The sequence below is a fragment of the Niastella sp. sgz303648 genome (assembly GCF_059587045.1).
This window is the reverse complement of record NZ_JCAPSW010000014.1, coordinates 173015-222286: the sequence shown is the minus strand read 5'-3', so window position 1 is coordinate 222286 and position 49272 is coordinate 173015. Positions and strand designations below refer to the sequence as shown.

23 protein-coding genes (1 of these 23 running past the window's edge) are annotated in these 49272 nt (G+C 43.3%); 10 read left to right on the top strand and 13 right to left on the bottom strand.

Translation table 11 applies throughout. From position 1 onward, the window contains the following. Window positions 1-1086 precede the first annotated feature (1086 nt). The 9 genes from AC59IL_RS30555 (at window position 1087) to AC59IL_RS30515 (ending at window position 16030) form a co-directional block, all read left to right on the top strand. A complete protein-coding gene (locus AC59IL_RS30555; RefSeq protein WP_496556042.1) occupies window positions 1087-2352 on the top strand; it encodes a hypothetical protein in 1266 nt (421 codons plus the stop codon). Window positions 2353-2356: 4 nt separating this feature from the next. Continuing rightward, window positions 2357-2947 carry a hypothetical protein gene (locus AC59IL_RS30550; protein WP_496556041.1) on the top strand — a complete coding sequence of 197 codons (591 nt, stop codon included), beginning with the start codon at window positions 2357-2359 and terminating at the stop codon, window positions 2945-2947. A gap of 28 nt (window positions 2948-2975) precedes the next feature. Then, complete coding sequence (locus AC59IL_RS30545; protein WP_496556040.1) at window positions 2976-3404, top strand: hypothetical protein; 429 nt, start codon at window positions 2976-2978, stop codon at window positions 3402-3404. Window positions 3405-4184: 780 nt separating this feature from the next. After that, window positions 4185-7199: a sensor histidine kinase gene (locus AC59IL_RS30540; protein WP_496556039.1), complete on the top strand. Its 3015-nt coding sequence runs from the start codon at window positions 4185-4187 to the stop codon at window positions 7197-7199. Between the two features lies 1 nt (window position 7200). After that, window positions 7201-7947: a LytR/AlgR family response regulator transcription factor gene (locus AC59IL_RS30535; protein WP_496556038.1), complete on the top strand. Its 747-nt coding sequence runs from the start codon at window positions 7201-7203 to the stop codon at window positions 7945-7947. 77 nt (window positions 7948-8024) lie between these two features. Further along, window positions 8025-8285 (top strand): T9SS type A sorting domain-containing protein, encoded by a 261-nt coding sequence (locus AC59IL_RS30530; RefSeq protein ID WP_496556037.1) that lies wholly within the window; start codon window positions 8025-8027, stop codon window positions 8283-8285. Beyond that, entirely contained in the window at window positions 8282-9997 is a 1716-nt protein-coding gene (locus tag AC59IL_RS30525) for a hypothetical protein (RefSeq protein WP_496556036.1), read from the top strand. The genes AC59IL_RS30530 and AC59IL_RS30525 overlap by 4 nt, the downstream gene beginning before the upstream one ends. 38 nt (window positions 9998-10035) lie before the next feature. Beyond that, window positions 10036-13992 carry a hypothetical protein gene (locus tag AC59IL_RS30520; RefSeq protein ID WP_496556035.1) on the top strand — a complete coding sequence of 1319 codons (3957 nt, stop codon included), beginning with the start codon at window positions 10036-10038 and terminating at the stop codon, window positions 13990-13992. A gap of 10 nt (window positions 13993-14002) precedes the next feature. After that, window positions 14003-16030, top strand: a complete 2028-nt coding sequence (locus tag AC59IL_RS30515; RefSeq protein ID WP_496556034.1) for a fibronectin type III domain-containing protein — start codon at window positions 14003-14005, stop codon at window positions 16028-16030. Window positions 16031-16582: 552 nt separating this feature from the next. Here the strand turns inward: AC59IL_RS30515 and AC59IL_RS30510 are convergent. From AC59IL_RS30510 to AC59IL_RS30455, 12 genes are all read right to left on the bottom strand, one after another. Further along, window positions 16583-18061 (bottom strand): glycoside hydrolase family 30 protein, encoded by a 1479-nt coding sequence (locus tag AC59IL_RS30510; protein WP_496556033.1) that lies wholly within the window; start codon window positions 18059-18061, stop codon window positions 16583-16585. Between the two features lie 16 nt (window positions 18062-18077). Then, window positions 18078-19562 (bottom strand): hypothetical protein, encoded by a 1485-nt coding sequence (locus tag AC59IL_RS30505; RefSeq protein WP_496556032.1) that lies wholly within the window; start codon window positions 19560-19562, stop codon window positions 18078-18080. A gap of 112 nt (window positions 19563-19674) precedes the next feature. After that, window positions 19675-21159: a glycoside hydrolase family 30 protein gene (locus AC59IL_RS30500; protein ID WP_496556031.1), complete on the bottom strand. Its 1485-nt coding sequence runs from the start codon at window positions 21157-21159 to the stop codon at window positions 19675-19677. A gap of 86 nt (window positions 21160-21245) precedes the next feature. Continuing rightward, on the bottom strand, window positions 21246-22940 hold the full coding sequence (locus AC59IL_RS30495) for a RagB/SusD family nutrient uptake outer membrane protein (RefSeq protein WP_496556030.1): 1695 nt from the start codon (window positions 22938-22940) through the stop codon (window positions 21246-21248). A 25-nt stretch (window positions 22941-22965) separates the two neighbouring features. After that, window positions 22966-25830, bottom strand: coding sequence for a SusC/RagA family TonB-linked outer membrane protein (locus AC59IL_RS30490; RefSeq protein ID WP_496556029.1), 2865 nt, complete (start codon window positions 25828-25830; stop codon window positions 22966-22968). Between the two features lie 35 nt (window positions 25831-25865). Continuing rightward, window positions 25866-27698 carry a RagB/SusD family nutrient uptake outer membrane protein gene (locus AC59IL_RS30485; RefSeq protein WP_496556028.1) on the bottom strand — a complete coding sequence of 611 codons (1833 nt, stop codon included), beginning with the start codon at window positions 27696-27698 and terminating at the stop codon, window positions 25866-25868. Window positions 27699-27740: 42 nt separating this feature from the next. Next, window positions 27741-31073, bottom strand: coding sequence for a SusC/RagA family TonB-linked outer membrane protein (locus AC59IL_RS30480; protein ID WP_496556027.1), 3333 nt, complete (start codon window positions 31071-31073; stop codon window positions 27741-27743). A 20-nt stretch (window positions 31074-31093) separates the two neighbouring features. After that, complete coding sequence (locus AC59IL_RS30475) at window positions 31094-32638, bottom strand: glycoside hydrolase family 32 protein (protein WP_496556026.1); 1545 nt, start codon at window positions 32636-32638, stop codon at window positions 31094-31096. A gap of 74 nt (window positions 32639-32712) precedes the next feature. Beyond that, entirely contained in the window at window positions 32713-34416 is a 1704-nt protein-coding gene (locus tag AC59IL_RS30470; protein WP_496556025.1) for a RagB/SusD family nutrient uptake outer membrane protein, read from the bottom strand. A 50-nt stretch (window positions 34417-34466) separates the two neighbouring features. Continuing rightward, the gene (locus tag AC59IL_RS30465) at window positions 34467-37601 is read right to left on the bottom strand and encodes a SusC/RagA family TonB-linked outer membrane protein (RefSeq protein WP_496556024.1); all 3135 of its coding nucleotides are present in this window, start codon (window positions 37599-37601) and stop codon (window positions 34467-34469) included. A 25-nt stretch (window positions 37602-37626) separates the two neighbouring features. Beyond that, window positions 37627-38541: a carbohydrate kinase family protein gene (locus tag AC59IL_RS30460; protein ID WP_496556023.1), complete on the bottom strand. Its 915-nt coding sequence runs from the start codon at window positions 38539-38541 to the stop codon at window positions 37627-37629. A 124-nt stretch (window positions 38542-38665) separates the two neighbouring features. Next, on the bottom strand, window positions 38666-39994 hold the full coding sequence (locus AC59IL_RS30455) for a sugar porter family MFS transporter (RefSeq protein WP_496556022.1): 1329 nt from the start codon (window positions 39992-39994) through the stop codon (window positions 38666-38668). Window positions 39995-40362: 368 nt separating this feature from the next. On the opposite strand from AC59IL_RS30455, the gene AC59IL_RS30450 reads away from it, so the two are divergent. Further along, window positions 40363-42981, top strand: a complete 2619-nt coding sequence (locus AC59IL_RS30450) for a substrate-binding domain-containing protein (protein WP_496556021.1) — start codon at window positions 40363-40365, stop codon at window positions 42979-42981. Between the two features lie 34 nt (window positions 42982-43015). Here AC59IL_RS30450 and AC59IL_RS30445 read toward each other — a convergent pair whose 3' ends face one another. Next, window positions 43016-49272, bottom strand: partial view of a Tc toxin subunit A-related protein gene (locus tag AC59IL_RS30445; protein WP_496556020.1) — the 3' portion only. 4498 nt of this gene lie beyond the right edge of the window; 6257 of the gene's 10755 nt are visible here — the last part of the coding sequence; the start codon falls outside the window, past its right edge; it ends in the stop codon at window positions 43016-43018.

The window sequence follows — 49272 nt, the reverse complement described above, 5'->3', positions numbered from 1 at the left end:
GACTTCTTTATTCGCCTGGTAACGTCAAGGACCGAATGGTTACGTCGTAAATATAAGTTAGATGGGTAAGCAATGACAATATATCTAGTATTTTTATGCTAAATAATTTACGTGTTTAAGGGAATTAGACAACAGCAGTTCAATAAGTTAGAAAGTGATTTTGAGATAAAACAATAACTATCCAATGACGGTAAAAGCTTCCTGGCCTGCATATAGTAATAATGAATTTGAAAAGTTGGCTAAGGGCATTCATCATCATTGTTCGGAACGATTTACGAATGGGTATTTAAATGATTATTTTTTTGATTTAACAGAAGGGCGTTTTTATCAACGATCTGATATAAGTTAATCGAACGGTTCATGCAGGCAGAACCCTACGCCTATAGGACAAATGGGCTCTAAATGGATAATTTTATTATTTTATTATATCATTAATGGTAGTCTAATGGTCTGGGAATTGTCTAAGTATTGCCTAAGCATTGTCTGGGGATGGTCATGCGCACTAGGGTAGTGTCTCTGCAGAATACCAGTACAATACCTAGGCCATCTGACTACAATTACAACACAATACCCCTACCATTCTGACACAATATCCATTATACTAACCTGTAAATTTCCTTGACATAAAAAGCAATACCTGTCATTCGACCTACCATTTCTTCGGGTCTGCGCTTGGTCTGGGTTGTACAATTAAGCTACCCTGATATGGGGTATTACAGTGTTTTCATGGCGATCAATCATTGTAACCGGTTCCTCGTTCAGGGATATATGAAAACTAATCCTCCAACAATTTGACTTGATCCCAAGTATGCCAGTAAAAACACCTGTTTTGCCTTAACTAAACGATTCAGCATGTTGATAAAAAATACCGTGTAAAAACGGTCCTCTTTATCAATGACTATTGTATACATTTACTATAGCATTAGTAATTAGACTATAGCTAATTTCAGCCCTTTGCAATCTTCCATAACTATTGCTTAAGCTTAATGGTTTATCGTTAATTGAACACAATCACCACGATGAACGTGAATATTCCTGTGGCAAGCCATTCCAAATAGACTATACCCTAACGTCAATCTTTAAGATATGAAGTTTAAAAGCATGTTTGTAGTCGTTATGGTTTGCATTAACCTATTGATGACTACAAGTTCACACGGCCAACCGCAGCGACTTGCGGTAATCGGGGCGCTGCAGGGTGCTGCACAAACGATTTGTATTGACTATTTTGCGGACGTTCCTTCCAAAACAGATGTTTTAAAAAAAATAATTCCAATTACAGGTGATGGATCGGGTACAGGTAATTTGTCTTTTCTTGGTACGGGAAAAACAAACTCTGCTACCATCTTCGGATCCGGAGGTGAAAATGTGTCAGGCAGCCCGTTTATCGTGGGCACAGAGAATGCAAGTAGCGAAATAGGTGAGCATTACCGTGCTTTTCTTGAAAACAGGATAAAAGTTTATAAACAACGTGGTCAAACCGAATTGGCCCACGAAGTCCTGCAGCAGGAAGTTTGGGAATATGATGCTTTAAACCACCTTGGGTATATAAAACATGGAGACGACCCTGTAAAGGACTACAAAGATGCATTGCAATCATTCGAGCGTGATTTGGGGAGCAATGCTGCTGCTGATCTCCTTCTAGTTGCACAGGATATAAAAGAAGTTGTAAAAGCAAACGCAATTACCCCCAAGGATTACAGGTTTCTATACGTAGCCAGAAATCATAACACAGGGGATTATATCGTTTTTGACGGGTTAAAAAAACCAATTTACCAGGGTTCAGATAAACGACGTCTTGTAACAACCCTTACCAACATTAGAGACGGCGATAATATTCATATTAACCTTTATGGATTCGCCAGTGAAAATTCCGAAAAGGCTTTTTTGACAGACCTCAGAACGCAATTTCGCCTTCAGCGAGAGATTGTAGTCGAAACTTCAAAATTTGACCCTGTTATTTTTTCACAACAATTACAGCACAGGGTTGATCCCACCGCTGTACCTGGCCAAATTAAACTGATCCATTCAGGAGACGAAGATATGTATTATGGTTCTGTTGCCATTCAATCAACAGGTACGTCTGGAGGCAACGAAGTTGTCAAGACTGATGCTGTAGCACTTTCTTCCAATAAAAATGCAGTAGAAACATTTGTGAGTACCGTTAAGTTGCGTCTGTCGAACACTTATCGAAAGGTAGTGCTTGCAAATTCAATATCCTCCATCAAAAGATATGTTGTCAGCAGTACCGGTGTTCCTTCAAACCGGCTATTTGTTTATCTCAAGAGCGAGATAGGCGCAAGCACTATCACAAAGGCTAATATGAACAAGCAATCTTTTATTGCAACCAAATAGTCCGATGACAAATCAATCCCTTTATTTCTGCAATGCGTATCTCCTGACTGAACAGGATTTTTCTGACGGACTCAGGAAGGATTTCGTTCAAATATACGCACAACACAAAAAAAAGCACGCCGAGCCATTTACATGGATGGAATACAAAAAGGACATAGTAACTCCTTATATCATGTTAAGAGAAAATTTTAGACAGTATGGCTTCAATTTTCTTGAAAATTTTAAAATGAACGATTTCAGGGATCTTATTAACAATGAGCAACAAGAAATAATTATATTGTTTACCCATTGCAAGAATGGCGGCCTTCAATCTGAACAGATTGAATTTTATGACGGATTATATAATTGGGATGCCATTCTGCAAGCAATACCAACCAAATATAACAAGATTCTGGATTTAGCAGTATGTAATCCCGGATTTCTCGCAAACAAAATAAGGATTTTAAGACCTGGCTGTGTTACCCGTTACGCAGAGACTCCTATTTCAATTTCAATGTGGATAATATTTTATGCCGAGCTTCTTAAAAATATAATTGAGATGAAGGACTATTTTAAAGCCTATGAAGAAGCTATTTACAAATTTTGGGAAAAATAATTATTGGCCACCTGAAACATAAAACGACATGAAACTTGAAGAATTATTACATGATTATGAAACAGGCACGTTAGTAAACAAGTTGGCAAAAGCTGGCGTTGATGAGTTGCCAAAAGCTAGCAATGATGAAGGGAAATCGCAGGAATTACTAAAGTACAGCCTTAAAGGCTTTTGGGAATTCAATGACAAGATACTTGTAGTTATCATAATAGTATTAATAACTTTTATTATTTTTTTAGGTGTTCTCATCTGGAAATACAATTCTCAGACCACAATGGTAATAAGCTTGATTACCGGGGAATCTGGAGGTATTTATTTTGCGATTAACCGGATGCATGCATTATATAAGGAAAATATGGCGGCCCGAATGTTGTATCAGTTGTTGCAAAGTGCAGGTACATTCGAAGAAAAAAATAAAATTATCGATAGCATTAACAAATTTATAAAAAATAAATAAAAGGTATTTTGCATTGCTGATGGGCCATATATTTTCTTCAGAGAACAACTGCCCAGTTCGAACTCCGACCCATGGGTATCCCTGATGGGAAACCGAACTATAATATGAAATTGATGCGACATTTAGCTGTTAAATGAATAACGCTTTCATCATAGTATATTTAGGGGCATGAAAAAAGTGCCATTATTGTTTGCCTTCACGTTAAGGAGTATTTTTAGTTGCATTAACCCCTCTACGGATAAACAGAAAGAACTAGAATTGAAGGAGAAAGAGCTTGCCTTAAAAGAGCAAGAACTGAAACTTCGGGAAGGGAAATGACCATCCGAAAAGTGCCGGACACTTGTTTACGGGTACGAATAACAGCCCGATCCAGGCGCTGATTAACTGCTTTAGCTTATCTGGGTTGTAGCCGCGCATTTGTTTAATTTCATTTTTAACTCATATATTTTCCTCAAAGAATCAACCACCAGGTTCGTACTCCGCCCCAACAGGGGTACAAAGGTTTCAACCTTGGCAAAATTGAAAAAGGGCTGCTCTAAAAAGAGCGGCCCTTTTTGTTTACCCCACCGATGCCCTTCTGCAGGCACAGAAACTTCATATTTCTTCAAAGACAGGGAGTAGTAGAGTGGGCCGGCTGACGGAAAAGTATTGGATAAGGAGGCTAGCTGATAGAGGGAAACAGCTTATCTTAGTCAATATAGTTTTTCCAAATACAATAAATTGAATAAAAGGCAGGTCGGAAATATAATGGTGTTCGATAAGAAGTGCTTCCTCTGTGCAATGTTGCTGTGCACGGTTTTATCTGCTTATGCACAGCCATTCACCTTAAACGCCGATCTCCGGTTTGAGAATTATAATGCCAGCAGTAATTTTATCAACCAATTTGTAATAAGCCTTGCCCCCGCCAATAATGGATATGTTTGGGTAGGTGCAAATGGCGTCAACAGGTTTGATGGCAACCAGTTCGTACAATACCACAAATTTGACAAGCCGGACAACGGCCTGAAAAATAATTATACAGGATCGATGACCGGGGATAAGTACGGGCGGGTATGGGTTGGAACGGCATTGGGGCTATGTTACTATAATGGGCAAACGGACAAATTTAATACGGTAAACATCGATGGAAAGCAGAAGATATGGTATGCCTTTGCCCTGGCGCCTAAAAATGATAGATTATGGTTTCTGAGCAACCCCGGACTATGCTATGCAGATCTGAACACGTTAAAAGTATACACCACTTCGCTTACAAAGCGCCTTACGTCACTAACGATATTCCCGGCAGATGATACTACATTGCTTGTATCGGGTTACGAAGGGGCGTTTATTTACCATATAAAACAAAACGCAGCGGAAGTGATGACTATGCCGGGCGGCATAGTCATCACTTCCGCTGCACGAATGGGCAGCACAATATGGTTAGGCACCAATGCCGGTATTTGGAAACTATCCGGTATAAAAAACGCGCCACGCCGGCTGAAGGGGACAGAAAAATATGATATAAGTATAGACTGCCTCGTGGCCATACCCGCCCTTACCGGCGACTCGGTATTATGGGCAGGCACTGATGATGGGTTGGTTACCTACAATGTTAAGAAGGAGAAACCTGCTTACCGGTACAGGCACGATGTAAATGATCCGAATAGCCTGCAGTCAAATGAAGTTACCTGCCTGCGTGTTGATAAAAACAACTTGCTCTGGATAGGTACTGACAACGGGCTCACCCTTTTTAATTATAAGAACCAGGTATATAAAACCCGGTTGCTCCGGGACATATATGTGTTAAGGGTAGTGCAGGATAAATACAATAAGAAAGTTATCTGGATTGCAACAGATAGAAAGGGGTTAATAAAAGCAAACCGGGATACAAAGCAGATATTGCATACTTATTATCCGGTGGCAAAAGGGGTGAATTCAAAAGAAAAGGCGCCGGTCATTCACGACATAGCCCAGGTAGATAAACGCAAATGGCTGCTGAACACGGGGAATAAGCTGTTGATCTGGGATGAAAAGCAAGGCGTTGAAGCGGAGTTGGATAATGTGCTGGCACTTTCGCCCGGTCAACGACGGATCTTTATCCGGAACATTATACCGGCGGGTAAGGATTCTTTTTATGTGACCTCGTCCTGTGGATTGTTTTTATGCAATACTAAAACAAAGAAGAATTATCCTGTAATACAAAGGAATGATACCCTGCTGAATTCTCCAGACAACATGACAAACGGGGTGTACAATAAGGACATTTTATGGATAGCAACTTCAAATGGATTTTTAAAATACGAGGTTGCCACGGGCAAACAAAAGCGCTACTATCCGGATGTAAAAACGCCTGATGCCAACAGGAACTACCTGACCGATGTGGTGGCGGATAACAAAGGTAATGTTATAACAACAGGCTTAGATGGCATCTGTGTCATGAATATTCAAACGGAACAAATGCGTTTTTATAATGATTTTAATACCGTAAAAAATCCTGCATGCGATGCAATATATATGGCAGACAGTCTGGCTTGTGTTAATACCGATGCCGGACTTGTTCTCTTCAATACCAATACCGGGAAATCGGTTCTTTACGTTCCCGATTATACGGAATTGAATACCGCGATGCCGTTCGGGACCATTGATAAATATTTAGTAAACGCGTTCCGGAATGGCTATTCCTACTTTACCCCCGCAGAAATGTTTTATCATGAGATACCTTCGTCGCCTGTTATTGAGAAAATAACCATTAATGATAAGGGCATTTATTTTCCTTCAAATAATACCGGCATTGAATTAAAGTACGATCAGAATATCATCGGCTTTTACTTCACTGCATTTGAGTATACCAACCCCGGGCAGATACACTTCCGTTACAGGCTGGAGGGCCTGGATAACAACTGGCATTATACCAATAACCAACGGGTGGCTAACTATATAAAGATACCTCCCGGCAATTATACGTTTACCGTACAGGCAGGCAATAGCAAGCATGAATGGAATGCTGCTTCTACGACTTTCAGGTTCAAAATAAGTCCGCCATTCTGGGCCACCTGGTGGTTCAGGATATCGATGATCCTTGTCTTTACCGGCGGCGTAGCCGGCATAGCGTTATACCGTGTAAGAAAAATTAAAAAAGAAGAGCAACGAAAAACAGCCTATAACCGCGAGTTGATTGAACTGGAAATGAAGGCGCTGCGCAGCCAGATGAACCCGCATTTTATTTTTAACTCCCTTAATTCCATTCAAAAGTTCATCTGGGAGAACAAACAGGAAGATGCAGCGGAGTACCTGGGCAAGTTTTCACGCCTTATCCGCATGATACTCGACAATTCGATGCAAAAATGGATAACCCTGGAACAGGAACTGGCCACTTTAATGCTATACATGGAACTTGAGCATCGCCGCAGCAATAATAAATTTGATTACAGGATGATGGGTGATGATCGGTTGGATATGACGGGCATTCTTGTACCTCCTATGATACTGCAGCCCTATGTAGAGAATGCCATCTGGCACGGGCTATTGCCCAAAGATGGCCGGGGCAGGCTGAATATTACTATAATGCCCGGCAGTGATGACGATATTTGCTGTGTTATTGAAGATAATGGCATAGGACGCAAAGCTGCCGGGGAAGCAAACCTGAGAAAAGAAAATAACTATATATCGTATGGTATGCAGATAACCCGCCAGCGAATCATGATGGCAGCATCAAACGGACAGGTGATCGTCGAAGATTTGAAAACATCTGAAGGCGCTGTTGCCGGAACGAAAGTGATCATTAATATCCCTGTTAACAGCTTTGTAAAGATATAATATGCTGAAGTGTATAATAATAGACGACGAACTGCCCTGTATAGAAACCTTGCAACTGATGTTGCAAAAGAAATTTGCCGATAAAATAAGTATTGCAGGATGCACAACCCGGTCCGGTGAAGCTGCCGCACTGATTGATGAATGCAGACCCGATTTAGTTTTTCTGGATGTTGAAATGCCCCGACTGTCGGGCATAGAACTGTTGCAGTCATTGGCCAATATTGATTTTCAGGTGATATTTACCACTGCCCACCAGCATTATGCATTGCAGGCCATCAAACTGAATGCCCTGGATTACTTATTAAAACCTATCAGCATCGAAGAACTGGCGACGGCTATACAGAAGTGTATTAGCCGGAAAAACCATCAGGGGAGTGAACTGATAACCTCTTTTCTTGCACAAATAAAAAAAGCAGGTACTACTAAAAAGATACCTATCCCTTCCGATAATTCCATACAATATGTGCCCGTCAGCAATATTGTGCGCATAGAATCCCAAAGCAATTACAGTACTATTTACTTTACCTCCCGAACAAAATTATTGGTGGCCAAAACGCTCAGAGAGTTTGAAGACCAGCTTACAGCATACAACTTCCTGCGTATTCACCAATCTCATCTTATCAACCTGGAGCATGTGATAGGGTACAAAAACCAGGACAGCGGTTATGTTATCATGGAGGGAAATGATGCTATTGAAATATCCCGGCGCAAAAAACAGGAAATATTACAACGCCTGAAGGCGCTTTAGCCGGTAATTCTACCACTTACTAAACGACGCCTGCTCAATTACTAATCCACTCTTGCAGGTCAGCCTCCCGTGGCCGTATGTTTACACCGCAATTAACTATTACGCGTGTGCCGGATGCTATTACCTTTTATCAGCACGAAGAGCAGCTTATCATAGTAATTGGAATTACATGGCGGAATGAGATGCCAACTGCAACCATTCTGAACAATAGCGGTGAAACCGTAGTGCGGTTTGAACTGAAGCAGGGAAGCAACAATATCAACATTGCGGCTTACCACTCCCGAAACTATTCTATTCGCATCAGCAATGGTAAGAATGTTATTCTTCAAAAAATATGAACCCTAAAAACAATATCTCCGGATGGTCTTTACGTTTTGCTGCCTTAATCTTCCTGCCGGCGATTTTTCCCATCGGTGTGCATGCACAGGATATAGATAAAAGCATGAAGGAGCCGCCCGTTTCTGTTACCGGCAACATCGACCTGCACGGTATCTTTTATTCTGTAAAAGGTATTCCTGCCCGCCGCCAGCCCTTTTCCTATATCCTTACGGGCAATGCGATCGTTAGCCTCTATGGCATTGAAATACCTGTGTCTGCAACAGTGAGCGAGCAGGAGCGCAGCATCAAACAGCCCTTTAATCAATTTGGCATTAGCCCAAAGTATAAATGGATAACCGCTCATCTTGGCTACAGAAGTGTTAATTTCTCACCTTATACATTGGCCGGCTATACCATGCTGGGTGCAGGTGCAGAGCTAAACCCCGGTAAATTTCATATTGGCTTCATGTACGGGCGCCTCAACCGGGCCACCAGCCTGGATACTGCAACAGGCGCCATACGCCCCTATTCGTTCTCGCGCAAAGGGTATGCCCTGAAAATGGGCTTTGGTACGGAGCATAAACTATTTGAGTTAAGCTTCCTTTCTGCAAAAGACGATAGTACCAGTATCAACAATAAAAACATTGCGGATACACTTAAAACGGTGAAGCCTGCTGCCAATACGGTAGTGGGCACCCGGTTTCATTATACCCTGTTTAAAAAACTGGTAATTGATGCGGATGGCGCTGCCAGTGTGTATACCAACGATATAAACTCAAAGCTTTTTGTAGACGATAATATAAAAAAGATAAACAGCAGTGCAGGTAGTATAATACCTGTAAATGCTACCACGCAGGTTAATTTTGCTTACACGGCAAGCCTTGCCTACACGGGCAGTAATTATAGTATTAAACTGGCTTACCGGCATATAGACCCCGAATTCCAGAGTATGGGGGCCTATTATTTTAATAACGATATTGAAAGCTATACGCTGTCCCCTGCTTTCTCCGCTTTTAAAGGCAGGCTTCACTTTAATGGCAGTATCGGTTTGCAAAAAGACAATCTACGCAAACAAAAGGAAGCTACGACCAGGCGCATCATCGGCTCAGCCAATATTTCCTGCGATTTTACACCACAGCTGGGGATCGATGCGAATTATATCAACTTTTCGGCCAATGCCACGCCGGAAGTGATGAAGGTGAATAATAAATACCTGCTTGCTCAAACCACGCATAATCTGTCGGTAAATCCGCGCTATATCATGGCCGCAGAAAATACAACGCATGTAGTCATATTAAGTTATAACTATTCTACCGTGGTAGATCTGAACAAAGAAACCAGCGATTTCAATAATATACATACCAACGTCTGCTTTCTTAATTATAACCTCACTTTTAATAAGACCGGGTTAACACTCACCTGCGGAGTCAATGAGTCGGTAAATAAATTTTACTATGGTACGGTGAAAAATTATGGGTTTACTATAGGCGCCGCCAAAAACCTGCTAAAAAACAAGCTGCAATTGGGCACCAGCAACTCCTTTAGCAGGAGTGACCAGTCTGGCGGTTCTTCGGTGCTGAATGCCGGTGTAAACGCTTCCTATAATCTGTATAAACACCATCGGTTTTCTTTTCGCTGGCTGATGCTGAAGAATAGTCCTGATGAACCGTTGGGCTTTAATAAAGCATTTACCGAACAAACTACGGAATTAAGTTATACCTGGAGTTTTTAAAATAACAAGAACTGTCTATGAAATGGAAAATGCATTATATGCGCCTTATTAGCCTCTTCATTGTTTTGTTGCCAGGTAGTATTGCCATGGCACAGTCGGGCGTGAGTGTTACATTAAATATTGTTCCGCCCTATTCACCAAAGATTGCCGAATATGTGGAAACGCCCGGAAAGATACTGCTGGTGTTACGCAATAATACTACCAGGCAGTTGCCTGTTTATCTGCAGGCATCCATTACCGGCGATAATGGTATCAGTGCGGCTACCAACCCTGCTGTAAAGCCTGCACAGCCGCTCTTGTTGCAGCCGGGGCAGCTGCTAAACGCAGATATGAGCGTGTTACAGGACCTGTTTGCTGCCGCCAAACTTAACTATACCGGCACAACGGCCGCCGATGTGCTGAAAAAGAACGGCTTACCGGAAGGCACATACGAGATATGCGTACGCGTATTCGACTATAACACCAATTTGCCTTTGTCGGGCGATGCGCCAATCGGTTGCCGTACTATTCATATTGCTAACCTGGAACCGCCTTTTTTATTAAAGCCGGTAGATATTGAAGCTGTAAATCCCCTGCTGCCGCAGAATATTATTTTTACCTGGACCAATGCGGCAGGAGCCGATCCGGGTATTCAATATAAACTGCGGATGGTAGAAATAATCGACCCTAATAAAAATCCAAATGATGCATTTAACAGCGCTACTACGCCCACCTTTTTTGATGTAACGGTTGGGGTCAATGTATTTGTTTATGGCCCTGCCCAGCCGCCGTTGGTCCCCGGCAGGCGGTATGCCTGGGCGGTAACGGCTCTTCCCGGCCCCGGCGGTATGGCCATTAAAAACAATGGCCGGAGCGAGGTGCATAGCTTCACATTCGGACAGCCTGTATTACCCCCAACTGCGATTACACTTTCATATCCCCAAAACGATGCGGTATTTGAGGCAGAAAAAAGCAAGTTCTATTTTAAATGGGATTACAGCAATCCCGGCAATGCCGCGTTTTACGAAGACGTAATCATGGTAGAGGTAAACCCGGGGCAGCCGGTGGAGGAGGCCGTTAAAAATAATAAACGGGTAAATTCGACCAATGAGCCCAGCAAAACCGCCATGTTCAACTATACAGGCAGCAGTGCAGAGGGCAAAACTTTTGCCTGGTATGTTACTTTAAACAATAATGGCAAAATATACAAAAGCAATGTGCGCACTTTTACGATAAAGGCCAACGCTATGGCTGGTAATACACCTGCAGCTTTTGATCTGTGCGGGTTTCCTGTTACGGTGCACACTAATAATCCGTTGAAGAATAATGGCGGTAATAAGTTTAGCGGTACTGCCTATACGAATTTATACAAAGGTGGCCCCGAGGTGGTTTTGTACCTCGACAATGTTGTGATACAGCCTTTTGCTTCTGAATTGAGCAAGGAGAAGGAAAAAAAGAGCAAAGAGAATATTGGCCTGGATAAGCTTAAAGACCACGATCAGGAAAACAATTATATCTATTCCGACTGGCGCGCCGTGAGCCTCGGCACGCTGAAGAATTCAAATATAAAAGGAGTAAAAATAAAATTTAAGGAAGCCCGCAATTATGGCGGAAGCGTATGGTTCGACGCAGCAAGCGTGAAATTTATGCCTTCGCTGCAATCTCATTTTGATGAAGCGCGCCATTGCTATGTTCAGGACGCGGTAAACAACAATCAAACCGTTGAACTCACGGGCACATTCAATTGGCAAACGGAGTTTTTGTACAAAGGGGCCGCCGATGATGAACAGATGGCGTTGTATAAAGCCGAAAAAACTGTCAAATTGAATTATAATACACTGTTCAATGAAAGCGATTCCTGGTTCCTTTCTATAAAAGATGGCGACGATTATAATATTCTGCACCTCACAGTTCCTGCCAAAACAGTGCTGAAACTTATACCTTCCCTGCAAATAACCCAAAACGGCACCACGGCAGTCATGTCTTTTGATGGCTATTGCAATATGCCCAATCCTGATGCGCAGAAGCCCGGCCTGTCGGTAAATTTTGAGAAAATAACCAACTTTTCGGGCACAGTGCATAAAATTACTCCTTATGCTGTTTCGCTCAACAACGATAACTCCGTTACAGGCTCATTCGATAAGGTGAATCTCGATTTGAGTAATGGCGGTTGCAGCGTTACCATACCCGACCTGGCTATAAAGTTGAAGTACAACAGTACAACGTATGATTTTAATTATAAAAAAGCTTTTTTTAACCCCACCAGTGGCTTGTTTTGTAAAGAGGAGATGGCGTCGGGGACTGATATTACCGTAAGTTCATTCCCGTTATCATCGCAGAGCTCTACCGTATCAATCGTAAAAACGAAATTGCTGCAGTTGCAGGTTAAAGGTGAAATAAAGGTTCCTTTTATCAATCGCACGGGTAACGTGGAATTTGCTGCAAACGGGGATGGTGTTCAGGAGGGATTTGTCGATTTTCCTTTAGCAGGCAAATCAAATCTTTTTACCGATAACAATACAGGCAATATATGCGAATTTGAACCTTATTCAGGCAAGCTGGTTTCGAACCGGTTAATAGTGAACGGCAGACTTAATTTTTTTAATTATAACGGGAAAGAGAAAGGCCTGAACATGTTGAACCTGGATTGCCCCGACTTTTATATCAAAGGGAACGGTGAAATAGGTATGGAAAGTGAAAGCTGGTCGGGTGCGCCTGTTACCGATCAAAAGGCGGGAACGTACAACGGCTTTAAATATACGCCTGTGTCGCTGCAGTTGATCAGTTCAGGCGGGAATTACAAGGTCAATCTTCATGGCATTATAACGCTTGCCGATAACCTGTCGAGCGATAATAATGGTTGTCCAAATCTGAATACAAGTTTTGGATTCGCGCCAAAAGGTGATGCAGCCGCAAGCCAGAAAGAGGTTTCAGTAAGCAATTCTGATGTTTCTGCCGGTGCGTTGGATGCTGTTTGTGACTTTAAAGGCAATTTTAAATTATTTGATAATGATCCGGTGTATGGGAAGGGATTTGTTTGCGAGGGAAAGTTTGGCATAAAGCAGCCCTCTGATATGGAGGTGCATGCTAAAATGATCGTAGCGCGGGCCCCTGAACACTACAATTACTGGTTTATAGAGGCGGGCGAAGAAAACCTGTTTGAGTTGCCGATAGGCGTGCTGGACCTGGGTATTTATGGGTTTACCGGCAGGGTGTATTATAAGATGAAGCATGCAGGCACGAATATAAATACAGACGACTATGTGCCGGATAATGGCAGTTATGTAGGCGTATATGCGCTTACCCAGCTCAAAACACTTTCAGATAATGGGATTAAATTCTGGGGTAAGGTAGCCCTTGAAGTGCTGACTACAAAGAGCGGTCTTCAAAGTATAAGCTTCCGGGGCGACGGTGATTTAATGTCATCCGGTGTAGGTTCGCAGGGAATGATAAGGGCGCACGACTGCACACTGGATTTTATTTGGGCGCCTAAAGAAGTGAATGGCAATTTTAATGTGGATGTAAACTTCATGAATGCAATTACGGCATCAGCCTCAGCCGGCTTTGATATTACAGACCATAGCTATTCTTTTTGGGGCGATGCTTCAACCGGAACGCTATTCGGTAATGCCAGCTTTGGCATGAAGAATTTTGGGTTTTCTCTTTCCGATCAGAATGCACGCTTGTATGGCGACTTCTCATTGATTACAATTTCAAAGGATTTCAATTTCTATGTATGCGATCCATCCGTTGATATATATTCAGGCGTATCATTTGATGCTACGCTTAATTACAGCCCATTCCAGTTTAAAGGCAGTGGCAATCTTTATGGCAAAGTGCATGTTGCCGGCTGCCGGCTGCATGGAAATTTAGGTATTAATCTCAATGCGCAATTAATGTTCCCCAATCCCACCTGCGTCAGCGCCGGAATTTCGATCGAAACCCCTTTAAAGGATTTTGATTTTAGCGCAGGTATCAGTGACGGCGGTATTTTCTTTGGTAATTGCTATGAATAAAATTTTAAGAATGAAACAGTTATTTATATTTCTTTGTTTTTTTATGCCATGCGGCTGCTTGTTGGCGCAGGATGCGAGGTTGGTAGTTGGCTGCAAAAAGCAAAACTCCGGAAGCAATCCTGTTGTACAGGTAAAATTCATGTTTCCATCGGCCGTTATTTCGCCCTGCCCGGTTAATGTATTCAGGAAAAGAATGCCTGATGGTAACTGGGAAAAAATAACTAAAATACCCCTGTCAAAGACGCCTGTTATCAGCATAGCGCAATTGAAATCGGCGCAACAGGCCGGTGACGACGCTTATAAAGCATACCAGGGTTTTATGAATCATAAGCCTGCGGTGTCGCCCAAAGACGAGAATAACTATTTGGCCGCAGCGGGTCTTATGATAGTTACAGATAATGTTTTTGCGTCTTATGCCGGTTGCTATTTTGAAGATTCATCAGCGCAAAATGGTACAACCTATCAATATCGTATTACCAATGCAGCGCAGGCCGATAAAGAACTGGCGGTATCTGCCCCGTTTACAGCGACGACGGATTATCTTCCCGTTGTTGCCGGTCTTACGGCTAAACAAAAAAAACAATATGTGTACCTGAACTGGAATAAGCAGCAGCTATTTTATGGTTATAAGCTCTACAGGAAAACAGGTTTATCGGCCGAACCCGTAGCGGTCTCTGAGGATCCAATATTATTGGGCAAAATGTCGGGCGAAACGGTAAAAGATAATTCTGCCGGTTACAAATACCTTGACACAGCCGGCATGCCTGGCAGTAAAATATATTACCAGGTGGCCGGTGTGGATGTGCTGAATAATGAATCTGTGCTGTCAAAAGAGTTTGAAGTGGAGATACGCGATATGGTACCGCCACACCCGGCAAATAACCTTAAAGCAGAAAAGAAAGATAAAAACGCGGTGCTGAACTGGAAGCTGGTACCGGATAAAGATTGCAACGGGTATAATATTTACCGGAACTCGACGCTGGACACCGTTTACAAAAAGATAAACACCGCCCTGATACCTGTTAATACTGTTACCTATACAGACAATCAACCATCAGAGGGTGCTGTATATGGTTATTATATAGAAAGTGTTGACGCAGCAGGGAATACCGCAAAATCACAAGCTGTTAAGGTGTTCTTTCCTGATCAGACTGCACCGGCAAAACCCGCCGGCCTGAAGGCCATTGCAAAACCGGGGCTGATACAGATAACGTGGGACAGGAACACCGAGCCTGATTTTAAAGGGTACTTAATCTACCGGGCTAATACACGCGACAAAGAATATTTCAACTTGCTCAATCGGGTGCCATTGTTGTCAAACGCTTTTACTGATACATTGCCCGGAGTAGCTAAGAATGAATTTGTTTATTATGTATGTGCGGTTGATAAAGCATTCAACAAGAGCATTAATTCAGACACTATTATTGCTATGCTGCCCGATACGCTGGCTCCACACGCCCCCTATCTTGCAAATCTGCAGCATAATAAAGAAGCCGGTATTGACCTGAAATGGCAAAAGCCGTTTGACAGCGATGTGGAAGCTTATAATGTTTTCAGAAGTGAAGATACAGGCAGTTACCGCAGGTATTATAAAATAAACCAGACGCCACTGGCCGGTCTTGCCTTTACTGATAAGAATACAAAATCAAATATTACCTATACCTACTATGTGACAGCCGTTGACAAGGCTGGCAATATATCAGCCCTGTCTAATATGCGAACGATATATACAGAAACAGATACAGCGGAATTAAAAACAGCTGAAAATGTGCGTGCGACCTATATAGCGGCTGATTCGGTTGTTCGTATAAGTTGGACTGGCAACAGGACCAGTATCCATGGTTATACCGTATACAGGAAAGAAAGCGGCGAAGAATCTTTTTTACCCATATCCGCACTGGCTAAGCTTACGACCTTTGCAGACAGGAATATTGAACCGGGAAAATCTTATGAGTATATGATCAGGAGTTATTATGAAGGATTTGATATATATAAAAATTCAGCCAGTGTGTTCATTATAACTTCACCAAACCGATAATATAGTCAATGTTTCGCAATGCCCCCGGTCAAAACAGCAGTAAAAAAATATAGCATTGCATAGTAAAGCAGATTAACCGTTATACATCAAGTTCTAAATTGTACAAAACTTAGCACGAATAAATGTGAATGAAAAAATGTTGAATCATGCAGCAAATAATTTAAAATAAAAACGCTGAAATTCGCCCTGGTGGCTAACTTCAGCGTTTTTTCATTTTCTGCATTTTCATAAATTCAACCACTTTGATTCCAGCTAATTAGTTACACTTTTTTCTTTCAAATGATCGTTGGTTATAAAAGTGGCTTTCTGTAGTTCCTTGCAAATAAATGGGGCATTTACTATCTCTTGAAGCATTGTATGTTAGTGACGACAAGAAACAAATCTTTGGCAACAAGAGAGATCCATATCCTTTTTCCATGATCATTCTGCGCCGGTCGCCCCATGTTGTAAAAAACTGAAACAAAAGCGCTCCTTAGTTTTTCGCCCGAAATATCGCATACCTTGAAACATAACCCGCATCCTTTATTTGTTGTAAGGAAGTTGGTTACGATTTTATTGTTTAATAATAATAGTTTGAATGCTATGCGCATTTGAAATATGGCTCGCCCATAAGCCATTTAACCAGATATGATAATTAATGTTGTAGTTGCCCCGGTTTAACACAACAACTGCGATCTTGCCATCTTTATTCATAAAAGCCGTAGTTTGCAATACATCACGGTTGGAAGAAGCTGCTATACGCCTCGCTCCCGGACGAATAAATTTTGAAAACTGACCAATGTACCAAAATTCATTTGTAAAATATATATTACCCGTTGTCACATCCCCAATGATTGGTGCAAAGCAAAAATTGCCGGTATGATTGGGGCCTCCTGATTGATCAAGCAAAATATTCCAGTCGCACCAGGCTCTTACACCGCTGTTCAAATCATGTAAGATATTATGAGCATATTGCTCACCAAGACTCCAATCGCTTATTTTGCTGAAATCAAATTGATCCTGGCAACCTTCGGTAAATAACAAATTCACACCCGGAAATGCTTCGTGCAAATGCAATACATTATCGAACATCGGCGCACTTTTTGTCCAGGTCTCATACCAATGCAAACCAACTCCCCACACATATTTTGCCGCCTGCGGATCGTTTAAAATAACACTTGCATACTGGTATGCCATGTCGCGGTTGTGATCCCAGGCAATTATTTTCTTATCAGCAAGCTTATTTTTTTCCAAGGCGGGGCCCAAAGCATTTTTAATAAAATCCCTTTCCTCTTCCGCACTAAAGAGGCACGATTCCCACGGAGCTTTGTTCATTGGCTCATTCTGAACAGTAACACCCCAAACAGGGATACCCGCTGCACGATATCCCTGTATAAACTTTACAAAATAATTCGCCCAGATTGGATAAAATTCTTTTTTCAACCTGCCCCCATGAATCATTTCATTATTGTCTTTCATCCACGCCGGTGGGCTCCATGGGCTTGCAAATAAAGTAAGTTGACCATTCAACTTATCATTCACTTTTTTTATCAGTGGAATTCTGTATTGCAGATCATGGCTTATGGAAAACGACCGAAGCGAAACATCGTTGTCATTTACATAAGTATATGAATTGTTCGAGAAATCACAACTATTTATATGGGTTCTCCCAAATGTATAGCCAATGCCATTTTCCGGGTCATAATAGGCATTAAGGATAGTATCCTGCGCCGCTTTTGGAAGTTTTGCAAATGTTTCTGCAGCCGCATCTGTAAGAGCACCTCCAAACCCAATAATGCTTTGAAACTGGTGATATGGATCTACAAAAATACATACATCTGTTTCCAGCGGCTGTGCATGCGGTTCAAAACTAATTGTTGCCGTTTTGGTTATTTTCTCATCTGTTCCTTTTGTAGTTGAATAAACAATTCCTTTTGAAATATTATTCCTGAAAAAAGTATTTTTTATTTTGTCTTTCTGTGCATACAGCGGATTAATACCCGCAGCACCTGAAGCGATCAATACCAGATATAATTTAAAATTCCTGTTCATAATGTTTCTATAATTATTATTCAAAATCAAATCCTGAAACAGTAATTCCCGTGGTCCCCAAATCATTACCTCCTCCTCTTACAGTGATATAATATGTACCACCGGTTTGCAGGGTAATGGAGCCGCCATTACCATTACAACTGATTGCCGAAAGCTGGGCATTAAAAGGAGATACGCCGCAGCCATTCCACGTATTTAATCCGAGCAACATCACCGCGGCAGGGTCCCAACCGGTAGTAACATCCTGACCGTCCTGCGGTTTCTTTTGTGATAACCATACTTCAAACCACACATTGGTTGCTCCGGAACCTTGTATATGCATATCGATCTTATATTGCCGGTGCCCGTAAAGGCGTACCTGCTGATAAACACCAGCCTGGTTCCATCCCCCGTTACCTCCTTTGTAAAGAATAGAACCGCCCTGGGTATTGATCGTTGCTGTTACATCATTGCTCCAGGAAAGATTTACCGGCACCCATTTGGTAATATCAGAGATCAGATTCACCCGGGGAGCAAACAAAGCAAGAATATCATCTGCATTAAAATAAACAACGATCTTATTGCTGTTTGCATCAATGGGAAATTTGGCATTCGTGATCGTTAATCCCAATGCTACTACCGAGCCTGCGTACTGCGATAATTGGGCTATGTTTATCTTAGGAATTGCATTTCCCTGAAGCACCCCATTTTTATCGCTCAGCGATACACTGTTATTAAAGGAGTAATCCGATGCATTCAATGTTACGGTATTGGAAGGTAATTTACCGGCGCTTATCAAACCGGCAATGGCCCTGTTATCAACGGTTACGGTTACAGCTGTTGTAGCAAGGTCGGCAATACCGCCCCGCATGATTGGGATGGAATAATTAACCGTATTGGAAGCGTTGTCTATCGTATAACTATTATCATCCAGCGCAACTACACTATTGCTTCCATTTGTAGCGCCGGGAAAATATACATTACCAACGAGTGAATCAACCGGGAAATAAATGACCACTTTGTTCGCAGCCGTATTTACGTCGAACTTTTCCGCCTGTTTCACAACGATTCCCAGCGCTGCATATTTGCCGCTGTATTTGCTCATACCGGCCACTTTAATTTCAGGAATGATTGCCCCTTTCATGATCCCGTTTGTATAAGCAATCGTATTCGTAGTTGCCAGCTCGTAATCTGATGGATTAAGCGCTACTGTGTTTGCAGGAAGCTTACCCGATTGCATAAGGGCCTGAATGGTGCTGGTATCTGCCGCCACATTCACGGCGAAAGCACCAAAATCCGAAAAGCCGCCCCGGTAAACCGTTACCGGGAAATTGATCGTATTTTTTACCGTATCGATGTTGTAATTGCTCAGTGCAGCAACAATTCCATCATCATCGGGGAAGTATACTTTTCCTGTTTCACTTATTTCGCTGCCGCCAAAATCTTCCGGCCTGCACCCCCAAAAAACACACAACAACAAGGCGAACATAAACAGTAAGGCACGCACTATTTTATTTTTCATCTGTAAATATTTAATTGTTTTTTTGTCAGATGGAACTTACCATGACAAAATTTTCATTGCCCTATACGTTATAATGAAAATTTTGTCATGGACGTTTCATATTACAGTTTTATTATTCAATAATGATTGTTTGAATACTATGCGCATTTGAAGTATGACCGGCCCAAAAACCATTTGACCAAATGTGATAATTGATGTTATTATCGCCCCGGTTTAATGCAACAACCGCCATTTTTCCATCTGTATTAATAAAGGCCGTTGTTTGTAATGCATTGCGGTTACACGAAGCAGCTATTCGCTTTGCTCCCGGGCGAATGAACTTTGAAAACTGACCAATGTACCAGAATTCATTCCGGATATTTATTTTCCCTGAAAGGGTATTGCCAATGATCGGTGCATAACTAACATTGCCAACATGACTGGGGCCGCCGTTCTGATCAAGCAGCATGTTCCAATCGCACCAGGCGGTGACACCGTTGTTTAAATCGTTCAGGATATTATTGCCATACAGCTCTCCCAAAGCCCAGGGGTTATTTTCATAAAAAGCAGTTTTACCCATACTGCCTTCGGTAAAGAGCAGATTTAAATCGGGAAATGCCTCATTCACCCGTAATACATTGTCGAACATGGGTGGATCGTTTGTCCATGTTTCGTACCAATGCAGGCCGGCTCCCCACACATATTTTGCCGCCTGCGGGTCTTTCAGAATAGTGCTTACATATTGATAGATCAGATCGCGGTTATGATCCCATACAATTATCTTCCTATCGGCAAGATTGTTTTTTCCAAAGGTGGGCCCCAGGGCGTTTTTAATAAACTCCCTTTCCTCTTCGGCGCTAAACAGGCACGATTCCCAGGGAGCGTTGTTCATCGGCTCATTCTGAACAGTAACACCCCAAGCAGGAACGCCTGCTGCCTGATATGCCTGCATAAACTTTACAAAGTAGTTGGCCCAGACCTGATAAAATTCTTTTTTCAACCTGCCCCCATGCATCATATCGTTATTGTCTTTCATCCATGCCGGCGGGCTCCAGGGACTTGCCAATAAAGTAAGCTGACCGTTCAACTTATCATTCGCTTTTTTTATTAACGGCACTTTATACTGCAGATCATGGTTTATGGAAAATGACTGAAGCGAAACATCATTATTGTTTACATAAGTATACACGTCGCTTGAAAAATCACAACTATTCATATTGGTCCTTCCAAAGGTGTAGCCAATTCCATTTTGCGAATCATAATATGCAGTAAGAATGGAATCCTGTGCCGGCTGGGGAAGTTTTGCAAATGTTTCGGCAGCAGCATCGGTCAGCGCACCGCCAAAACCAATAATGCTTTGGAACCGGCGGGATGGGTCTACAAAAATACACACATCTGTTTCCAGCGGTTGTGCCTTTGGCTCAAAACCAATTATTGCTGTTTGAGTTATTTTCTCATTGGTACCTTTTGTAGTTGAATAAACAGTTCCTTTCGAATCCCAGCCGATCTCTTTTATTGTAGAATCACTTAAATCGACCTTCTTCCTGCAAGCTGGCAGTGAAAACGCTAACAATCCAGGCAGCGTGATCAATAAAGCAAACCATGTTTTATTTTTCATATTGCTTTTTTAAACTGTTCTTCAGTTAAGCCACGTTTCGACTTCGCTCAACGCTTTAAGCCCGACCCTTCGACTCCGCTCAGGGTCTACCATCCTGAATTTTGAGCCCAGCCGGTTTTTGTAATTTCATCCTGCGGTATAGGATACCAGGCCATTTTATCTTCAAAAACCCTGTTGCCAAGCTTTGTAACCGTGTAGCTGTATGTAGCTCCGTTTTTAATGATCACTATACGGTTTACAGGTTTATTAAAATAAGTTGTGCCTTTTTTCCACCTGCGTACATCCCATAAACGCTGATCTTCAAAAGCCAGCTCTACATTGCGCTCGTGTTCTATGCTTTGCTGATTCAACTGTGCGGCAGTCAATGATGGCATTTGCACACGCTGCCTTACCAAATTGATCGCCTGCAAGGCTGTGAGGCCATAGTTTTGAGGATCGGCCGTTGCTCCATACGCATTGTACATGGCTTCGGCATAATCCAGTAATACTTCTGCATACCTGAAATAGATCCACGTGTGCGCGGTACTTGTGCCTGCCACCAGGTCTACCGACTGGTTTACCCATTTGGAAAGATAATAGCCGGTTTTGGTGGCATTCAGCGCCGGCAGGCCACTGTTACCACCCGTAAACGTTTCAATAGCTGTAGAAGAAAATGTAGCGCCATTATATACAATGGTTTTTGCCATACGCGGGTCCCTGTTTGCATAGGGATTCGCAGCATCGGTAGCATTTGACCAGTCAAATGCCCTTGCACCGGTTATATTACCGTTATTATCTTTCTGAAGCACTTCAAACTCATCCACAAAATTCTGCGTGGGGGTGATACTGTTGCCATCGCTGTTCTGAAACACAATCGGGAAGTTGTCTTTTTCGACATTATTGGTATTGCCATAACGCCGGTAAAAGATCAGTTCATTGGAATTGGCATTATTAGCGCCAAAGAGGTTGCTGTAATTGGCATCCAGCGAATAAGCATTCGATACAATAACATCATGCAATGCACCCGCGGCATCGGCCCAGGTGGCCGTAGCGCCGGCCTGTTTGAACAAAGGGCTTGCTGCATACAACAATGCCTTTGCTTTTAATGTTTTGATGGCGCCATATGTTACACGACCCTGGCTGTACCATGAGTAGGGCGCCAGGCTTGAAGGGATAATGGTAGCGGCAGTATCACATAAAGCAACAATGTATTTGATGCATTCATCTACGGTATTGCGGGGTATGTTTTTCCAGGTAGCCGGATCGTCATAGTTCAATGGCTGGCTCATAATCGGCACACCAGCATAACGCTTTACCAGATCAAAATAAAAGAACGCTTTTAAGAACAGCGCTTCGCCCTGCATGAACTTTATATTGTTCCGTGCATTGAACAAGGCAGATGAATCGGAAGTGGTTATCTGTCCTTTAATGTACTCGATATTTACCTTGTCTTTATTGGCCAGATAAAGATTTGCCTGCCTGATACCGTTAAAGTCACGCCACCATGCACCATCGGGATTATTATATTGATTCCAGGTGCCATTGTTAAAGGTGTGCGACGACCAGGTGATATTCGTTGCTTCTGCATTTTCCGTTACAGCTTCATAATCAAGTTGTGCAAAGCCATCAGGTAAATAACTGTAAATATTCCATACCGCCTGCTGAACATAGGTGTAGTTGGTGTACAGATCATCAGGCGATACATAGGTTTTTACGTCATGCACCTCCAGATAATCCTTCTTACAGGATACTTCGGTAAAGAGGATGGCAAGTAATGATATGATGACAACAAATTTCTTCATAGCATGATATAATTGTTGGTGTATCTTAAAATTTTATATTGAACCCAAAATTCACCACTTTGGTCAACGGATAGCCCATCGAAAGATTCTCCGGTTCCAGCCCATCGATTTTGTTAAAGACAAATAAATTTGTTCCATTGGCAAACAACCTTACCGAACCGATCTTTTGCAGAAATCCTTTCTTCGAAAAAGTATATCCCAGTTCGAGGCTACGGAGCTTGACAAAATCACCTTTACGCAGCCAGAAGTCGGAAGACTGATCATTATTAGGATTGCTGAGTGTAGAAAGCCTTGGCATTGTTGCCGTTGTTGCAGTAGCCGTTGTCCAGCTGTTATTGGAGAATGCGGTGATGTTATTATTGTTTACAAACGGATGCGTATAGTTGTATGCCACTGAAAGCAGATTGACGGTGCGGTGCAGCACACCTTGTGCAAATGCACTGAAATCAAATCCTTTCCAGGCAAATCCTATGTTGAGTCCAAGGGTTATTTCGGGCACATTGCTGTACCCGAACGGCTGCATATCGTAAGCATTGATAATGCCATTGCCATCCAGATCTTTATATTTCAGGTCACCGGGCTTTACATTGGTAAAAGATGATGCCGGTACACCTGCTTTTACATTGCCATTGGCATCAAAATCCGATTGCTGATAAAAGCCGTCAAAGGCCAACCCTTTCTCCTGATTGATAGCATAGCCTTTTTGATAAAGCCGGTCAAAAGGTTGTGCTGTTTCTGATTTACCGGTTATTTTATTTCGCGCATAAGCTGCGGAACCGGAAATATGGCAGGTAAAGTCCCCTGCTTTGTTGTCGTAATTAATAACTGCTTCAAAGCCCTTGTTGTGCACCACACCACTGTTTACATAGGGTAAATTAAATCCGGTGAAAGCAGGAACACCGGCAGAAGGAATTTCATAAATGCCTGTACGCTTTTCGCTGAATACGTCAACTGATGCAGACAATGTTTTCAAAAGGCGGATATCAAAACCAACATTGAAACTTGTTTTTAATTCCCAGGTAGCATTGGGATTTGCCAGTTGTGCGATCGCCAGGCCGCTTTGATACGCGTTACTGCTTCCTGTAATCCATCCGTTGGCGCTGCTTGCCTGTTCTTCATACAGGAAACGATAACTTTCATTGATGTTTCCTGCAGAACCATAGGATGCCCTGAATTTTAAATAGTCAACCACCTTGCTTTGTTTCAAAAAGTCTTCGTTCGACGCCACCCATCCGATACCAACCGCAGGAAAGAAACCGTACCTTTTTCCGGACGCAAAATCGGCAGCCCCCATGTAAGCGCCACTAATATCAAGAATATATTTTTGCGCATAATCATACGTTACATCCGCACTCAATCCCTGTACACGTACGGGATAGTTTTGCCCGTCGTGAAGATAGCTTTCTCTTCTTCCCAGTAAGGTCCCTGAAATGGTGTGTTTTCCAAAAGAGCGGTTATAGTCAAATCCCAATTGAAGCGTATTGCGGTTCCAGTGCGACGTTCCGCCATCACCGGTCGAGCGCGGCACATCATTGCCAATGGTTTTGTAAACAATGTTGCCGTTTGCATCTTTTACCGGCATATCCTGTGCATCTTTCACAATTTCATAGCTTCTTACAGCATAAGACGTTTGATAGAATCCTCCATATTGATTATTGAACGACACACCTCCGGTAAAATTCAACCCGGGCGTTATTACATCCAGTTTTTGCCTTAACGTAACACCCGTTTGTAAGGTCCTAGTATGGGCACGGTAAATACCACTTTGCTGTAACAGCTCAACGGGATTAAAATTATACACCGAGCTGTTGCCCCAGGTGCCGTTAGGGTTCTTTACCGGAAAAGCCGCAGCAGGAATGGTCATCAGGTTATTAAACAACTGGCCGGCAGCGAAACCTGAAGGGGTGTTACGGTCTTCAATAATGCCTGAAACATTTGCCGACACCAAAAGATTTTTGGTTAAGTCGATATCGGCATTGGCCCGCAGATTGAATTTGTTGTAAGTAGCATTTGTGCCAAAGTCTTTACTAATTGCTTTTGCATCCTTATACAAGCCATTATTGTTCATATAATCTACCATTACAAAATACCTCGCGGTTTGATTACCCCCTCTGAACAACAGATTATAGTTCTGAATCCGCGACGTATTATTCAGTAGTTCTTTGTACCAGTTCACATTCGGATGAAAGGGATCATTGTCAGCCTTGTATAAATCAGGATTGGGATATTTCGGTGAAAATCCATCATTAACGAGGGCCTGGTTATACAAAGTCGTATAATCGTAAGCGTTCATTACCCGGGGCAGTTGCACGGGGCTCGAAATGCCATATCTTGCATTGAACACAACTTCATTTTTAGGCGTTATTTTCCCTTTTACGGTGCGGATACTCAAAACGCCCACACCGCCCTGCAACCCGAACATCGCCGTAGCAGATGCATCTTTCAGCAATGTCACCGATTCTATTTCATAAGCCGACAACGCGCTCAATGCGCCTACGTCTACCTGAAAGCCATCCAATAAAATGACCAATTGGTTACCGGCGATATTCCAGCTCGTTTGCCCGCGTACATAGAAGGTAGGAGCATCATATCCCGGCTCTCCTGAGCCTGTAACGGCTGTAAGGCCGGGTATCTTTCCCTGAAGCGTATTCAATAAGTTGCCGGTAAACATTTTGACGAGTTCCTTACCCGAAAGCGTATAAACAGCCCCGGTACTTCGCCATTGCGGCTCTTTCCTAAAGCCGAGATCGACCATCGTATCTACAGCTCCCGCAACACTTCCTGATGAGGCCGGCGGTGTATTAATGACAATCGTTGACTGCGCCTTTGAAACGATGCAACAGCACAGCATGGTCGACAAAACCAACAATATCTTATAATGCTTATTCATTTGTATTATTTTTATTTCTTCAATGGGCCGATGACTTACCATCCCGGATTCTGTCCGTTCCAGTCTTTTCCGTCGCCTAAATAATTAATGCTGACCTGAGAGCTGGGAAATGGCAGGTAATAGTATCTCTTTAAGAACGTACGCCTCATGAAATCAACCACTCTCCAATTCCGTTTAAGGGTGCCCGATGTAGCATTGGCTTTCGTTTGGATACCATGTAATGTTTCATTCAGTACATCATATGCTTTCAGCCAGCGTTGAAGATCATTCAGGCGAAAACCTTCATAGGCAAACTCTATAGTTCTTTCGTTTTGAACAGCATCCCTGAAATCGTTTTGGGAAGAAAGGTTCTTATCAGGCATACCCGCCCTTTGCCTGATCTTATTAAGATAAGTAGTAGCATCGCCCGATGGTCCCTGGTATTCATTCAGCGCTTCTGCATAGCTCAGGTAAAATTCGGCCAGCCGAAAAACAGGCCATGCAAAATGCTTATCATTGAAGTTGTCTACGCGGGCTACGAACTTATACGTTTCCAAAGCATAGCCATCGTCTCCTACATCACTGTGCCCATAATCAGTCGTAGGGTATTGTCCGCCATCACCCAGGTAGTAAGCCGCTACGCCGCGTTGGCTATTGTACCACATGCCGTCGTATAAAATTGTCTGGTAGAAACGCGGGTCGAGGTTCTGCGCTTTGATCCATGTCGGAAAATCATCTCCCGTGCTTGTCAGGGGCAATGTCCATTTTGAGCCGTCGCGTTTTTCATACTGTTGTATAAATTCAACAGGCACATTGTTCTTAAAGGCCCACTGCCCTTCTCTTACTTTGGAAGTCATCCACAGTCCCCAGTACCAACCGCCCCAACCGGGTGCATCATTACTTAAGGTATTCACCAGTATCAGCTCCGAATTGGCATAAACGTTGGAAACAGCTTCATAATCGCCCAATCCTGCATAAGAGTCATCATTAGGTGTGGTTTCTGCTTTGCCGGTATAGTACAACGCAACGCCCGAACCGGGCGCAGCATCGATAACGTCCTTAGCCGCTTTGGCGGCTGTGAACCAGCGTTCTTTATCGTAATTGGAATAAGCGACCACACTATCATGCGCATTTCCAAAACGTGCACCATCAACAGCAGTTTGCATGGAAGGTGGTGTATTATACAAAGGGCTTGCGGCAAACAACAGCACCCTTGCCTTTAATGCCTTTGCAGCAAGGCTCGTTGCCCGGCCGTAATCGGTAGCGCCCCAGGTTGCCGGCAATAAGGCCGCAGCCTGATTGCACCAGCTCACCATGCTGTCTACCGTAGTGGCTACCGAACTTCTATGAATGTCCAGCTTCTGCGCCCCGTCGAGGGGTTCCGTTATCAGCGGGATACCTCCATACTGACGGAATAATTCAAAGTGCTGCATAGCCCGGCAGAACAACGCCTGCCCTTTCACCTGCTTTTTCCAGTCGGCATCGGCATCTGTCACTTCATCTATATTTTTCAGAACGAGATTGGCCTGTCTGATGCCGAGGTAATGGCTTCCAAATCCGCCCCTGTCGATAGTGGCATCTACGGTTTGAGTTCCTGTAACATAGTTTCCAACACTCACCATCCAGTCATACTCCGGATGGATCATATACAACTCATCCGTTACCATATCGGGCCTTGTCATATCACTGTTGGTATTTTGCGGAAATCCCGTCGGCACACATAGATTGTACATTTGTGCTACTGCGCCCATCGCATTCAGCTTAGTATGAAACACCGTATCTACGGTGAAGGTGCCGGCCTGGGGCTTTTCGAGAAAATCTTTATTGCAGCTTACTGCAAGCAGCCCTGTAAAAAACAGCACTGCAAATACTATTGAAATTGGTTTCATTTGTACATTTTTCATTTGTACGAAACAATATTTATCAGCTAATTAAAAATTGATATTCACGCCTGTGTTATACGTTTTGTAAAGAGGGTAACCAATATTGCCAAGATTTTCAGGGTCACCCCATATTTTTGCCGGCGACCAGGTATAAAGGTTATTACCGCTGACATAAAGCCTTGCCGATTTGATGCCTATTTTTTTCATAAAGGCGTTGCTAAGCGTGTAACCCACCGCAAGATTTTGCAACCTTACATAAGAAGTATTGATCAGGAAAAAAGTATTACCCGCATTACCAGGCCCGGTAGCTGCCGCATTTTTATCATAATCCGCCATAGGGAAATAGATCTTATTCCCTGCATTATATCTGTCAATAGTAAATCGTGTAAGGTCGACCGAATAAATTGCCTGCTCCTTATCGATATGAAATTGCCCCATGCCGCCTCTTGCCACACCGGCGATACCGGCAAACAAAACACTCACATCAAATCCTTTGTAACTGCCTCCGGCTGTAAGGCCAAAACTGTATTCGGGATTGACGGTATAACCTGTTCTTGTTCTGTCTTTTTCATTGATCACACCATCGCCGTTTATATCTTCGAAGCGAACATCACCCGGTTGCAATGGCCTGCCGCCGTAACCCAAATCCTTTACATATACAGGTTTACCACTTGCATTGGTGTATGGTTTTCCGTTGCTCGACGCAAGTACAGGCTGCGACAGAATAGGATTTCCATTGGCGTCAATTGCATATAGCTGTGACCATGAGGTGTACAAGCCGTTGGCTTTTAACAATAGCTGCTGACCCACGGGATTCCCCGTTGAAGCCTGGTATTCAAGCCCTGGAACGACGGCTTCGTCCTGAAACAATATTTTGTTCCGCTGTATGGCGGCATTGCCATGCAGGTAATAACTAAAACCGCCTGCCTTGTCGTTATAGCTAAACTCAAGATTATGTCCCCAGCTTATTACTCTGCCGAGGTTGTACGGTGGCAGGTTGGCCTGCACGAACGCCGGCACAGTACCTTTGTAAGAAAGGATATTGGAACGGTTGTTCCTGTAATATTCGTAAGTAACAGACAGCTTGCTTTTAAAGAGATGAAATTCTGCCGCAAGGTTCATTTCCTTTGATACCTCCCAGGTTACATTCGGGTTGCCCAATACAGATTCGTCGTAACCATTGATGCGTTGCTGGTTATTCAGGGTGCCGAATGTATAACTGCCATTACTTCTCCAGGTATCGGGCAGATACAGGTAACGGGCGCCTCCAATATTATCGTTTCCGACCTCTCCATAAGAGGCGCGCAGTTTTACAAAACTCACTGTGTTGTTTACAGGAAAAAAAGATTCGTTGCTTACCACCCACGCTCCGGAATAAGACGGGAAGAAACCGAATCGCTTCCCTTCCGGAAAATTCTCTGAACCATTGTACCCCATATCATATTCTACAATGTATTTACCTTCATAATTATAATTGGCCCTTGCTGTAACCCCTTCATATGCATGTGGCAAATCATATTGAAGCGTGGGATCATATTTCTTTTCCCTGAGGCCTAATACCATTGCAGAAAAGGTATGTCTGCCGCTGAAAGTACGATTGTAATTGATAGATGCTTCCGTATACAGCTTGCGCCATTTTGCGAGGTTAAAGTCGGCGAATATCTGCGACGGTGTGGCAGCTGTAAGCTGAGTAAAGATCGGATCTAACGGGTCGCCATTAGGATTTTGCCTTATTGAATATAATACCGGTGCATAATGCCCATAGCTTCTGCTGGCAAAGTAACTATCGTAAGAACCTAACACTTTTATGGAAAGGCCTTGCGTAATCCTGTCTAATTTATACTCCGCATTCACGGATGAATTTAAAATACTGTTGTTGGTAACATTCCAGTAATCGCCGTTTTCTATCGCATACATGGGGTTGTATTGATCATAACCGCCGGCTGAAGAAGGCAGTACGTATTTACCGTTGATCATGCCGGGTGAACTCATTGGAAATGCCCACAATATTCTCGTATTCCACATAGATCCATCATTGTCCATACCATTCAGGGTTACAAATTGCGTCCCGAGGTTTACCGACATTTTGAAATCTTTTGTAACATCGAAATCGAAGTTGCCGCGCAGGTTGTATCGATTTTTAGAAAATTCCATCTTGTCGGAAAAGGCCATATAATCAGTTTTGAAAAGCCCTCCCTGATTCAGGTAACCAAGCGATACAAAATATTTCATAAACCGGGTGCCACCACTCACATTCACGTTAGCCTGCGACGTGGGCGTGTATTTCCTGAATAACTTGTTTACCCAGTTGGTATTGGGATGAAAGTAAGGATCATACCATGGATTGGGTTGACCATTCGCCAATGTGGGTGTATTGGCATTTTGAAAATATTTCAGATCATTGTCTGTAAAATTAAGCGACCCGTCATTTCTCCAGTTGGCATCACGTTTGGCAACAAAATCATCCCAGGTATGTATATCAGCATCTTTCGCGTGTTTTACCCAGTATTCTTCAAAAGCCCTTTCGTTGATAACGGTTGCATAATCATACGAATTGGCGAATGAAGGGAAATTGGTAAAAGAAGAAACGGATGTTTGTGAAGTAAGACTGATAGAAGGGGCTCCCTCCTTTCCACGTTTGGTAGTGATCAAAATAACACCGTTTGCGCCGCGTACGCCATAAACTGCTGTTGCAGAGGCATCTTTCAATATGCCTATAGAAGCCACTTCGTTTGGATCGATGTCATCGTACGTATCTCTGGCAACACCGTCGACCATAACCAACGGTGCGGTTTGACCGGTATAAGTGCCAATACCCCTGATCGTAAGTACAGCACCATCTGAACCGGGCTTTCCTGAACCCTGCATGGCCACAAGGCCGGGGAGTTGCCCTTTCAATGCCGTGCTTAGGTTAGATACAGGGGCTTTTAACAATTCGGCGCCTGCAACGGTACTTACAGATGCAGTCAGAAATTCTTTCTTCTGCCGTCCATAACCAACAATCACGATTACAGCATTCAGACTGTCGGCCTTCGTGTCGAGTTTCACCGAAAATTCATGTTTCCCGCGCACAGCAATTTCCTGGCTATAATACCCAATGCAGGTAAAAATAAGTGTGGCATCTTCAGGTACGGCGTTCAGGGAAAACTCGCCTGACGACCCTGTTGTGCTTCCTCTTTTTGAATCTTTCAGCATAACCACAGCGCCCTTAACCGGCGCACCCGACGTGTCGGTTACATGGCCACGTATATCCCTCACCTGTGCATAAACGTTTATTGGGGAACTTAAAAGCAGCGTCGTAATCGCTAATAGTAATAGCGGAAGCCGTAATTTTTTTGAATAAAAACCGGCTTGCAACACAAAATGTGTCTTAGAGTTCATAATAGGGCAAGTTGAATGAATCAGTATTGTTTTGAAACAGCAAGACTTTTTAATTTGAGTCCTTCTTTTGATTGAATGCTGATATTGGAATAATCTTCATCCGGGAAAAAGATCGCAGTCATTACAGTCAATCCATCACCTGTAAATAATTCAACGGAAGCTTTATCAATAATAAGCGTACAATCTAAATTTTGTGATTGAGAGAACCGCCGCGCAGTATGTCTTTTTCCGAAATCCTTTTCAAAGCCAACATTTCCCGATTCCCTTCTGTCGATAAAAAATTCATTGTTGCTTTGATCAAAGCCAATAACCAGTTTTTGATTTAATGAATTGGAAAGGGTGATCGAAAAATCTTTTATCTTATCGCCGGTCATTTTTATAATAGCAGGTCCTGTCAGTTTTCCGGTTTTTGCAGTCAGATCAAAATCGGTTACGGTCGTATTTTGAAAATTGAATGAACGGTTAAACAATTTATTTACCGCAGCTACCGGCGTTGAAGCCAATAAATATTTACCGTTCACTTTCTTTAGTGATAAATCACGGGGTACTGTCATGGCGCCTCTCCACTTTCGGGTAGGAACTACCTGCGCATATTGCCAGTTACTCATCCAACCTAAAAAAAGCCTTCTGGCGCCGGTGTTTGAAAAAGTAACGCCGGCATATTCGTCGGGACCATAATCAAGCCATCTTGTATCATTATCAAATGGCGTGAACCGATGGCCATCAAAATCACCCACAAAATATTGGGTACCGGAACCACCATTGGGGCCGCCAGGATTTATGTTTACAATTAACACCCAAATCTTCTTTCCCTGATCATTGAATGAGAACAGATCAGGACATTCCCAAACGCCGCCATGGGCGCCTGTTTCCTTTCCGAATTCCGATTCTTTTGTCCAGTTCTTTAAATCGGGCGAAGAATAAAAGGTGATGTGGTCCAATGTAGCTAATGTCATCATCCACTTATTCGCCACTTCATTCCAGCTCACTTTAGGGTCCCGAAAATCTTTAATGCCGGGGTTTTTTAAAACAGGATTGCCTGCATACTTAGTCCAAGTTTTTCCTTCATCGAGGCTGTAAGCAATACTTTCATTTTGATAATCGTTTCTTCCTTCCTGCTCCCCTTTCACACTGTGATGTGTGAAAATGGCCACCATCGGCACCTTTCCCTGCCCGACTGTGCCGTTCAGGCGGGCATTTTTACCAAAGCCTGAGGTGTTCTTATAATCAACCACTGCGCTTCCTGAAAAAATAAAACCAAGGCTATCGGGATATAAAGCAATCGGCTGATGCTGCCAGTGGATCAGGTCCCTGCTGGTAGCATGCCCCCAGTGAATAGGCCCGAAAACAGTGCTGCCGGGATGATGCTGGTAAAACAAATGATACACGCCATTGTAATACACCATTCCATTCGGATCATTCATCCAATGTTCTTTCGGAGTGAAGTGGATCTGCGGACGATGAGGTTCATTGTAAAATGCAGCGGCGCTGGTTTGCGCCTGTGCGCTGTTAGAAAGACCATGAGCAGCCATTGTGATTGCAAAAAGGTATTTGATCAGTGACATTAATTGTTTTATTTATGATGGCAGATACAAATTGATGCAGGCAGGCAAGCAATAGCCTGCCTGCCTGAAAAAAATTAATAGCCGGGATTTTGTTTATACAATCCTTTCGTAAACGTGATCTCTGATTGCGGAATAGGTAAATATTCATCTCTTCCGGCCGTGAATTTTGCGGTTGACAAAAACGTTCTTCTTGTTTTTTCAACAGCGATATATGCATTCAGGGTTGGCTCGGCAATGCCCCACCTTACCAGATCAAAGAACCTCGATCCTTCTGTAGCAAATTCCAAACGTCTCTCCCATTGCAATGCTGTGCGGGCAAAAGCCTGTGTCCAGCCGGCGGCCGTATAATTCTGGCAGTTGTAAATTGACGGGAATGTACCATCGGCTTTTTTCAATCTGCCGGTACTTGCTGCGGCCCTTGTTCTGATCTGGTTTATGAGCGGCAATGCGAGGTTCTGCTGCCCCATTTCGATATATGCTTCAGCCTGCATCAGCAAAACATCGTCATAACGAATTATATCATAATTCTTAGCCGATCCCATAAAAGGTCCGAGCTTCAGATAAGAAGAGCTTGTTGACAGTTGCTGGTTACGCATGGTATGAAAGTTACCATACACACCGGCATCACGAACCCAGCTATTACTGAAGGGCTTTGTTGGGTCGTACTTGTAAGGATGACCATCGATGCCAACGGTGTGATCTATACGCGGGTCCACTGGTGTCGTGCTCAAATCGGCAATGCTGTTATTAAACGTACTGAAATTGGGCAATCCGGTAGCATCAGTTGTAAAAGCATTCACCATGTTCTGGCTCGCCGCATGAAAACCACAGCAGCCATATTGCGGTGCTCCATGAGGATAATTCAACCCATCTTCAAAATTCAGTCTTCCGTCAGTTGTTCCGTCATTAATTGAAAACTGAATGGCAAAAACCGACTCGGGACCATTTTCTGTTTCAGGTAAAAAATTATCAGCAATGTCGTTGCTTAAATAATATTTACCCGAAGCAATAACAGCCTGCGTTAAGTTCACCACTTCCCGCAAACGGCTTTTGTTGATATTGATCACTTTGTGATGATCGTCTTGTTCGTAAGCCTGATACAATTTCAATTTTGCGAGATAGGCCTGCGCTGCATATTTATTTACTCTGCCGATCTGAGTTTGCGTTTCGGGCAAATTGTCGATGGCAAATTGAAAATCGGCTGCAATCTTATTCCATTGTTCATCATTGCTGAGATCATTGGAAGTTTTGAGTATGTCTTCATCAGTTGCCGTTTCATCGAAAATGGGAATGTTTTTGTACAGCAACTTCATGGTGAAATAACTGTGCGCTCTTAAAAAACGTATTTCCGCAGTGCGCGTTTTCTTATTGGGGAACTCACCCTCAGTAACTCCATTCAATGCCCGCAGCGCAACATTGGCACGCGAAATAGATTTGAATAAATTCTTCCAGGTGCGTGATACAAAAGCATCTATCGTTGGGGTTACCAGGTTGTAGTGTTCCAACGCATCTACTTCACCCACATCACTCGTACCACCACCTCCTTTGTAGGCGTCATCAGAACGTATGCTTCCATATACCCACATACTATAAATGGGCCCGATCATATCGCCATTACCAATAGCAGCGTAGGCGGCAGTAGCCAGACCTTCAACAGCCGTGGCAGATTTTAAATCGGTTGATGATAAAGCGCCTGTTGGATTATAGTCGAGTGCCTTTTTGCAGGAGCCATTCAGCAATCCTGCTATTACCAAAGCACTTATTATTTTATTTCTCATTGTTGTATTATTTATGGCAATTAGTTAATCGTTCAGTTTGCAACCGGTGTTTAAAACGTTGCATTCAATCCAAGTGTAAAAGTTCTGGGAATAGGCAATGGCTGCAGATCGATCCTTTCAGGATCAGGGCTTATATAACTTTTGCTTTTGAAGCAGAACAGGTTTTCACCCATAGCAAAGAATCGCAACCTCGAAAAAATAACTTTAGGCGTTATAGTATATCCCAGCTGAACGTTGCGCATTTTGAAGTAGGAAGTGCTTACAATGAAATAATCAGATGTGCGGTTTTCGTTGTTGTCGTCTTTAAGTGTTATAGCAGGAATCCGTGTACCCGTATGTTGCGGCGTCCATGCATCAAACACACCCGGCCCTACATTTTCCCTGCTTCTCATCAGGCTATTGAACACCGTATATACATCAAACCCTTTTCTTCCGGCCACGCCCGATCCGAAAAAGGATGCATCAAACTGCTTATAGCTGAGGTCGACCCTTACACCATATTCCAATGACGGCAACTGGGTACCAATCCACGTTCTGTCGAGGTCATTGATCACACCATCGTTATTGATGTCAACATAACGAATGCGGCCGGGACCCGCACCAATTTGTGTGGGCGCTTTGTTCACTTCGTCCTGCGATTGAAAAAGGCCTGCCGTTTTATAACCGAAAATATCATACTGTGAATGACCGATGATCGTGTTCACCAGGTTACCGGGGTATGCGGGACGTACATTCTCGGGCAACTCGGTTATCCTATCGCGGAAGTGAGCGAAATTCAGTTGTGCATTGTATCTTAACTGACCAATCTTATCACCACGATAACCAATAACGAATTCCCATCCTTTGTTTGTTTTTGAGGCGCCGTTGACTGCTTTGGTTTGTCCTTCGCCTAAAGCAGATGCAACCGGAGGAACGATCAAAATACCTGTTGTTTTTCTTGAAAAATAATCGAACGATCCGAATATCTTATTTTGCCAGATCGTGAAGTCAATACCCGTATTGATTTCATCAGTGGTTTCCCATTTTAAATCGGGATTGGCCGCCTGTATTTGCACAAATCCCGAAGGAAGTGTTCCTGTATTGGCGCCGGTTAATGAATAGGCGGTACCAATGTTCATGTATTGCTCCCAGAATCCGCCAACCAGTTGCGAAAGCACAGTTCCGTACCGGGTATCATAAAGTCCGAAACGGGCCACATCACCGATCTCCTGATTACCAACACGGCCAACAGCTGCCCTTAATTTCAATTCAGAAATAAGGGAAATGTTCTTCATGAATTTTTCCTGATCAATTCTCCATCCAACCGAAGCGGCAGGGAAAATACCAAACTGATGATTGGAACCAAATCTTGACGAACCATCACGGCGTACGGTCAATGCAAATAAATACCTGTCGGCATAATTGTAATCAATTCTTCCAAATTCAGAGAACAGGCGATAGCCCGTTGATCCGCCTGAAACATTGGTATTGCCTGTAGCTGCACTCAGCGTAAAGTAATCTTCATTCTGAAGGGCAAAACCTTCCTTCTTTGTTGTTTGATAATTCAGGTCCGATTTGATGTATTCTGTACCCACCAAAAATTTTACAGAATGATCACCAAGGTTCAGATTATAGCGAAGCGTATTAGAGAAGGTAGTGCTCAAAAAATGGTTCTCATCAAACAATAAACTATTGGTGGTGCGGCTCAATGCACCCTCAGTGAAAGTTGGCGAAATCACCTTGTTGCGATAATACGCATTGTCGGCGCCAATATTCGATTTGAAAAACAAATTTTTGATGGGTTGAATTTCGAGATAAATATTTCCGAATGAACTCAGGCGGTTGGTATTATTCCATCGCGCCAGGTATTGCATGTGCAATGGATTATTTCTGTCTGAATATCCTGCACCTGATTCACCGGCAAACGTTACCCCATCTTTTTGATACACGGGAATTGTTGGCGCCAATGTAACCGCCAAGGCAGTAGTTTGTTCACCACCAAGGTCTTTCGCCACCAATGTTTCATTTGAGTTGGCAATACGAAGGTTTACGCCAAATACGACTTTATCGTTGAAAGCCCGTGTAATGCCATTGATGCTGCCACTATATCGCCTGTAATCGGTATAACGCAACATACCTGTGTTGTTCAGATAACCCAGATTTATTTCCAGTGAAGAATTTTTATTTCCAACAGAAGCAGTGAGACTGTTGTTATTTACAATACCTTTCTTATACATCACATCCTGCCAGTCGGTATTACCGGCCGGTGTATTCGGATCGCCGCCCACAAAAGGTTGAACAGTTACTGAATTAAGCACCGGATTATTAAAATCATGGTTCCAGTCGAATTTGTAAATCTGTCCATAACCGGCTGCGGGATCCTGTCCGTCGTTTACTGATGCCTGCCATAATGCTCTTCCTCTGTCCACGGCATTCAGCATTTTAAACCGGTATGGTTTTTCCGATTGAACTGAAATACTGTTATCAAACTGAAAAACGGGTTTACCATTGGTATTACCGCCGTTCCTTGTTGTTACAATGATAACGCCGTTAGATGCGCGGGCGCCATAAATAGATTCGGCAGAGGCATCTTTCAGCACCTGCACCGAGGCAATACTCGCAGGATTTAAGTTTTGAAAAACTTCGGGCCTCGTAGTAGGAATTCCATCAATAATATACAGCGGCGCATTATTGCCCAATGTATTGGCGCCACGAATGAGGATGGTGTTATTGGAGCCATTGGGAGAGCCGCTTTTTTCGATGTATAAACCAGGTACCCTGCCCTGTAAGGCCTGCATCACATTACCGGAGCTGTTATTTTTGACCGGCGCCAGGTCAACAACAGCCACACTTCCTGTAAGGTCCTGTTTGCGCTGGGAAGTATAACCTATAACCACAACTTCATTTAAATTGTTATTGGCTGCTTTCAGGGAAACAGCCACATGATCTCTTCCCCCAAAAGATACCTCCTGTGAAATAAAACCAACGGAAGTAATGAGAAGCATTTTGCTTCCTGCAGGAATAGTAAGCCGGAAATTTCCGGCACTATCTGTTTGGGTGCCAACAGTAGCACCTTTTACAGTAACAGATGCACCTGCAACAGGAGCATCGTTATTATCGGTTACAGTACCACCGATCGTTCGTTGCTGGGCCCGGCCTGCAACAGATAATAAAAGACAAGCAATAGCATAGACAATTTTTCGCATGGCAGCAAGTTTTAGTTTTTAAGACTCAGTTTTGGATTGTTGCGTGAGCATTCATGAGCTCTGTGATTTGAGATATTGAATATTCAGGACAAGCGCCGGATTGGGTTGCAATAAAAGCGCCAACAGCACACGCAAATTGAAGTGCTTCTTTTATCGTTGCCCGGTTTAATAATTGATGTAAAAAGCCCGCAAGAAAAGCATCGCCGCTGCCAATGGTATCGGCCACTGTTACTTTGAATCCATCACAATGATGAACCGTTCCTTTATCGTTCACCAATGCGCCATCGCCACCCATAGTAACAATGATAGTATCGATATGAAAGCGGTCCCGGATTAGTTTTATTCTTTCGTGCGTATCATTAAATAAACTAAACCAGCCTGTGATCAGTTCCAGCTCGGCAATATTCATTTTCAGCACATCGGCTTTTTGAAGCAGGTATTCAACATGTGTACGGTTAAAATGCGGCGCACGAAGGTTGATATCGAGCACTTTTGTTTTGGCAACTTCCAGTAACTGATACAACGTATCTCTCGACACTTTACTTCTTGAAGTAAGACTGCCATAAACAAAATACCTGCTTTGTTCAGCCACTTCAATGTATTCACGTTGCTGTTCAATAAAATCCCAGGCCGAAGGGAACACAATGTCGTACACCACTTCGTTGTACTCATTCGGATTGGCGTAAACAAGTCCTGTAGGATGGTTATGATCGATCTGCAGAAACGATGTTGAGATAGTATTAGCGGCAAGCAGTTCCGCAAGGCCTTTTCCATAATCATCGGTACCAATTTTGGAGATCATTGCAGGGTTGGTACCTAATTTTTTCAAATGATACGCCACGTTCATAGGAGCTCCGCCGGGAAGTGCTTTTGAAGGAAGTATATCCCAAAGCATTTCGCCAAAGCATGCTACTGCAGCATTGCTGATGAAACTTTTCATCTGAAAATATTTATTGGTTTTTTAGCCAGATGGAACTTACCATGACAAAATTTTCATTGCCCTGAATGTTATAATGAAAATTTTGTCATGGACGTTTCATATAGCGATCGTTTTAATCGTTTTATTAGTGAAGTACCAATGAATGCTCTATTTGCTCCAGCGATTTGCCTTTCGTTTCGGGCATCATCTTCCATACAAACAATAATTGCAAAACCATCATGATGGCGAAAAACAAAAAGGTGTTACCGCCGCCGGCCTTTTCGGCCAGATACGGAAAAGAAAAGGCAATAACCGCAGCCATTACCCAGTGCGTGGTGCTGCCAAGCGTTTGGCCTTTGGCCCTTACCTGTGTTGGAAATATTTCCGAAATAAATACCCAGATAACCGCCCCTTGTGAAAAAGCAAAAAATGCGATGTACACAAAAAGAAAAACGGGTACGGACCAAACACTAAAACTTTGTTGATAAAATGAATAAGACACCAGCCCCAACGTAACGATCAAACCTGCAGACCCAATCATCATCAGACTACGCCTCCCTACCCTGTCGATAAAACCCATAGCCAGTAGTGTAAACATGAAATTCATCAGTCCAAGTCCGGCTGTTGATAACAACGAAGAATTTTTGCCAAGACCCGTCATTTCAAAAATGCGGGGCGCATAATAAATGATTGCATTGATGCCCGACACCTGGTTGAAGATGGCGAACAACATAGCGAGTAAAACAGGTGTTTTATATTTTGCAGAAAACAAAAAGTGACGTTCAACACTTACTTTACCTGAACCCTTTTGCAAAATATCGCTGATGAGTGCTTCGGCGCTATCGGGCTCAATCTGGTTGAATATAGCACGCGCTTCGCCCATTTTGCCTTTTTTCAGGATCAGCCAACGTGGACTTTCAGGAACCAATTGCAGCAGCAACAGGAATAAAGCAGATGGTATTGCCTGTACCCCCAGCATCAGTCGCCACGAGTTTTCGCCACTTAAACCAATAAGATAATTGGAAAGATAAGAGATCACAATGCCGAACACCACGTTGAACTGGAACAACCCAACCAGCATGCCGCGTTTGGAAGGAGGAGCTATTTCAGAAATGTAAATAGGTGCAGTAACAGATGAAGCGCCTACGCCCAAACCACCCAAAAAGCGAAAGACCAGGAACAGGTACCAGTTGGTGGCGAGGGCCGTACCCAAAGAAGAAACGAGATAAAAAACAGCGATGATATATAAGGTCTTTTTCCGGCCGAGCTTATCGCAAGGATACCCTCCAATCAAAGACCCGATCACGGTACCAATTAAAGCGATGGATACGGTAAGACCATGTTCAATGGTATTGAGGTCCCAGTATTGCTGTATAGTTTGTTCAGCGCCGGAAATTACAGCCGTATCAAAACCAAATAAAAAACCGCCAAGAGCTATTACGATAGACCAGGTGAAAACACTTCCTTTTTTCATATAACAAGCCGTTTAACCTGTCAAAAATATCAGGCAGGCGGGCCAAACGCCTTTCAAAATCCAATCAAACACTTTCATTTTTTCATCATGTTCCAAAAAAAATTCAAGTAATTACAAATCAGGCTAATAGAGTCATTAAAAGATGAATTTTAAAATGTGGCTTTCAATTTTTCAACAGCTGTATCTAAAAAAATCATCAACTTTAATACACAAATCGCTGCACATTTAACATGAGATTGCCTGTTGTACTGCTTTTGGTTGCCTGCCTGATTGTTTCCTGTTCACAAAAAGGAAAAGAGAAAAAATATGTCATTGCCTTTTCGCAATGTATGGATGCCGATCAATGACGGCAAACCATGCTGGGCGAAATGAGGCGCGAGCTTTCTTTCCATAATAATATACAGTTCGTATATACAAATGCCAACAGCAACAGTACAACCCAGGTGGCGCAGATCAATAAGTTGCTGAAGCAGCGGATCGATCTTTTGATCGTATCGCCAAACGAAGTGACTCCCCTGTCGCCTGTTATTGAAAAAGTGTATGAGGCAGGCATACCTGTTGTGCTGATCGATCGAAAAACAAACTCCAGTAAATACACTGCTTTTATCGGCGCCGAAAATTTTGAGGTGGGCCAGAATGCGGGCAGGTTCGCCGTTTCGCTTTTGAAAGGGAAAGGAAAAGTAATGGAAATAACGGCGCCGGAAGATGCTTCGCCATTTATTGGCCGGCATAATGGATTTACAGCTATTATTTCCCAATATTCCGGCATTCAATTTCTGAAAAAAGCAAAGGCCGGCAATAAAGAACACTTTGATAGTACTATAAAAGAGGCCGGCAATCCCGACCTGATATTCGCGCATAACGACCTGATGGCTTATGATGCCTGGCAAAGCTGCCTGCGTTTGGGCATTGATAAAAAAGTAAAGATCATTGGGGTTGATGGGCTGCCGGTAAAGGGAATGGGACTCGACATGGTGGCCAATAATAATATAGCAGCCACCGTACTATATCCCACCGGCGGCAAGGAGGCGATTGCAACCGCATTGAACATTTTAGCCAACAAGCCATTTAAAAAAGAAAACCAGCTTTTTACTACCGTAATAGATTCGGCCAACGTAAGGCTGATGAAAATGCAGGCCGAAAAACTGATCAGCCAGCAGCATGATATTGAAGAGCGGCAGAAAATACTCGACCAGCAGATCATTATTTCGCAAAATCAGGCAACGGTTATCATCGTCATTGCCGCTACGCTCAGCCTCACATTGATATTAGGAGGTTTATCCTACTATTTTCTGAAAGAGAACCGGAAAATAACCAACCGGCTGGAATTACAGAACAGGGAAATTTCACAGCAAAAGAACCAACTCGAAGAACAAAAGAACCAGTTGATCGACATGTCGGCGAAAGCCGAGGAAGCACACCAGGCAAAGCTGAACTTCTTTACCAATATATCGCACGAATTCAGAACACCGCTAACCCTGATACTGTCGCCCCTTGAAGAAATAATTAACCATCCGAAACTCGGCATGGGCATGCGCCAACCCCTGCAACTGGTTGAAAAAAATGTATTACGGTTATACCGGCTGGTGAACGAGTTGATGGATTTCAGAAAGATCGAATTCAATAAAATGCAGGTAAACCCTGCTGAGCACGACCTGGTTGGGTTTATACAGGAAATTGTTCAAACTTATAAAGGCCTGGCGCAAAGCAAAAATATCAGCCTTCAATTTTTGACCACCGAAAGAACGCTGCCTGCCTGGTTCGATGCTACTATGTTTGATAAAGTAATATTTAACCTGTTGTCGAATGCATTTAAGTTCACACCCGAAAATGGTTTTATACATATACAACTGCAACGCCATCACAACGATGCAATAATTAAGATCGACGATAGCGGCGTAGGTATGTCGAAGGAAGCCATACAGCATGCTTTTGAACCATTTTTTCAGGGTGAATATGAAAACTATAAAGGCACAGGATTGGGCCTTGCCTTATCGAAAGAACTGATTGAACTGCACCTTGGAACTATTACGGTAACGAGTGAAAAAGGCAAGGGCACCAGTTTTGAAATACGATTCCCCCTCACTGCACTGCAAACGGTGGGCGAAACGGCATCGAAAGCTGCCGCCAATGCCATCATTACCGAAGATGCCAAAATATATACCACCGAATTGGTAGATTCCTTTAAAGTAATGCCGGAAACGGCAACACCTTTGCAAAAGACACACAGCGTGCTGATCATTGAAGACAATGCCGACCTGCGAAAATACCTTGCCCAACGACTCACAGCTGTTTACGACGTATTGGAGGCAGCCGATAGTAATACCGCTTTGCAGGCCACCTTCGACAATGCGCCGGATATTATCATTTGCGATGTGGTGATCCCCGGTAAGAATGGTTTGGAGCTTACAAAAATTCTTAAGTCGGATGTGCGCACTGCCCACATTCCGGTGATACTGCTTACCGCCCGCAGCAGCGATACCCAAAAGATCGAAGGCTTTAAAACAGGGGCCGATGCGTATATCACCAAGCCCTTTAATTTTCAGGTGCTTGAACAACATATGACAGCCCTGCTGCATAACCGTCATAAATCGAAAGAACATTATGCAGCCGATATATTGCCCGACATAAAACAAATGGCCGTTAAAAAGAACGATCGCAAATTCATCAGCGATTTTTCAGCCATCGTTGAGAACAATATCAGTAATGATGCTTTCAGCATAGAAGACATCTGCCGCGAACTGAACATTTCACAGGCACAGCTTTCAAGAAAAATAAAAGCGTTGATGGCGTGCAATGTGAACGAATACATTGTTAACACCCGGCTCAAAAAGGCAAAATATTACCTGCAGCATGAAAACCTTTCGGTTGCTGAGGTGGCCTTTAAAACAGGCTTTTCTTCCGCTGCCTATTTTTCAACCGTATTCAAATCGAAATTTTCTGTTACGCCTACGGAATTTAAAGAAGGAAAATTTCAGCAGGAATAACACCGCGAAGGCATCGGATGCATATTTCACCGGTTTATATTTCGTCCCCTAATTTATAATGAATAACAAGGAACAGATCATTGAATTCTTCCGGATTGGTGTCTATCGAATGAAAATCAACGTCTGTGCTATGTTTGAATTTGAATGTAAGCATCGACAGTATGTTTATGTCTTCCACATTTAAACCTGGTGTACTGGCCGTAAGCGTTCCCTTTTGCATGTTGGCAAAGGTGGCGTTTTCGGGCATTGCAATTTCAGCAGAAGTCATCGGGTTATCACCTGTATCGGTTGCCGCCAGCACCATCTTATAATCACCGGTTCTGTTGGCCCTTATCAACACTTCCATTTTACTTACATCAAGGCTCCTGTTCTTTGTAAAGAACGGAAAGTGCTCTCTTTTTAAAGTAACCGATAATGTTTGGTTGGCACCGGCTATAACCGGATACAGGAACTTGTTCCATTCTGTTGAAAAGTCATGCTTCAGGCTGAACATGCGCATTAATGGCTGTGTACTGAGTTCGGCCGCATTGGTTAGAAAATCTTTTAAATAAGTAACTGCATTTTCTTTGAATAAGCCGGCATCTTCGCGTGCTGTATAATTAATATGCAGAATTACGTCCGATATGGTTGAATAATCGAATTGCCGTAAACGGGCATCCTGTGTAAGTTCAATCTTCCATTCACTAATAGCGCCTGCTCCTTCAAATGGAAGATACCGTTCGTCGCGGAAGTTCAGCTCAAACAGGCCGGTATCACGCTGACCCGTACTGGTAGCAATGGCTTTTACCGGAACATTACTTGATCTGAAGCGATCATCATCTGTCCAAACACCTTCATCGTTATTATGTTCATACGTTCCCCCATCACCCATGGAGGTGTTGATGCGGATGGTATTTTTTAATAACCGAAGGGTGCAATTGATAGTGGTATAAGGGCCCGCTATGCATGGTAACGATAAACTCACCGATTTAATACGACGGAAATAATGCCCCTGGTAATCCAGGTCGTACCATTCTTCAGGGACAGCTAAAAAGCATTTGCCGGTGGTTCTCAATTCCTGCAAGGCAAGCGGATTTAACAGGGCCATCGAAATGCTCTTGTTTAACTCCAACTCCCGTTTGTTTTCTTCCAGGTAAGCAGCTTCCAGTTGACGCAACGCCAACTGCAGTTTTTCACCGGCGCATAATCCTTTCATCGTATTATCCCAGTAACCATATTGAATGAAGCTGGTTATTTCATTGCCTATTTCAAAACGGTAGCATTTTTCCACTTTCCTGGCCATGTCGTACGCCATATTGAAACTTTGTTTATATACCGAGAAAAGCTGCTCTTTCATCCACTGGTATAATTCTTCATTGGTAAACTTATTCTTCAGGAAGTCTTCTACCTGTTTTGCATTTTCAATCTGTTGTTTGTGATTCGACAGCTCTTTTTCTGCAATCTGGATTTTTATACTGGCAGAGGTGATCTGTTTATCTAATGTGGCTATTTCTTTGGCAGCCAGGTTGGCCTGTAATGTCCATTCCTGTTCCCGGCGAATATAACCCGACAATTTTTGCGCGGCGGCTGCCTGCATAGTCATAAAGCTGCTTACCGCATGTGCTGCGCTTGCCAGGCCCGAAGCAATACCCCCTAATTGCACACCACCAAAACCCACGCCGGCGCCCACACCCAATGGTTTTCCATCTGCATCAACTTGCGGAATCAAACGAAGACCCGCTGCAGCTGCTTCGGCTATGCCGGCGCCGCTGGTTACCCATTTTGCCGCCAGGCTCAGATCAATGTCTTCTTTTTCTTTATCGATGATCTTCACCCCGCTTTCATCTACCAGTGAGTCATCAAGTCCTGATTTTATTTCCGGAATGGTGGTATCGGGCGGCAACTGGCTGTCGGCAGTAAGGTTCGAATCGATCGTTGGAACAGCAGGAATAGTAAGGTCTTCTGTTGACATTAATGCATTGTAATGATTCAGCCTGTACTCTGCCATGGCCCTTGATTTGAGTAACCCATCGCGCGTTGACCGGGCATCGAGCACCTGGCGTTCTTTAATACCGGTCATCAGGTCGAGCATCATGGTTTCGTGCGAGGCGCGCAGTTTGCCCAACGCTTCCCCATCTTTTTTCTCCAGTACACTCAGCAGGGCGTTGCCAAGCGATTTTACCTCTGCACAAAATTCATTGGCTTTTTGTATCAGGTAATTGAATCGATAGATGGGCGGAGGACTGCTGAGATCAGACAGAATACTTCCCAGGCTAATGCCCTGTGCGGCCGCATTGATAAGCATACCCGGATCGATAGGCGGTGAGAACAATGCCAGTTGTCTTTCCACACCGTCTATATCCATGCAGTGACGAATTTTGTACAAACGATCGGCTATTGTATCCCAATGTTCCATTAACTGATCATTGGAAGGAATACAGAAATATAAAGAAGGGCCTACTCCCAATATACCCGGGTTGGAGTCGCCTCCACCGGATGGTACGGCGCTGCTATACGGGAAAATATTTTCCAGCTCAACCAGTGCATTGGAGAAATCATCCCATTTATCTTTTAAAGAGTCGTAGGTTTCAGCTTTAATTTCTCCGCGTTTAGGCACAAACTCTGGCCTGGGCCCCAGTATATGATTGGCCATTACGTATAATTGCAATGCTTCGTTTACTGATTCGCGTGTAAACTGCCTGAAAAGCGAGTCGCCCCATTCGCGCAGGTTCTCAACATATTTAATCACCACATTCTTCATGAAAGCGATGGGCCGGTTGCGGGCCACTACAAATGGTTTAAAGGGATTATCGCGCCATTCTGCCACGATTGAATTTTCTGCTGCCGGGTTGGTATTGGGTCCGAGCCCGATAGATGTAAACCAGTCTTCGAGTGTTTGGGCCGGTGTTGTTTTAAAGGGGAACACTTTCCAATAGCGCGAGGTTTCCGATTGCCCCGGAACAGGCCGTTCATCGGTAGTAGGATCAAAAATATAATGGAACCATTTCATCGCGTCTTCATATTGCCCGTTCCTGCTCAGGCGGGTGGCAATATACAGCGGCGCATGAAAGAATAATTCCCAGTTATAAATGCTGTTGGCTCCAAACAGGTCAAAACAAATATTCTCTTTGTAATAAGTGTATGGTGCCCCGGCTACGTATGCAGGCGATAAGGGCGCTTTTGTCACCAACCCCTGGTAGAAATTGGGATTGTAATTGGTAGTGAAGGTTGCCCCATAGTCGTGAAAGAAAGGCTGGTTGATGATATTTAAAAAAGTATCTGTGTTCATTAACCCCTCTATACCAAAATTATTTAGGTTGGTTACATACTGGCTCGAAAAAGGATGATAGAACGTATGGAACTCCAATCCTTTTTCGTGACGGGTAACGGCTCTGTACCCTGCTTCAATGATATTACCGGCAAATGCTTTATTTACTTCAGCGCCGGCCTTCATTGTCATGGCCGATTGTACTGTAGTGCCACTACGGGGCATCGCAGTTTGCCTTGTCATTGTTCGCACTTCCTCTGCATTTACCGGTACTTCCACCACATTGCCCCTGATGGCGGTTTGCGAAACGGTTTTTAGTCCATTCAGCCCGGTTGCCGGTTCAAATACTATGGAGCCTTTCAGGTTATTAACCGCATAATCTATATCGGGCTGTGGCAAATAATCATCGGGGCCAACCGGTTTTTGATAAGGCGGCACATAGTAAATGGGATCAACGATGTTAACCGTAATGGGTCCATACACAACAGGATTTTTTACATAATCCCATATATTGATGTCAACCGGTCGAACAAAGTACGACCGCTGGGAATCGCGGTAGAAGAACGGATATTTTAAAGTTGATTCGAAGTCAAAGATTTTGGTAGAGAATAATATTTTGTGGTAGATGCTGTTTTTCAGGTAATCAAAACCCCTGAAGCTAAGCTTCCCATGTTTTTTATGCTCCATGAAAAAGTTATCATATCCTTTCGGTTTAATCTGGTAGTTGGTACTTACGTCCTGCAACATGCTCCAGCTAAGCACTTCTGCCTGAATATCTGTTAATGTAAATCCGCCATACGACGTATTATTATTAAACACCCACATCACCAGTTCATTGTCGGAAAGAATATCCTGTTGCAGCGTAAAGTCGGATACTTTACCGGAATACGCTTTTATATACTCTTTGGTAATTTGTTTGGAGCTCCATTTACCATCCACATATTCCGACCAGGCCAGCCGTACTTCATAGTATTCACTGGCTTTTACAGAGGAAGGAGACATTTTGGAAATATCTTCAAATGTAGCATCCTGATTGCTTTTATTTTTGGCTACATTATTATCCTGTTTTTTAATGAACTCAACCCAGAAAATAAATAACCGGTTTTTCCATACTACAGGCATCAACTGAACGCCGCTGTTGTCATTATCTTCTGTCATGCGGATGTCTACCTGTATTTTATCCCATGCACTCCATTTAAAGAATTCATCGCAGGTGCGATAGAAAAACTGATAGGGTGAATTATGGGTGCGGCCAAATACATGCAACAATCGCATGCTTCCATCCGGGTAATTTTCCTGGTACATACCGCAAACATTCGGGTTAGCCACTACATTCAACCTGGTTAAGTAGTTGCGGAATGCCGTTTCAACACTGGCATCGGTAATATCGTTTTGCGTTAATTCCGATTCCAGCTCTTTGAAGAAGGGGCTGCGGTCATCGCGCCATTCGGGTTCCAGCCAATTCTCCGGATACAAAAATATTTTCCGGTTGGCTTCCCACACGCGATAATTTTCCATCCATTTCCAGCGATCTTTATCAATACTGCCGGGCGAAACGCCTTTTTCGAAGATCCCGACCTTATTGCTTTCCAGGTTCAATAAACAGCGATTGATGAACATCTGCACGGCGGCTGTTGCCTGTACAATGCGCGAGGTGTCCATGCAGGCGCCCATTTGTACATCGATCAAAAAATATTCGAATAATCCATCTGCATCCGTAGCGCCCCATTCAATTAGTTCTTTTTTGGTAAGCAGGTAGCTTATGAGCGCCTGCTTTTGATTTTCGCGGATCTTATCGCTTAAAGTGCCTGCCAGTTCCAGCCAGTCTTCTTCTTCGTATTTCGCTTTTACCGTACTCTTTACCAAATCGGCTGTTGCATTCAATTTATCAAAATCGGTTTCCGGCGCAGCCCACTGTGCCAGGGTTTGTGGTGAAAGCCCTGTTTTGATAACGAATGAGATGGCCGTATACATTTCTAACAGCTTCACCTCGTTTTTAAAATCAGCCACGGTTAAAGAAAAATAACCACTTAGATAAGTAAGCGTAGTAAGGTCCCAGGCTGTGGCGAGATATAACAGATTATTTAATGCAGCAACAGCAGGAACAGGATCGATAATATTGGCAGCGGCAAAAACATTAGTGAGTAAAGCCTGGCCCTGCGGAACTGCATTGCGTAATTCAAAATAACTTTCAATACGTTGCCAGTGAGCGGGCGTGATGGCCTTAAAATCAATATTAGCAAAATCAGCCGGGTAACTTACAAAATGTTTTACTTCTGTATCTGTTAGCTTAAACCCTGCAATGAATTTCCCGGCCCGGTGATAGGTTTCAACCGTTGCTATAAAATTATTTACCAGGTTGGCGGGGAAGGATGCGGAAGAAGCAATGATCTCCACCGCACTTGTGGCTGTTTTCCATGATAAGGAAATGCCTGCATCACCGGTTGTATCTGCGTACTCCAGTTTTAGTTCATGCAATTGGGAAGCGTTGAGCTGCGCAATGGCTTCCCACGACAAACGTATATCGCCTGCCGGTTTTTCCAATATCAATGCTTCATCGAGATACAGGTTAAACGAGTCATCAGCTTCTTTTACATTTACTACCAATGTATATTCACCGCTTGATATAGGCGATAAATAACTTTGCCAGCGAATGCTGAAATTATCCGCGGGTAATACCAGGCCAGGAGCTGCAGCGCCCCAATCGAAATCTATTTCTGTATCGGCGCGTGTTAATGTGGCCGGGCCTGCATACACAGCATTTGAAAAATAGTCGCCTGAAAATCCTTCTGTGGCAACGGACGCAATGAGCGTTTGCAGGTCATTTTTAATTAAAACAGAAGTGGCTTCATTGCTTAACCCGATCAGCGAAGCGATATGTTCTACTATTACATCTTCATGTAATTTCTGTTTCAACAAAGGCAGGTAGTTGGAATAAACAAACCATATTTTTTCGGCCATTGTTTTTTCTACCGGCTGGGCAGGCCTGTTCAATAAAGTAATGAAGTCAGCATTCGGCCATATGGCATTAACTGCTGCAAAAA

What these genes read in the sequence shown, in the direction of transcription:
- AC59IL_RS30555 (WP_496556042.1), top strand. Translation starts at nt 1,087, where the DNA reads ATGAAGTTTAAAAGCATGTTTGTAGTCGTTATGGTTTGCATTAACCTA.
- AC59IL_RS30550 (WP_496556041.1), top strand. Translation starts at nt 2,357, where the DNA reads ATGACAAATCAATCCCTTTATTTCTGCAATGCGTATCTCCTGACTGAA.
- AC59IL_RS30545 (WP_496556040.1), top strand. Translation starts at nt 2,976, where the DNA reads ATGAAACTTGAAGAATTATTACATGATTATGAAACAGGCACGTTAGTA.
- AC59IL_RS30540 (WP_496556039.1), top strand. Translation starts at nt 4,185, where the DNA reads ATGTTGCTGTGCACGGTTTTATCTGCTTATGCACAGCCATTCACCTTA.
- AC59IL_RS30535 (WP_496556038.1), top strand. Translation starts at nt 7,201, where the DNA reads ATGCTGAAGTGTATAATAATAGACGACGAACTGCCCTGTATAGAAACC.
- AC59IL_RS30530 (WP_496556037.1), top strand. Translation starts at nt 8,025, where the DNA reads ATGTTTACACCGCAATTAACTATTACGCGTGTGCCGGATGCTATTACC.
- AC59IL_RS30525 (WP_496556036.1), top strand. Translation starts at nt 8,282, where the DNA reads ATGAACCCTAAAAACAATATCTCCGGATGGTCTTTACGTTTTGCTGCC.
- AC59IL_RS30520 (WP_496556035.1), top strand. Translation starts at nt 10,036, where the DNA reads ATGCGCCTTATTAGCCTCTTCATTGTTTTGTTGCCAGGTAGTATTGCC.
- AC59IL_RS30515 (WP_496556034.1), top strand. Translation starts at nt 14,003, where the DNA reads ATGAAACAGTTATTTATATTTCTTTGTTTTTTTATGCCATGCGGCTGC.
- AC59IL_RS30510 (WP_496556033.1), bottom strand. Translation starts at nt 18,061, where the DNA reads ATGAACAGGAATTTTAAATTATATCTGGTATTGATCGCTTCAGGTGCT.
- AC59IL_RS30505 (WP_496556032.1), bottom strand. Translation starts at nt 19,562, where the DNA reads ATGAAAAATAAAATAGTGCGTGCCTTACTGTTTATGTTCGCCTTGTTG.
- AC59IL_RS30500 (WP_496556031.1), bottom strand. Translation starts at nt 21,159, where the DNA reads ATGAAAAATAAAACATGGTTTGCTTTATTGATCACGCTGCCTGGATTG.
- AC59IL_RS30495 (WP_496556030.1), bottom strand. Translation starts at nt 22,940, where the DNA reads ATGAAGAAATTTGTTGTCATCATATCATTACTTGCCATCCTCTTTACC.
- AC59IL_RS30490 (WP_496556029.1), bottom strand. Translation starts at nt 25,830, where the DNA reads ATGAATAAGCATTATAAGATATTGTTGGTTTTGTCGACCATGCTGTGC.
- AC59IL_RS30485 (WP_496556028.1), bottom strand. Translation starts at nt 27,698, where the DNA reads ATGAAACCAATTTCAATAGTATTTGCAGTGCTGTTTTTTACAGGGCTG.
- AC59IL_RS30480 (WP_496556027.1), bottom strand. Translation starts at nt 31,073, where the DNA reads ATGAACTCTAAGACACATTTTGTGTTGCAAGCCGGTTTTTATTCAAAA.
- AC59IL_RS30475 (WP_496556026.1), bottom strand. Translation starts at nt 32,638, where the DNA reads ATGTCACTGATCAAATACCTTTTTGCAATCACAATGGCTGCTCATGGT.
- AC59IL_RS30470 (WP_496556025.1), bottom strand. Translation starts at nt 34,416, where the DNA reads ATGAGAAATAAAATAATAAGTGCTTTGGTAATAGCAGGATTGCTGAAT.
- AC59IL_RS30465 (WP_496556024.1), bottom strand. Translation starts at nt 37,601, where the DNA reads ATGCGAAAAATTGTCTATGCTATTGCTTGTCTTTTATTATCTGTTGCA.
- AC59IL_RS30460 (WP_496556023.1), bottom strand. Translation starts at nt 38,541, where the DNA reads ATGAAAAGTTTCATCAGCAATGCTGCAGTAGCATGCTTTGGCGAAATG.
- AC59IL_RS30455 (WP_496556022.1), bottom strand. Translation starts at nt 39,994, where the DNA reads ATGAAAAAAGGAAGTGTTTTCACCTGGTCTATCGTAATAGCTCTTGGC.
- AC59IL_RS30450 (WP_496556021.1), top strand. Translation starts at nt 40,363, where the DNA reads ATGAGGCGCGAGCTTTCTTTCCATAATAATATACAGTTCGTATATACA.